Annotated in this window: 54 protein-coding genes, 3 pseudogenes and 3 riboswitches (1 of these 60 running past the window's edge); of the genes and pseudogenes, 29 read left to right on the forward strand and 28 right to left on the reverse strand. The window is 64.5% G+C overall.

Annotation, left to right across the window (positions count from 1 at the left end; genetic code table 11):
- Nucleotides 1-98: 98 nt before the first annotated feature.
- The 9 genes from IDT60_RS11295 to IDT60_RS11335 all read left to right on the forward strand — a co-directional run bounded on the left by IDT60_RS11295 (nucleotide 99) and on the right by IDT60_RS11335 (nucleotide 7245).
- The gene (locus IDT60_RS11295; RefSeq protein WP_223883694.1) at nucleotides 99-1337 is read left to right on the forward strand and encodes a cytochrome P450; all 1239 of its coding nucleotides are present in this window, start codon (nucleotides 99-101) and stop codon (nucleotides 1335-1337) included.
- A 93-nt stretch (nucleotides 1338-1430) separates the two neighbouring features.
- Nucleotides 1431-1805, forward strand: a complete 375-nt coding sequence (locus IDT60_RS11300) for a helix-turn-helix transcriptional regulator (protein WP_191079159.1) — start codon at nucleotides 1431-1433, stop codon at nucleotides 1803-1805.
- Nucleotides 1802-3754 (forward strand): cation-translocating P-type ATPase, encoded by a 1953-nt coding sequence (locus IDT60_RS11305; RefSeq protein WP_191079160.1) that lies wholly within the window; start codon nucleotides 1802-1804, stop codon nucleotides 3752-3754. The genes IDT60_RS11300 and IDT60_RS11305 overlap by 4 nt, the downstream gene beginning before the upstream one ends.
- Complete coding sequence (lspA, locus tag IDT60_RS11310; protein ID WP_191079161.1) at nucleotides 3751-4260, forward strand: signal peptidase II; 510 nt, start codon at nucleotides 3751-3753, stop codon at nucleotides 4258-4260. The genes IDT60_RS11305 and lspA overlap by 4 nt, the downstream gene beginning before the upstream one ends.
- Nucleotides 4257-5006 carry a cytochrome c biogenesis CcdA family protein gene (locus IDT60_RS11315; protein WP_191079162.1) on the forward strand — a complete coding sequence of 250 codons (750 nt, stop codon included), beginning with the start codon at nucleotides 4257-4259 and terminating at the stop codon, nucleotides 5004-5006. The genes lspA and IDT60_RS11315 overlap by 4 nt, the downstream gene beginning before the upstream one ends.
- Nucleotides 5007-5058: 52 nt before the next feature.
- Nucleotides 5059-5661 carry a cadmium resistance transporter gene (locus tag IDT60_RS11320; protein WP_191079163.1) on the forward strand — a complete coding sequence of 201 codons (603 nt, stop codon included), beginning with the start codon at nucleotides 5059-5061 and terminating at the stop codon, nucleotides 5659-5661.
- A gap of 116 nt (nucleotides 5662-5777) precedes the next feature.
- The gene (locus IDT60_RS11325) at nucleotides 5778-6404 is read left to right on the forward strand and encodes a hypothetical protein (RefSeq protein ID WP_191079164.1); all 627 of its coding nucleotides are present in this window, start codon (nucleotides 5778-5780) and stop codon (nucleotides 6402-6404) included.
- A 289-nt stretch (nucleotides 6405-6693) separates the two neighbouring features.
- Nucleotides 6694-6936 (forward strand): hypothetical protein, encoded by a 243-nt coding sequence (locus IDT60_RS11330; protein ID WP_191079165.1) that lies wholly within the window; start codon nucleotides 6694-6696, stop codon nucleotides 6934-6936.
- An 18-nt stretch (nucleotides 6937-6954) separates the two neighbouring features.
- Nucleotides 6955-7245: a hypothetical protein gene (locus IDT60_RS11335; protein WP_191079166.1), complete on the forward strand. Its 291-nt coding sequence runs from the start codon at nucleotides 6955-6957 to the stop codon at nucleotides 7243-7245.
- Between the two features lie 45 nt (nucleotides 7246-7290).
- On the opposite strand, the gene IDT60_RS11340 is transcribed toward IDT60_RS11335, so the two are convergent.
- A complete protein-coding gene (locus IDT60_RS11340) occupies nucleotides 7291-9924 on the reverse strand; it encodes an AMP-binding protein (protein ID WP_191079167.1) in 2634 nt (877 codons plus the stop codon).
- A gap of 780 nt (nucleotides 9925-10704) precedes the next feature.
- The gene (locus IDT60_RS11345) at nucleotides 10705-10926 is read right to left on the reverse strand and encodes a DUF3188 domain-containing protein (RefSeq protein WP_139027852.1); all 222 of its coding nucleotides are present in this window, start codon (nucleotides 10924-10926) and stop codon (nucleotides 10705-10707) included.
- Between the two features lie 746 nt (nucleotides 10927-11672).
- On the opposite strand from IDT60_RS11345, the gene IDT60_RS11350 reads away from it, so the two are divergent.
- Nucleotides 11673-12110: a hypothetical protein gene (locus IDT60_RS11350; protein WP_191079168.1), complete on the forward strand. Its 438-nt coding sequence runs from the start codon at nucleotides 11673-11675 to the stop codon at nucleotides 12108-12110.
- Nucleotides 12111-12332: 222 nt separating this feature from the next.
- Here the strand turns inward: IDT60_RS11350 and IDT60_RS11355 are convergent, their stop codons facing one another.
- Both IDT60_RS11355 and IDT60_RS11360 read right to left on the reverse strand, forming a co-directional pair.
- Nucleotides 12333-13112 carry a CPBP family intramembrane glutamic endopeptidase gene (locus tag IDT60_RS11355; RefSeq protein ID WP_191079169.1) on the reverse strand — a complete coding sequence of 260 codons (780 nt, stop codon included), beginning with the start codon at nucleotides 13110-13112 and terminating at the stop codon, nucleotides 12333-12335.
- Nucleotides 13113-13422: 310 nt separating this feature from the next.
- Nucleotides 13423-14961: an alkaline phosphatase gene (locus IDT60_RS11360; protein ID WP_191079170.1), complete on the reverse strand. Its 1539-nt coding sequence runs from the start codon at nucleotides 14959-14961 to the stop codon at nucleotides 13423-13425.
- Between the two features lie 530 nt (nucleotides 14962-15491).
- A riboswitch (cyclic di-AMP (ydaO/yuaA leader) is annotated at nucleotides 15492-15690 on the forward strand.
- A 5-nt stretch (nucleotides 15691-15695) separates the two neighbouring features.
- On the opposite strand from IDT60_RS11360, the gene IDT60_RS11365 reads away from it, so the two are divergent.
- Nucleotides 15696-16496, forward strand: a complete 801-nt coding sequence (locus tag IDT60_RS11365; RefSeq protein ID WP_191079171.1) for an NlpC/P60 family protein — start codon at nucleotides 15696-15698, stop codon at nucleotides 16494-16496.
- A gap of 200 nt (nucleotides 16497-16696) precedes the next feature.
- Here IDT60_RS11365 and IDT60_RS11370 read toward each other — a convergent pair whose 3' ends face one another.
- On the reverse strand, nucleotides 16697-19042 hold the full coding sequence (locus IDT60_RS11370) for a DUF3488 and transglutaminase-like domain-containing protein (RefSeq protein ID WP_191079172.1): 2346 nt from the start codon (nucleotides 19040-19042) through the stop codon (nucleotides 16697-16699).
- 374 nt (nucleotides 19043-19416) lie between these two features.
- Between IDT60_RS11370 and IDT60_RS11375 the strand changes: the two genes are divergently transcribed.
- Nucleotides 19417-19896 (forward strand): hypothetical protein, encoded by a 480-nt coding sequence (locus IDT60_RS11375; protein WP_191079173.1) that lies wholly within the window; start codon nucleotides 19417-19419, stop codon nucleotides 19894-19896.
- A 72-nt stretch (nucleotides 19897-19968) separates the two neighbouring features.
- On the opposite strand, the gene IDT60_RS11380 is transcribed toward IDT60_RS11375, so the two are convergent.
- The 6 genes from IDT60_RS11380 to IDT60_RS11405 form a co-directional block, all read right to left on the reverse strand.
- A complete protein-coding gene (locus tag IDT60_RS11380) occupies nucleotides 19969-20583 on the reverse strand; it encodes a copper resistance CopC family protein (protein WP_191079174.1) in 615 nt (204 codons plus the stop codon).
- Between the two features lie 79 nt (nucleotides 20584-20662).
- Nucleotides 20663-21268, reverse strand: coding sequence for a hypothetical protein (locus IDT60_RS11385; protein WP_191079175.1), 606 nt, complete (start codon nucleotides 21266-21268; stop codon nucleotides 20663-20665).
- A 77-nt stretch (nucleotides 21269-21345) separates the two neighbouring features.
- Nucleotides 21346-22038 carry a thioredoxin domain-containing protein gene (locus IDT60_RS11390; RefSeq protein ID WP_191079176.1) on the reverse strand — a complete coding sequence of 231 codons (693 nt, stop codon included), beginning with the start codon at nucleotides 22036-22038 and terminating at the stop codon, nucleotides 21346-21348.
- Complete coding sequence (locus IDT60_RS11395) at nucleotides 22038-22958, reverse strand: cation diffusion facilitator family transporter (protein ID WP_191079177.1); 921 nt, start codon at nucleotides 22956-22958, stop codon at nucleotides 22038-22040. The genes IDT60_RS11390 and IDT60_RS11395 overlap by 1 nt, the downstream gene beginning before the upstream one ends.
- Entirely contained in the window at nucleotides 22955-23332 is a 378-nt protein-coding gene (locus tag IDT60_RS11400) for a helix-turn-helix transcriptional regulator (protein WP_191079178.1), read from the reverse strand. Before IDT60_RS11400 ends, IDT60_RS11395 begins: the two co-directional genes overlap by 4 nt.
- 53 nt (nucleotides 23333-23385) lie before the next feature.
- The gene (locus IDT60_RS11405; RefSeq protein WP_191079179.1) at nucleotides 23386-25476 is read right to left on the reverse strand and encodes a cytochrome c oxidase assembly protein; all 2091 of its coding nucleotides are present in this window, start codon (nucleotides 25474-25476) and stop codon (nucleotides 23386-23388) included.
- 211 nt (nucleotides 25477-25687) lie between these two features.
- Between IDT60_RS11405 and IDT60_RS11410 the strand changes: the two genes are divergently transcribed.
- From IDT60_RS11410 to IDT60_RS11440, 7 genes are all read left to right on the forward strand, one after another.
- Nucleotides 25688-26107, forward strand: coding sequence for a helix-turn-helix transcriptional regulator (locus IDT60_RS11410; protein WP_191079180.1), 420 nt, complete (start codon nucleotides 25688-25690; stop codon nucleotides 26105-26107).
- 42 nt (nucleotides 26108-26149) lie between these two features.
- A complete protein-coding gene (locus IDT60_RS11415; protein WP_191079181.1) occupies nucleotides 26150-27118 on the forward strand; it encodes a cytochrome c oxidase assembly protein in 969 nt (322 codons plus the stop codon).
- Between the two features lie 188 nt (nucleotides 27119-27306).
- Nucleotides 27307-27486, forward strand: a riboswitch (cyclic di-AMP (ydaO/yuaA leader).
- A 2-nt stretch (nucleotides 27487-27488) separates the two neighbouring features.
- Nucleotides 27489-28301: a M23 family metallopeptidase gene (locus tag IDT60_RS11420; protein WP_223883695.1), complete on the forward strand. Its 813-nt coding sequence runs from the start codon at nucleotides 27489-27491 to the stop codon at nucleotides 28299-28301.
- A gap of 2 nt (nucleotides 28302-28303) precedes the next feature.
- On the forward strand, nucleotides 28304-28978 hold the full coding sequence (locus IDT60_RS11425; protein ID WP_139027867.1) for a DUF305 domain-containing protein: 675 nt from the start codon (nucleotides 28304-28306) through the stop codon (nucleotides 28976-28978).
- A gap of 27 nt (nucleotides 28979-29005) precedes the next feature.
- Nucleotides 29006-29641 (forward strand): DUF3105 domain-containing protein, encoded by a 636-nt coding sequence (locus IDT60_RS11430; RefSeq protein WP_191079182.1) that lies wholly within the window; start codon nucleotides 29006-29008, stop codon nucleotides 29639-29641.
- Between the two features lie 2 nt (nucleotides 29642-29643).
- Nucleotides 29644-30516: an SURF1 family protein gene (locus IDT60_RS11435; protein WP_223883696.1), complete on the forward strand. Its 873-nt coding sequence runs from the start codon at nucleotides 29644-29646 to the stop codon at nucleotides 30514-30516.
- A gap of 203 nt (nucleotides 30517-30719) precedes the next feature.
- Nucleotides 30720-31424 (forward strand): metal-dependent transcriptional regulator, encoded by a 705-nt coding sequence (locus IDT60_RS11440; protein ID WP_191079183.1) that lies wholly within the window; start codon nucleotides 30720-30722, stop codon nucleotides 31422-31424.
- 175 nt (nucleotides 31425-31599) lie between these two features.
- Here the strand turns inward: IDT60_RS11440 and IDT60_RS11445 are convergent, their stop codons facing one another.
- On the reverse strand, nucleotides 31600-32949 hold the full coding sequence (locus IDT60_RS11445; RefSeq protein ID WP_370590748.1) for an efflux RND transporter permease subunit: 1350 nt from the start codon (nucleotides 32947-32949) through the stop codon (nucleotides 31600-31602).
- Between the two features lie 359 nt (nucleotides 32950-33308).
- Here IDT60_RS11445 and IDT60_RS11450 point away from each other — a divergent pair, with 359 nt between their 5' ends.
- On the forward strand, nucleotides 33309-34508 hold the full coding sequence (locus IDT60_RS11450) for an IS110 family transposase (protein WP_191079184.1): 1200 nt from the start codon (nucleotides 33309-33311) through the stop codon (nucleotides 34506-34508).
- Between the two features lie 470 nt (nucleotides 34509-34978).
- Here IDT60_RS11450 and IDT60_RS11455 read toward each other — a convergent pair whose 3' ends face one another.
- Nucleotides 34979-36229 carry an Nramp family divalent metal transporter gene (locus tag IDT60_RS11455; protein ID WP_139027873.1) on the reverse strand — a complete coding sequence of 417 codons (1251 nt, stop codon included), beginning with the start codon at nucleotides 36227-36229 and terminating at the stop codon, nucleotides 34979-34981.
- Between the two features lie 237 nt (nucleotides 36230-36466).
- Between IDT60_RS11455 and IDT60_RS11460 the strand changes: the two genes are divergently transcribed.
- Nucleotides 36467-37453 carry an arsenic resistance protein gene (locus IDT60_RS11460; RefSeq protein WP_191079185.1) on the forward strand — a complete coding sequence of 329 codons (987 nt, stop codon included), beginning with the start codon at nucleotides 36467-36469 and terminating at the stop codon, nucleotides 37451-37453.
- 401 nt (nucleotides 37454-37854) lie between these two features.
- Here IDT60_RS11460 and IDT60_RS11465 read toward each other — a convergent pair whose 3' ends face one another.
- Together IDT60_RS11465 and IDT60_RS11470 are read right to left on the reverse strand one after the other, a co-directional pair.
- Nucleotides 37855-38529 carry a fasciclin domain-containing protein gene (locus IDT60_RS11465; protein ID WP_139027875.1) on the reverse strand — a complete coding sequence of 225 codons (675 nt, stop codon included), beginning with the start codon at nucleotides 38527-38529 and terminating at the stop codon, nucleotides 37855-37857.
- A 467-nt stretch (nucleotides 38530-38996) separates the two neighbouring features.
- Nucleotides 38997-40457: a multicopper oxidase family protein gene (locus IDT60_RS11470; RefSeq protein WP_191079186.1), complete on the reverse strand. Its 1461-nt coding sequence runs from the start codon at nucleotides 40455-40457 to the stop codon at nucleotides 38997-38999.
- A 358-nt stretch (nucleotides 40458-40815) separates the two neighbouring features.
- On the opposite strand from IDT60_RS11470, the pseudogene IDT60_RS23230 reads away from it, so the two are divergent.
- The 7 genes and pseudogenes from IDT60_RS23230 to IDT60_RS11495 form a co-directional block, all read left to right on the forward strand.
- Nucleotides 40816-41067, forward strand: a pseudogene (locus IDT60_RS23230) (multicopper oxidase domain-containing protein); the annotation flags it as partial.
- Between the two features lie 83 nt (nucleotides 41068-41150).
- Nucleotides 41151-41522, forward strand: coding sequence for a multicopper oxidase domain-containing protein (locus tag IDT60_RS23235; protein ID WP_223883697.1), 372 nt, complete (start codon nucleotides 41151-41153; stop codon nucleotides 41520-41522).
- Nucleotides 41519-42775: a ZIP family metal transporter gene (locus IDT60_RS11480; protein WP_223883698.1), complete on the forward strand. Its 1257-nt coding sequence runs from the start codon at nucleotides 41519-41521 to the stop codon at nucleotides 42773-42775. The genes IDT60_RS23235 and IDT60_RS11480 overlap by 4 nt, the downstream gene beginning before the upstream one ends.
- A 224-nt stretch (nucleotides 42776-42999) precedes the next feature.
- A complete protein-coding gene (locus IDT60_RS11485) occupies nucleotides 43000-43638 on the forward strand; it encodes a hypothetical protein (protein WP_191079187.1) in 639 nt (212 codons plus the stop codon).
- Between the two features lie 206 nt (nucleotides 43639-43844).
- Nucleotides 43845-43998 (forward strand): annotated as a pseudogene (locus IDT60_RS23240) (IS110 family transposase); the annotation flags it as partial.
- Nucleotides 43999-44034: 36 nt separating this feature from the next.
- The gene (locus IDT60_RS11490; protein ID WP_191079188.1) at nucleotides 44035-44259 is read left to right on the forward strand and encodes a hypothetical protein; all 225 of its coding nucleotides are present in this window, start codon (nucleotides 44035-44037) and stop codon (nucleotides 44257-44259) included.
- 261 nt (nucleotides 44260-44520) lie between these two features.
- The gene (locus IDT60_RS11495; protein ID WP_191079189.1) at nucleotides 44521-46824 is read left to right on the forward strand and encodes a bifunctional SulP family inorganic anion transporter/carbonic anhydrase; all 2304 of its coding nucleotides are present in this window, start codon (nucleotides 44521-44523) and stop codon (nucleotides 46822-46824) included.
- 623 nt (nucleotides 46825-47447) lie between these two features.
- On the opposite strand, the pseudogene IDT60_RS11500 reads toward IDT60_RS11495, so the two are convergent.
- The 13 genes and pseudogenes from IDT60_RS11500 to IDT60_RS11560 all read right to left on the reverse strand — a co-directional run.
- Nucleotides 47448-48131: pseudogene (locus tag IDT60_RS11500) on the reverse strand (magnesium chelatase domain-containing protein); the annotation flags it as partial.
- Nucleotides 48132-48488, reverse strand: coding sequence for a YraN family protein (locus IDT60_RS11505; protein ID WP_191079190.1), 357 nt, complete (start codon nucleotides 48486-48488; stop codon nucleotides 48132-48134).
- Between the two features lie 129 nt (nucleotides 48489-48617).
- Complete coding sequence (locus tag IDT60_RS11510) at nucleotides 48618-48944, reverse strand: DUF2469 domain-containing protein (protein WP_111909356.1); 327 nt, start codon at nucleotides 48942-48944, stop codon at nucleotides 48618-48620.
- Between the two features lie 60 nt (nucleotides 48945-49004).
- Complete coding sequence (locus IDT60_RS11515; RefSeq protein WP_191079191.1) at nucleotides 49005-49757, reverse strand: ribonuclease HII; 753 nt, start codon at nucleotides 49755-49757, stop codon at nucleotides 49005-49007.
- A gap of 2 nt (nucleotides 49758-49759) precedes the next feature.
- Entirely contained in the window at nucleotides 49760-50701 is a 942-nt protein-coding gene (gene lepB / locus IDT60_RS11520) for a signal peptidase I (RefSeq protein ID WP_223883699.1), read from the reverse strand.
- Nucleotides 50702-51379 (reverse strand): signal peptidase I, encoded by a 678-nt coding sequence (lepB, locus tag IDT60_RS11525; protein ID WP_191079192.1) that lies wholly within the window; start codon nucleotides 51377-51379, stop codon nucleotides 50702-50704.
- Between the two features lie 79 nt (nucleotides 51380-51458).
- Complete coding sequence (rplS, locus tag IDT60_RS11530; RefSeq protein WP_164199238.1) at nucleotides 51459-51818, reverse strand: 50S ribosomal protein L19; 360 nt, start codon at nucleotides 51816-51818, stop codon at nucleotides 51459-51461.
- Between the two features lie 251 nt (nucleotides 51819-52069).
- On the reverse strand, nucleotides 52070-52879 hold the full coding sequence (trmD, locus tag IDT60_RS11535; RefSeq protein WP_191079193.1) for a tRNA (guanosine(37)-N1)-methyltransferase TrmD: 810 nt from the start codon (nucleotides 52877-52879) through the stop codon (nucleotides 52070-52072).
- On the reverse strand, nucleotides 52880-53422 hold the full coding sequence (gene rimM, locus IDT60_RS11540; protein WP_191081924.1) for a ribosome maturation factor RimM: 543 nt from the start codon (nucleotides 53420-53422) through the stop codon (nucleotides 52880-52882).
- Between the two features lie 113 nt (nucleotides 53423-53535).
- Entirely contained in the window at nucleotides 53536-53778 is a 243-nt protein-coding gene (locus tag IDT60_RS11545; protein WP_056349097.1) for an RNA-binding protein, read from the reverse strand.
- 1 nt (nucleotide 53779) lies between these two features.
- On the reverse strand, nucleotides 53780-54196 hold the full coding sequence (gene rpsP / locus IDT60_RS11550) for a 30S ribosomal protein S16 (protein WP_190989827.1): 417 nt from the start codon (nucleotides 54194-54196) through the stop codon (nucleotides 53780-53782).
- 212 nt (nucleotides 54197-54408) lie between these two features.
- Nucleotides 54409-54846 carry a hypothetical protein gene (locus IDT60_RS11555; RefSeq protein ID WP_191079194.1) on the reverse strand — a complete coding sequence of 146 codons (438 nt, stop codon included), beginning with the start codon at nucleotides 54844-54846 and terminating at the stop codon, nucleotides 54409-54411.
- Nucleotides 54847-54961: 115 nt separating this feature from the next.
- On the reverse strand, nucleotides 54962-55837 hold the full coding sequence (locus IDT60_RS11560) for a VOC family protein (RefSeq protein ID WP_191079195.1): 876 nt from the start codon (nucleotides 55835-55837) through the stop codon (nucleotides 54962-54964).
- A 119-nt stretch (nucleotides 55838-55956) separates the two neighbouring features.
- Nucleotides 55957-56064: riboswitch (TPP riboswitch) on the forward strand.
- Between IDT60_RS11560 and thiC the strand changes: the two genes are divergently transcribed.
- Nucleotides 56059-56836: the start of a phosphomethylpyrimidine synthase ThiC gene (gene thiC / locus IDT60_RS11565; RefSeq protein ID WP_191079196.1), read on the forward strand. The gene runs 1067 nt beyond the window's last position; 778 of the gene's 1845 nt are visible here — the first part of the coding sequence; its start codon is at nucleotides 56059-56061; the stop codon falls past the right edge of the window. It overlaps the preceding riboswitch by 6 nt.

Here is a 56836-nt window from a genome sequence, read left to right on the forward strand (position 1 = left end):
TGGCGTTCCGAGCGGGCCGGTACGCTGGGATTCCCGAAGCGCCCGGGCCGCCTCAACGCCGGCCATGCCGGGGCGGCACGAGAGAAGGCTGGTCCATCATGACGGTGCAGTTGCCTGAGAGTTCCCTTGCTCTTCTGCGTGAGGGATACACGTTCATTTCGAGCCGGTGCGACCGGCTCGACACCGATTCGTTCCGCACACGGCTGATGCTTCGCCCCGTTGTCTGCCTCCGCGGGGCGGAAGCGGCAGAGTTCTTCTACGGCGGTGGCCGGTTCGGCCGCGAGGCGGCGATGCCCCGCTCCGCCCAGCACCTTCTGCAGGACGCCGGCAGCGTACAGTCCCTCCAAGGTCCTGCCCACCGGCACCGGAAACAACTGTTTCTTGACCTGATGACCAAGGAATCGGTCGAACGCCTCGGCCAGGCCTTCGATGAGGAATGGGTGTCGGCGGTGCATTGGTGGCAGGTCCGCGGCGAAGTTGTGCTGCATGACGAGCTGCGCCCGCTGCTCACCGCCGCCGCCTGCCGGTGGGCGGGAGTGCCGGCAAACCCGGCAACGGTCGAACGGATCAGCCGCGAATTGGGCCTGATGATCGAAAAGGCCGGAGCGGTCGGGCCGGTGAACTGGTATGCCCGGTGGCGCCGCCGCTCCACGGAAAAGTGGGCCGCCGAGCGCATCAGCACCCTCCGCCGGAGCGGTCCGGCCGCGGCCGGCGATACCCCTGCCGCTGCGATCGCCTTTCACACGGACGAGCACGGCAACGCTCTGCCGGCGGACATCGCGGCGGTGGAACTTCTCAACCTGCTCCGGCCCATCGTGGCTGTCGGCCGCTTCATGGTCTTTGCAGCCGTCGCCCTGCACCAGCACCCGGAATGGAAAGAGATCCTGCGCGCAGGCCAGGACGCGGACCTGGACTGCTTCGCCCAGGAAGTCCGCCGGTACTATCCGTTCTTCCCCTTCGTCGGCGGCACTGCCCGGGAAACGCTGGAATGGAAGGGCCACGCGTTCAAAGCCGGGCAATGGGTCCTGTTCGATCTGTACGGCACGAACCACGACGGCCGGATCTGGAAGGACCCGGAAAGCTTCAACCCTGCCCGGTTCCGTACCTGGCACCCGGATCCCCACACCCTTGTTCCACAGGGCGCCGGCGACCCGGCCGCCGGGCACCGCTGCCCCGGCGAGGACATCACCGTTGACCTGATCCGCCGCGCCACCCGGGCGCTTGCCGCGGAGACCCGGATGACCGTACCCGCTCAGGACCTGAGCATCAACCTCACCCGGATGCCCGCCCTGCCCCGGAGCGGCTTCATCCTCTCCGGACGCCCAGGACCGCACTGACACCTCCCCGCACACACGACAGGGGAATCCTTCGGGCGCACGCCGCATGAGCAACGGTTGGCACATATCCACATGTATGGATATCATCGGTGCATGACGATTGATATGAGGAGCGGTACCCGGTTGGAACCGGCGGCCGCGTTGTTCCACTCCCTGGCGGACCCGGCCCGGCTTGCCATCGTGAAACGCATCGCCCAGGGCGAGGTCCGGGTCGGTGACCTCACCGAGGTACTGGGTCTGGCGCAGTCCACGGTCTCGGCGCATGTGGCCTGCCTGCGGGACTGCGGCCTGGTGACGGGCCGGATGGAGGGCCGGAAGGTGTTCTATTCCCTGACCCGCCCTGAACTGATCGATGTCCTGGCCCAGGCCGAGATCCTTCTGGCCGCCACGGGCAATGCGGTCAGCCTGTGCCCGGTCTACGGCGACGCCTCCCGCGCCACCGCAACCACCAAAGAGGAGCAACTGTGAGCGACGCCTGCTGCGGCGATGACAAGCCTGTAACAACAGAAGAGGGTCAGGAAGAGGCTGAGGGCTTCTGGCAGGTGACTGAGGTCCGCGCGGCCGCGGTCGCCGGCGGGCTGCTGCTGATGGCATGGATCGCTTCGCTGCTGGACGCGTCCGAGTGGGTCACCCTGCCGCTGGAGGCCGCGGCGCTGCTGGTCGCGGGGTGGACGTTTGTTCCCTCAACCCTGCGCCGGCTTGCCAAGGGCAAGATCGGTGTCGGCACGCTGATGACGATCGCGGCAGCGGGAGCCGTTGCCCTGGGGCAGGTCGAGGAAGCGGCGATGCTGGCCTTCCTGTATGCCATCTCGGAGGGGTTGGAGGAATACTCGGTAGCCCGCACCCGGCGCGGGCTGCGTGCCCTGCTGGATCTGGTCCCGGCCGAGGCCAGGGTCCTGCGCAACGGAACCGAAGTCACCGTCTCCCCGTCCGAGCTGGTGCTCGGTGAAACCATGGTCGTGCGCCCTGGCGAACGGCTCGCCACGGACGGACGCGTCCTGACCGGGCGCACCTCCCTGGACACCTCGGCCCTGACCGGCGAATCAGTCCCGGTCGAAGCAGGACCGGGCAGCGACGTTTACGCCGGCTCCATTAACGGCACCGGCCCGCTCGAGGTTCAGGTCACCAGCACCGCGGAAAACAACTCGCTGGCACGAATCGTGCACATCGTGGAGGCCGAGCAGTCCCGCAAGGGCCCCGGCCAGCGGCTGGCCGACTCGATCGCCAAAAAGCTCGTCCCGGGTATCCTGATCGCCGCCGCGCTCATTGCCGTCTATGGTTTCATCGTCGGTGAACCGCTCCTGTGGATTGAACGTGCCCTGGTGGTCCTGGTGGCAGCCTCACCGTGCGCCCTGGCCATCTCCGTGCCCGTGACAGTGGTCGCCGCCGTCGGCGCTGCCAGCCGGATGGGCGTCCTGATCAAGGGCGGCGGCGCCCTGGAAACCCTCGGCAAGATCCGCACCATCGCCCTGGACAAGACCGGGACCCTGACCCGCAACAAACCCGCCGTGATCGAAGTCGCCGCCACCGCCTCCTCCACCCGGGAGCGGGTGCTGGCCGTCGCCGCCGGCCTGGAAGAACGCAGCGAACACCCGCTCGCCCGCGCCATCCTCGCCGCCGCCAGCGACCGGGTCACCGTCACCGGCCTGGACACCGTTCCCGGTGCCGGGCTCGAAGGGACCATCGACGGGCACAGCGCCCGGCTCGGCAGGCCCGGATGGATCGCCCCGGGGGAGCTGAAGGACACCGTTCAGCGGATGCAGGCCAGCGGCGCGACAGCGGTCCTGGTCGAGGAGAACTCTGTCCTCATCGGCGCCGTAGCCGTCCGCGACGAACTTCGCCCCGAAGCCGCGGCCGTGATTGAACGCCTCAGCCGCGCCGGCTACACCACGGCCATGCTCACCGGTGACAACCGGCTCACCGCCGAGGCCCTGGGCAAGGCAGCGGGCATCACCGAAGTCCACGCCGACCTGCGCCCCGAAGACAAGGCGGAGATTATCCGCGCCCTGAAGGGGCGGCAGCCGACCGCCATGGTCGGTGACGGTGTAAACGATGCCCCCGCTCTGGCGACCGCCGATACCGGCATCGCGATGGGCGCGATGGGCACCGACGTGGCCATCGAAACCGCCGACGTCGCACTGATGGGCGAGGACCTGCACCACCTGCCGCAAGTACTGGAGCACGCCCGCCGCACCCGCCGCATCATGTTCCAGAACGTAGGACTCTCCCTGGCCCTGATCGCCGTGTTGATCCCGCTGGCCCTGTTCGGCATCCTGGGACTGGCAGCAGTTGTGCTGATCCACGAACTGGCCGAAATCGTTGTCATCGCCAACGGCGTCCGCGCCGGCAAGGTGAGCAAGTACGGCACCATCCCGGCCACCCAGGACACCGTCCCCACCCTGGAACCGGCACGGTGAGCCAACCGACACCGGTGCGCGACAGCACCCCGTCCCGGCCGTGGATGCGCCGGGGCGGGCTGCTGGCCGCCGCGCTCCTGCTGGCCGGGGCCGACCTGCTCATCAAGACCCAGGCCGAAGCCGGTCTCTCCCGGGGAGAAGTGATCGAGGTGCCGCTGCTGACGATCAAGCTCCTCTACAACATGGGCGTGGCCTTCAGCCTCGGATCCGCCCTGCCCACCGGAATTGTCGTGGCCGGTACCGGGGCCATCATCGCCGTGCTGCTGACATGGCTAACAGTGAACGCACCAAAGATGTCCAGGACCGCCCTTACCGGTGGTACTCTCATTGCCGGCGGCGCCATCGGAAACTTCATTGACCGGCTCGACGGGCGCGGGGTCGTCGATTATCTGCACAGCGGATGGTTCCCCACGTTCAACCTCGCCGACGTCTTCGTCACCGTGGGAACCGCCGTCCTGGTCCTGGGAATGCTGCGGGCAGGCAAGGAACCGGAGACAGCGGAATGAGTCTTGGCGGCTTCTTCGCCGAGTCTGTGCAGTCCGGAGCCCTGCTCCTGGCAGTGCCCCTGGCGGTCATCGCCGGTCTGGTCTCGTTCATCTCACCCTGTGTCCTGCCCCTGCTCCCGGGCTACCTGGGTTACGTCTCCGGCCTGGCCGGAACCGATGAAAAGGCCGCCCGCAGGCGCACCACCGCCGGCGTCGGGCTGTTCATCCTCGGCTTCGCCGCGGTCTTCACCCTTTACGGTGCGGCGTTCGGGACCATCGGACACTGGCTGGTGAGCTGGAGCGACATGATCACGCGTGTTCTGGGCGTGGTCGTGATCGTGATGGGCGTCGCCCTGTCCGGAAAGATCCCGTTCCTGCAGAGCACGGCCAAGCTGACCTGGAAACCGAACACCGGCCTGGCCGGGGCGCCGCTGCTGGGCATCGGCTTCGGGCTCGGGTGGACGCCGTGCATCGGCCCGACCCTCAGCGCCGTGCTGGCGTTGAGCACTACCACCGGGTCGGCCTGGCGCGGGGCGCTGCTCGGCTTCGCGTACTGCATCGGTCTGGGTATCCCGTTCCTCCTCGTCGCCCGGGGCTTCAGCTGGGTCACCGGCACCCTCGGCTTCGTCCGGCGGAACATCAGGGCCTTCAACCTCGCAGGGGCAGCGACCCTGGTCCTGGTCGGGATCCTGATGGTTTCCGGTGTCTGGACGACCTGGATCCTGAGCCTGCAGAACCTGATCGGAACCTTCACCACGCCCATCTGACCTGGCCGCGGGTATGCAACCGGCGGGGACGCCCTGAGAGAGGTGCTGATTAATGCTTGGCATCATCGCGGCCGCGGCAGCAATGTTCGCTGCCACGAACATCGACGACATCGTCGTTTTGACCGTGCTGTTCCTCGCCTCCTCGAAAGGCCGCCGGCCCCGGCCCTGGGAAATCGTCGGCGGGCAGTACCTGGGATTCATCACCCTGGTCGGCATCAGCGTCCTGGCCGCGCTCGGGCTGACCCTTGTCCCGGACGAATGGGTCGGCTGGCTCGGCCTGCTCCCCCTCGGAATCGGCGTTTTCGGCCTGATCCGTTTCCTGCGCAGACGCGGCGAAGAGGAAACCGAAGGCGCTATCAGCGCAGTTGGCCTGCTCAGCGTCGCCGGCATCACCATCGCCAACGGTGCAGATAACATCGCCATCTACACCCCGATCTTCCGGACCATGCGCCCCCAGGACACCGTGGTCACCATCATCGTGTTCCTCATCCTGGTAGCCGTCTGGTGCGCACTGGGACGTGTTGTGGGAACCCACCCCAAAGTCATTGAGACCCTCGAAAAAATCGAACACTGGCTCGTCCCGGCAGTGTTCATCGGGCTGGGCCTGTTCATCCTCCTCAGCTCCGGCGTCCTGACCCGGCTGTTCAACGCCTGAGCAACAAGGAATCACCGGGGACCAGCCACGGCCAGGGCCAGGAGGAATCATGAAAGAAACGCCAGGGGGGCTGTTGCTTGATGCCCGTGCTGCCCGTGACGACAAAGGCAGCCCTGATGGCTCACTTCGATGAGTGGGTGACGGATCCTGCCGTGACGCTGGAGGGTGTGCAGTCGTTCGTTAATGACCCGTCGCTGGTCGGCGCGAAATTCCTCAACCGCTACACGGTCGCTACAACGTCCGGGACGACCGGCACCCGGGGAGTGTTCCTGCTCGACACCACATCCCTGGCCGTGGCCAAGGCCCTGACATTTCGCATGCTCAGTTCCTGGCTCACCCCGGCCGATATCCTGGGGATAATCCGCGGTCACGGGCGGATCGCCATGGTCATCGCCACGGGCGGCCACTTCGCCTCGGCAGCAGCCGCGGCCGCGCTCCGGAAGGGACCAGGCAGGCACAGCGTGGGGGTGTTCCCGGTCCAGACACCGATGCCGGACCTCGTCGCCCAGCTGAACAGCTTCCGCCCGGCCCTTCTTGCCCCCTACGCCTCAACCGGACGGTTGCTGGCGTCCGAGCAGGAAGCCGGACGGCTGAACATCCACCCCGTTGCCGTTGTTCTCTCCGCCGAGGGCCTGCCCGAGGGAGACTACGGCAGGATCAGCGGAGCGTTCGGAGCCAAGGTCCGTCAAGGCTACGCAGCGACTGAATGCCCCTTTCTGAGCTACAGCTGCCAGGAAGGCTAGCTCCACGTCAACAGCGACTGGGCCATCCTGGAACCGGTCGACGCTAACCATAAACCCGTCCCGCCCGGGCAGCCCTCGCACACCGTGCTGCTGAGCAACCTGGCCAACCGCATACAACCGATCCTGCGCTACGACCTGGGCGACAGTGTCACCACCAGGACTGACCCGTGCCCGTGCGGGGACCCGACGCCGGCCATCCACGTGCAGGGACGAACAGCGGAGCTGCTGACCTTCCCTGGAAACGCCCGGGCTCTCCGTTTCAATAACACCCCTCACGCTGAGTGCCGCCTTGGACAAAGTTCAGGGCCTGAGTAAGGGCCAGATCATCCAGACAGGACCCCAGGACCTCGCCCTCCGGCTGCAACCCGCCCCCGGTGCCGAACCTGCGAGGGTTTTCGAAGCCGCCCGTTCCGAAATCGCCGCCGTGCTGGCCGGTCATGGACTGGGCCATGTCACCCTGACAAGGGATCCCTCCCCTCCGCGTCTCACCCCAGGCGGCAAACACCGCACAGTCATCCCGCTGCCCCCGTAGGGCAGAGCAGTTATCCCGGTGTACGCGGCGTTCCTGGTGGTGATGGTCCCGCCAGGAATGGCTGCCGCGGTGGGCAGGCGGACTGGACGCAGCCAGTGCCAAGGCCGTGATCTTCAGTGGCACAACACGCAACTCATTGTCGTACTCCCCCTGGTCCTGGCCCTGCCCGAGCCGCTCGCCCTGGTATCCCTCGTCGTCGTCACCCAGGCATTTGTGGAGCTCCTCGGGATGGTGGCCTACGTCATGATGGTCCCCCGGGTCATCATGTCGGACCTGCCCCTCCAGCCAAGTCGCATCCCCTCCCGATAGGCAGCGGCTGATGCTTGGTATTCAGGCGTGCTGCTCTCGTAGGCCTCACTCGGAGTCTGCCCTGCCAGCTGCAGTAGATCTACGGAGAAGGATGCGCGGCCGTTGCAGCTGGCGCTCAAGCAATCCCATTACCTTGGTGGCCCCCGCCCAGTAGAGGATGCCTGCGGCCAGGGACGCGACGACGGCCAGGCCTTTTTGTGCCGGGTCAACGAGCGGGTACACCAGCCAGTGGGTGACGTAGATGTACAGGGAGGCGCTGGCCAGCAGTGCCGTGACCCGGTGCAGTCCGCGCGGGACGGTCAGGGTGGGCAGCCAGAGCAGGATGAGGAAGCCCACCAGGATGGTTGCGCTGCGGTACTGGTCGTCGAAGGACTGTGGGATGGTGAGCAGGGCAATGGCGGTCACGGCTGCCCGCTGCCACAGTGTCCGCGACGCGGCGGCGGCCCAGCCCAGCCCGAACAGCCACAGGACCGGCCCCTGCCCCGGATACCGGCTGTCAACCAGGTCGAAGAGCAACGGCAGGTCAACAGCTACCAATGCCAGGGCGAAGGCCCACGGCCACCGGCGCTGGGCCCGGTCAGCGGCAGGAATTGCCATCAGGGCGGCCAGGCCCAGCAGGATGTAGACCAGGATCTCGATAAACCAGAACCGGGAATAGTCGGTCCAGCCTTCCGGCCCCAGCAAGGAGTTCAGCAGGAAAACATTCGCCCAGGTATAGGTATCGGTCACGGCAAAAGCCAGGCCTATGACCGCAACGCTGGGCACGACGATCCGGGCCACGCTGCGCAGTTGCCGCCGCAGCCGGGCACAGCGGGTACCGGTCAGCTGGAAGCGGGCAAAGTTATAGCCGGCGACGGCGATGAGCACGTGGGCGGTCCCTTCCCAGTGGAAGAAACCTATATGCGTGGAAACAATGAAGATGATGGCAACGGCGCGGAGCACAATCCCGGTGTCCATCGGGGCCAGCATCCGCCGGTGCCAGCGACGTGCGGTCTTCCCGGCCGGGCGGCTAAGCTGGCCCGCAGCCTCACCCGTGGCCGCGGGCTGCGTGCCCTGCGCCCGGTGGGTGGCAGGCACAAGTTCACAGACCGGCGTCAGGTGCCAGCCCTGCGGGATGTGTCCCAGGGCACGCTCCAGCCGGACGGACGCTGCCACGTAGGACAGCGAGTCACCGCCCAGGGAAACAAAGGTGTCCGTATCGGCGACGTCCTCCTGTTCGAGGACCTCCGCGAAAATCCTCCGCACGTCAGCCGGGCGTCCTGCCGGTTCCGGTGCAGTAGCAGTACCGCCGGCGCGGTCATCATTCCTGGACGCCAGGGCCAGGACCGCGGGGTAGTCCGGCTTTCCGTTCTCCAGGCGCGGTATGGACCCCACGGCATGAAGCTGGACCGCTGAACGCGGCAGACCCAGGTCCTGGGCAAGGCTCTTGGCCACCAGGGCAAGATCGTGGCTTCCTTCCACCGCCGCGACCACTGCGTCGTCCGAGCCGGCAGCCGCGGCGATCAGGCCAAGATCGGCCAGCAGCCGTTCCACCTGGCCCAGGTCCACCCGCAGGCCGACGATTTTCACGAACCGGCTGCGCCTGCCCACGATCTCATAGAGGCCATTGGACCCGCGCCTGGCGAGGTCACCGGTGTGAAGCTCCGTGACAACCCGTCCCAGGGCAAGGTCTTCCGGCTGTTCGGCGTACCCCAGCATGACGTTGGGACCTGAGTAGACGAGCTCGCAGGCATCCAGGCCGGGGACGGGCTCCAGCCGGAAGGATCCACCGGGGACAGGCACTCCAATGGCGTGGGGGTGTTCTGCCGCCAGGTCCGGGGGCAGATAGGCCATGCGGGCCGTGGCTTCGGTCTGCCCGTACATGACAAACAGGTCCCAGCCCTGCCGCCTGCCCAGTTCCGCGTAGGAACGCACGCGGTCCGGATCGAGCCGGCCGCCCGCCTGGGTGATGTAGCGCAGGCCCGGCAGGTCCATGTGCTCAAATCCGACGCGTTCGAGGAGATCGAAGGTGTAGGGCACGGCGGCGAAGGATGTGACGTTTTCGGTATGAACCAGTTCCCAGAAGCACGGGTCAACCACTGAAAGGTCGGTCAGTGCCAGGGACGCGCCGACCAGGAGGTGGCTGTTCACCACACTCATCCCGTAGCAGTAGGAGAGCGGAAGCGTGGTGGCCGCGGTGTCGTCCGGGCGCAGGTGCAGGTATTCGGCTATCGCCGAGGCGTTGGCCTGCACGGCTTCGGCGGACAGGCGCACGAGTTTTGGCGAACCGGTGGATCCGGAGGTGCTCAGCAGAAGCGCCAGCTCCGGGTGCAGCTCATGCCTGGTTTCTTCCCGCCGTACGTCCAGGACCGCCTCACCCTGCGAGGCGCGGACCACGATATCGGGATCGTATGCGGCGACGAGCGCCTCGGCGGCGGTCCCGCCGCCTGTGGGCAGGATCAGCAATGGGTTGCCGGAGGACAGGGCGGCGAGGTAGACCACCAGGGACGGCAGCGTGTTCTCGGCCTCAAGGGCAATGAGCCGCCGGGCGGGTCCGAAGGAACGGGCCATGTCGTCGACACGGCGTCCCAGTTCGCCGTAGCTCACTGAGTGGTTTTTGGTCCTGATGGCGGTGCGGTCTCCGAAGCCGGCCAGCTGCGCGGCGAACGAGACTCCTGCCAGTTCCGGCTGTACAGTCACAAACCTGCACAGTAAAGGCAAAAGCTAACCTAACTCAAATGGACATTCCTTGGAACAGGGCCACCACGACAGCGATGCGATCACCAGCCGCCACTCGGGTTGGCGCAGACAGCGGTTCAAATGGACCTTGGGCTGAGGGGCTCAGCCTTTATAGTGATCGTGAGCGGTAAGGATCACAGGCTGGTAGGTGAGGCCCTCGCGATCCGCCAACTGCCCAGCGGCGGCTGGCAGGTCAGCAACCACACCCCCGGCAGCGTCCTCCCCGGCGGGGAAGGGCGACTAGTGGTGTCAGTCAGCCTTGCTGGGCCGTGTCATCCCCAGGCTGCTGGGCGCTGCGGGTACCGGGCAGAGCAGGGCTCTCAGCGCCCGCTTCGCTGACCTGTGCACGGTATCTCATGCGGCGGATTCGTCCGGTCATTGACACCATCAGCATCACAACGGCTATAACCATGAACGCTGTCATCACGAAGCCAAGGAAACCCGGGGTCACCTGGTCGGGGCTAAGACCTGGTCTTAGCCCATTCTCGCCAGCGCTCGGGGAGGGGGTTGCGCTGAGGGCAATAATTCCCTGGGCCAGAGAATCGACTAACGATAGCTTCATGTAATCCTTGCAGTTCTGCCCGGGTTGCGTGCCCCCCGGAGTCGGCCGGGCAGAGCGTCCGGCTCATGAAAAATCTTACGACAGCAGGGCCGAGGGGCCGTGGAGGTGTTGGGGCCATGCCATCGTGCCATAGCCCAGCCGAGGCCTCCCGTGCCAGTGCTGGCCGACGGCGGTACCCGTTACCTGATCATCTTGCGGACCTGGTGCCCTCGTACCGCCACTCCTGCGGCGTGGAGAACCAAGCCAGTTCCGATCACGGGCAAGGAAGCGAAAGCCAACCCCTGATTCTGGGTGGCATTGCCCAGGACGCTGATAACGAGGCCTGCGGCGATGAGCCCCATGGCACCAAACACCAGGGCTTTGTAAAACTTGGAGGCAACATTCCAAAACTCATTGAGCACGAATGGAGTCTACCGCTCAACGGGCGGGACACTGGGCCGGTCAGGCGAAGTGCGGTCCACTAAACGGGCCGGCGCGGTTGTCTCGGGGCCTTGCGGGCCCCTCCCCCGCTTGTGCGGCCCTTTCCTCAATGTTCGCCCCCGGCGATCGTCGTGTCACAAGCGCCGCCTTTACCGCCGGCTGCCCCGGCACGTTCCGGTTGCCGTAAAAGCCCAGACTGCCTACAGGCCCGGCGAGGCGAAACAAAGACCAGGGCCGCACCGAACCCGGCGCAGGTGTGCAATTGGCCAGACTGGGCGTCAGTCGATTATCTTGTGGACAATCTGGCCCGGGTGCTGCCTTCCCAGCAAATCGCAAGGTTATGGCAGGCATAATGGAACCGAAGCTCCGGTCAACCGCTATTTGATCGGAGCTTCGCCAACTGAGCGGCACCAGGGCTGGTGCTGCTTCGCGCAGTGTTAGTCGGCTGCTGCCCACACGTCCCTGTTCTGCGTCCGGAAGTTACCAATGCGGCATTTCAGCCTGGTAGCATTGGCACTCCTGGGTGTGCTGGGTGTGGCCTTTATCGTGGCGGGTGTCCACGGCACAGACCGAATCGTAGGAATTCTGTTCGCCCTTACTGGACTGATCGGCGCCGTCGCAGTGGCGGCATCTCAGGGGAAAAGCTCTTAAGCAGTCAGGACGTATCGTGGACCGGTAGCGCTGCAGGTGCCACCGCCCTCGCCTGATTTCCGGGTAGGTTTGAGGCATGCCCTTCCAATTCCTGTCCGTTACGCACGCCCTCCGGGGTGTCGCTGCAGCTGCAGTGGCGGTCGCACTCTCGGGCTGCACCCAGCAGCTTTCGGTCGAGAACGCTGATATCCCATCGTGGAAGGCCACCGCCCTCCCGACCACGGGCACAGCAGTGGCCGAAGGTGCCGGCAAAATCCTGGATGCGCAGCCCGTCAGCAACATCGTGCCCGTGCCCGAAGGCGACTACACACTTGTGCTGGCGTGTGACGGCGGCGGCAAAGCCTTCCTGACTGCACGCGTGGAAGAACGCGAGCTGATCGACTTTGGTGCTGCCTGCAACGGTGCGCGCGAAAATATTAGACTCCATATTCCGCAATCAGGTCCGGTGGAATTTGCAGCATCAAGCGTGGACGCGCCTCTGCTTTACGCATACCAGCTCCTTCCTCGAACTTAGCCACTGCAACTGCCGGTCATCATGGCACCAGCCTGCGCACCTGAACAGCCACCGGACCAGCCGCCCCCAAGATGAAGGGGGCCATGATTTCAGGCCTACCTCAGCCGCTCAGGACACACCTGCAGCGGTCAATGAGACTGGCAGTGCGCTCACCCATGGGTGGTGAGGGCGGCACAAGGCTGGAGTCTTTGTGGGGAGGCCCAGTACCGAGGGCTGAGTGAATCAGCCGAGCCCGACCGCCCTTCCAAACAGGCTGAAACCGACGAACGCCACAATGTTGATGAGTGCGTGGGCGACGACAAGCGGCATCACACGGCGGCTCTTGGTATAGATCCATGCAAAGACCACCCCCATCACCATATTGCCAATAAACGGCCCGAAGCCCTGGTACAGGTGGTAACTGCCCCTTAGCATGGAACTGGCAAAAATGGCCAGGGGAACTGACCAGCCGAACTTCCCAAAGCGGTCCAGCAGATAACCCACTACGATGACTTCCTCGACGACCGCGTGCCGCACCGCTGACAGAACCAGCACGGGAACCGTCCACCAGTAAGGGTCCAGGGCGCTGGGAATGATCGCTGTCGTGATGCCCAGTGCGCGCCCGGCCGCGTAGAGGCCCAGTGAGGGGATGCCTATCAGGACGGCAAGCCCGAGCCCCTGCAGGATGGCCAGCCCGGGGCGGGTGAAGTTAAAACCGATTTTCGTGAAGGCCGAACCATTGCCCTCGCCGTTGCCGGTGTTCGTCCTGTGCTGGTCGGTCAGGAAGTAGAGCGCCAGAACGACAGGTACCAGCGCGAAGAAGATCTCCAGCAGTTGATATGTCAGATCAAAATATTCGCGGGTGCTTTGGGAGTTGTTGAGCGTGGAGGTGCCCTGGGCCAGCGGCGCGCTGGTGATCTTGTCCAGAAACTGCACCACGGAGTAAACGGCGGACTGTCCTAACGACAGTCCCAGGACTATCAGGACTTCAATCCGCAGACGGCGGCGGGAGGGAACGAGCATGGTCCTATTCTTGCCTGCAGTTGCCGGGTCTCTGCCGGGATGCCACAAGGAAGTCCATCCGCGCCCGGCCCGGCTACCGACCCTTTTCTACTGGCCGTCAGCCAGTGGCGGAGGGGGAAAAACAAGCTCCCCCAGGAGGCTCCCGGGTTCAGTTGTCCTTAATGTCGACGCCTTGGCAACAGCTTGGACCGGGCTTTATCGAGGTCCCCGTTATCCTGCATCACCTGGCCCGGCGGGTTGAGGCGTGCGGAAGCCTCGTCGGGCTTGGCCGTGGCCGTGGCAGGTTTGCAGTTCTGGTTTTCCGCTGCGGTCAGCCCAGGACGCCCAGGGCGTTACCTACGATGTCGAACAAATCGGTGTTGTCCACGCTGCCCTGCAGTTGCTCCGAGCCTGGGCCGTAGGCGTAAACGGGCACGTCTGCACCGGAGTGGTTGCCGGAGGCGTAGCTCAGCCAAAGACTGGCTTCCTTTGAACCGTCCTTGACTTGGGGCGGGTCGCTCGGCGTCCGGAAGGTGGCAGGGCCGAAGTTTTGCTGGTCCTTTGCGCCTGCACCGTTGCTGATACCGGTTGAACGTTCCGGGTCCTTGAAGTTTCCGTCGGACCGGGTCGGGGTGGAGTTATTGGCGGCGTTCCCGGAATCGACGTTGACCGGGGGCGCGGCTGCTTCGGCGTTAGTGAAGGAGCCCTTTTCGATGATGTGGAAACCGCCGGTTTCGTGGTCGGCGGTAACAATGACCAGGGTATTGCCGTCCTTCTTGGCGAAGTCCAGGGCTGCGGCGACGGCATCGTCGAAGGCCTTGACTTCCTCCAGTGTCTGGGCCGCGTCGTTGTCGTGGGACCGCTTGTCAATCAAGGAACCTTCAACCTGCAGGTAAAAACCCTTGCCGCTGCTTTCCTGTTGCTGGTTTAGAAGCTCAAGAGCTTTCTTTGTCATCTCCGGCAGGGACGGCTCCTTCGCCTGGGGAGCTCCGGGGTCGTCCTGCTTGGCTTTTTCAACGGTCAGGTTTCCCTTGTTGAACAGGCCAAAGACCTTCTCCCCCACGGCTCCGTTCAGGTCGTCCCGGGTCGCGGGAATCTGGCTGGAAACCGAACCCAGGATCGAGTAGCCCTGCTCCTTCAGCTCGGTTTCATCCGAGGCGTCAAAGCGGCGCAGGCCGCCGCCGAAGATGATGTCCGCGGTACCGTTGCGGGCGATCTGGTCTGCGATCGGGGTTACTCGGACATCACTGGTCGGCAGCGGCTCACCGGTGATCTCTGTGTCCTGGCACGCGTCCGCGGAGTAGTCCGGTCCCTGGCAGCCGCGGGACAGGACGTGGCTCATCTGCCCGGCCGGGGACGCGTCGGTAATTTCGGCCGTGGAGACACTGCCAGTGCGGTAGCCGGTCTGCTTGGCCAACTCCATCATGGTCGGCACCACATGGCCCGTGGCATCCACCCCGAGGGCGGCGTTGTAGGTTTTCACCCCGGAGGCCCACGCCGTGGCTGCAGCGGCGGAATCGGTGACCAGTTCCGGGGCGAAGTCAGACTGCCCCGGCTGGCCGGAGTTTTTCTGCACAGCATAGGTACTGACAGAACCGTGGGCCGGGAGGGTTTCCATAACCAGCCTGCCCTCGGCACCGTAGAAACGCTCCCTGCCGGCAGTGACTTGGGTGCGGCCCATGCCGTCACCAAGCAGATATATAACGTTCTGGGCTGTGCCAGGTGCCGGCTTGGTGGCGGTAAACACCGCGGACGAGATCAGCCCGGTGGCCACGACGGTGGCCACGACGGCTGCCAGGACGACCCAAATGATCCTGCGTCTTTTCCGTGCAGGGTCGGCGGGCGTGACGTCGGCCGGAACTTGTGTCATCGGAGGGTGCTTTCCTGTCAGGGGCGGGGGGCTATATCGCCTTTGCCTCAAACCGTACCGCGGCCATAGCACTACCCGAGGGTTTCTCGAGCCAATGGAAATAGATCCGTTCAGAAAGGATACGCATGTTCCGGGGCATTGAATCAGTTAAGGACAACCCGGCCTTCATCCGGCTGGCCCGCCCGGTCCTACCAACCGGTGCGCCCATCAGTGGGGCCTGTTCCAAAGGCAGCCGCTGAACAGAAGCCTTTTAGCGGCGGCGAAGACGGAATGCACTTCCGGCTTCGCCTTCGTCTTCTTCCAAAGCATGTTTCAGACTTCACAAATGATTATGTGGCCGACCGGGCAGGAAGACGGGCCGTTCTTTTTCGACTCCCGGCGGGCGGCGGCGCGATTGTTCAGCCCCCGTCCTTAGCGCCGTCCTTCAGGTATTCGGACGGGGGATCGCTGCTTTGCGTTATGCAAATGTGACAACGCCGTGGTTTTTGCAGTAGGGTCGGACGCGTGCCGGTCTCAGAATGCGGCACTCCTGAGCAGATTTGCCTAACTCTGCCGCTGCCCCGGGATCCCTTCGCAACATTCGTCCGGCAGAGACGGGGAAACCACATGACGGCCTGCTTCGGGCGGGCCTTGGGGTGAAGCCGCGCCTCCTGCCTTGCGCTGGAGATGCGGCCGGGTGTCTCCCATCCGAATCCGACAGCTAACCTCGCAGGCAGTGGGAGAGGCCCTTTTTCGTGTCTATTCGCCGTGCTCACGGCCGCCACCGCGCGGTCCCCGTTCAGACCAGTGCCCTTGCGGTCCTGTCCAAATCCGTCGCTGAAAACGCCGGCGGTGTGGGCCGTCAGGCCGCCGTCATCGCGGCAGCTTCCGGGCTCGTCCTGACCAGCGGCCTTGCAGCGCAGGCAGCGGACGCGCCGGCCCAGCGGGACACGGAGCCGACCTCGACCCTGGAGCTCGCCAGCCAGGTCCAGGCCCCGCTCAGCGCAGACGCCACCGTCCAGATCTCCTTCGAACGTCCCGCCGTGAAGACCACGCCGGCCCCTGTCGTGGAAGCGCCGAAACCGGTCGCCGTCCAGGCCCCCAAGGCAGCCGCTCCGGCCGCGCCCGCCGCCGTGAAGGCTGCTGCGCCGGCCAAGGCCAAAGCCCAGGTCACTGTCACCCCCGCCCCTGCTGCCGCGCCGGCAGCCGCCCCGGCGGCCGCTCCGGCAGCAGGTGGAGTCAACGCCACCATGGTCTCCTCGGCCTACGCGCAGATCGGCATGATCCAGGACTGCACCCGGCTGGTGGAAAACGCCCTGAACGCTGCAGGGATCCCCGTCGGTGACCTCGGTCCCATGCAGTTCATGAACTACGGCACCGTGGTCTCCGATCCCCAGCCCGGGGACATGGTCATGCAGCCCGGCCACGTCGGCATCTACGTCGGCAACGGCCAGGTCCTCAGCTCCGGGCTGAACGGCAAGAACGAAACCGCGGTCCACCCGCTGACCTGGATGACGTCCAAGGGCGCCGTCACCTTCGTCCGCGCAGGCAAATAAATCCACTGAAGGCCGGTCATTCGGTGCCTTGGGGGCGGCGAATCACCGGCCTTCAGTATCGCTTGAGCAGCACCCGCCGCGAATGCTGTTCCTGGAACTACGGCCTGTCCGCACTGACCAGCCGACCGCTTAGTAACGATTTGGACACGGCCTGCACGGCTTCTTCTCCTCAGCGTCCAGCCCTTGCCTTGTGCACGAGGTCAGTATCGGCGTCGTAGCGATCGCGGCAGGAGCCTGGCTCTCAGGCGCGCCGGCAGGGTCTTCGAACCCCACAAAGCCCGCCTGACTTCCTGGACATCGGCCCAGGTTGGAGACACCGTCCCGGGTACGGGTTGTACCTTCGCAGCAGCGTACATTTGCATCTCAAAGGCGTGGCGGAGCCTGGTCAGTGAGTCGACGGCCTGGCTGTTGAACCGCGCCTGCTGCATCAGTCGGCTGGTAAAAGCCCGCGGTGTTTCTGCCGCGCCCGGAGTGTAGCCATGGTCAACGGCGCTTTCCGTCGTCTCGGCCCAGGCGATGCTGGCTGCTTGTTGCGGATTCGACCTGAGAAAGCGGCGCTTCCGTCCACCGGATCTGGCGGCGCGGATCAGGAAGGGCGCGGCGGCCAGAAACAGCAGGACCAAGGCCACCACCGTCATGCCGGGCTCCACGCCGGAAGGGATGGGCGTGCCCGGCGTGCCGCTGCCCGAAAGTCCCGGGGCAGGAGTCGGGGATGTCCCGGTGTCCGGCATGGATAAGCCGTCGGGTCTGAGGTCGTCTTCTACCGGGAGGTTTGGAGGAGTTGCCGGTTGCTGCGCGTAGTCCGGGACCACGCCGCGGGAGGGTGTCGGTTCGAACCTCACCCAGCCGGCACCGCGGAAGTACAGCTCAGGCCAGGCATGGGCATCCTTGGAATCAACGGCGAATTCGGGCAGCTGTTCACCGCCAACCAGAACGGCGTTCCCGGTTGGGTCCCCTGGTGCATAACCGACTGCGACGCGGCTCGGGATCCCGGCCAGCCGGGCCATGACAGCCATGGCACCGGCGAAGTGGACGCAGTAGCCGGCTTTTACCTCAAGGAACCGGCCAATGACTTCAAGGCCGGTGCCATCGTAGTTTCCTTCAACAGGCGCCTGGAGGGAGTAGGTGAAGTCACCGCCGCGGAGGTAATTCTGGATGGCCATTGCTTTGTTATAGGGGTTGATCAAGTCCGAGGTGAGGTTCGACGCCGTTTCCCTGACGACTGTCGGAAGATCCTCGGACAGGTAACTAAACCGGGCGTCAACTTCGTCATTCCCCACAGGTGCGCTGCCGGCAAGGACTTCACGCGTCAATTCCGGTACTGAACTGGTCACCTGGTAGCTTTGCCCGGCCGAAGTTTCCCCTGTAGCCGACAATACCGTCAGTGTTCGCGGATCCCATGTCCACCGGCCGTCGACTCCCGTGATGCTCATTGGGGCATAGGGTGCCAGCAACCACGGACTCGTAAAGCTTCGGGTATCGATCCGGGTGCTGATCAGGTTCCCGCCGCCGACCGGAAGGCCGGCACTCAGGCCCATCTGCCTGATCCCGGTGCGGCGGGAATCCATGCGCTGCTCCGGTTGCCATCGCCTGCCCGAGAAGTCCTCCAGCGTTGTCAGCCGCAGATACAGTGGCTCATCGGCGGTAGTGGCATAGGTGATCCGGCCAGAACCGTCGGGCTCCCGCAGGGAGTTTCCCAGGGTTACGCTCGGGTCGAGCCCGGATGCTGCCGTCCACCATTGCAGGCGGGATCCCTGCGGAAACGTTCCGGTGGTGAATCCCGGGACCATGGCAGGCAGAACGAGGGCCAGGCTGAGCGCGGCCGCCCCGATGGTTGCGGCCCGGGCAAGGTAGACGGCAGCCGCTGCCCGGCCTTGAGCTTCAAAGCTTTCCCGCCATTGCCCGGTAGCCAGGAGGAAGATGTAGCCTGCGGCGGCTGCAGTGAATGCGGGAACACCGACGCTGTCAGGAAGGATGATTGCGGGGATGGAAAGGACGGCCAGCAGGGGTATTCCGCTGGTCGCGGGCATCCTGCAGGTGATGGCCAGGGTATCGATGAGCAGTGCGGCCAGGCCGGTTGCGGCACAGGTGATCAAGAGGACGCCCTCGCCGGGCGCCACCGGTGCCAGCTCTGAGGCGACGGTGGTTTCGGCGTTTTCGAGCAAAGACGCAAGACGTTCCGTGGCCTGAGAGCCCGGGATAATGCCCAGGAAACTTTGGTCACGGAAAAACTGCCAGACGAGCACCCCGGCAAGGGTCAAAAGGCCCGCCCCCAGGCTCAGGACCGGGGGCCAACGGAGGCTCCGTGTCCCTGCTGTCGCCGTCAATACGGCAGCGGCAGTAAACATTACGTTCGGAAGCCAGCCCCAGCCGTCAAGGACTCCATGGATGCTCAGCGATACCAGGACCATTGCCACCAGGGCGGCCAGCGATACCATCAAGTGCCGCTGACTCTCCGCGGCGTGGTTGCTTTGCCTCAGGGAGCGCCGCTGTTGCGGGTCGGGCTCCGGAAGCGTCTGGCGGTCCGTCGCAGTGGCGGTTTCCATGGAGACGATGTTCTTTCCGCTATGGAAAAAGGGGAGGCCGATGGAACAGGACGGTCGGCGGAACGGTGGAAGGTTTCCTGCCCGCGGAGCGCTGATCGATTGTGGTCATGGAAACCTTCCTTATGCAGGCCAAGGAAGAATCCCTGGGAGCTGCGCCGGGAGAAATCACTGGATTGACATTCCAACGTGTTGATCGAGTGGAAGGTTCCGCTAACGGATAGGTGCTTGAACCTGTTGAGGTCACCACCACCGTGTTCGATCCAGCTGATGCTGTAACGTCGGGGAAGGCAATCATCCGCCGCACCATTGGTCCGGCACCAGCCCGGAACTTCGGTCCGGGCCTAATATTTAAGAGGAAGTTCATGGATTCGACCGTGCCAGACAAGACGACAAGCCAGGGGGCGCGAACTGACGGGGACCAGGGAGTGGCGGCCGGGATGCCCCTCGGTGCCAAGCGGCTGGTACTCCTGGGCGGTTTAGGCGTTCCCGTCGGTCTGGTTGCCGGGCCGTATGTGCTCGGCATGCAGCTCCTGGCAGTGACCGGGGTAGTGGCGATAGCCATCGCCTTGTCCTACCGGGATGGCACGGCGTGGTTTTCCCGGTGGTCGTGGCTGACAGCGTGCGCGGGCCTCATATGGACAGGGGCCACCGTCGCGTACTGGCTGACCATCATTGCCGCTGCGGATGCGTCCGCCCCTGCGCCGCCGGTGTCCTCCGTACTGTTCTATGTGGGCGTTGCCGCATTCGTCCTGATGGCCGGGGCTGTTCTGGTTGCCGCCGTGGCCAGGTACACGGGCCGCAGGCGGTCGGCGAAGGCCCGGCTTCACGCGCAAAACCCCGAGACCGCGCCATAAAAAGCCGCCGTGACAGGGCACCTTTCCGGTGCCCTGTCACGGCGGCTGCGAATGGGAACGTCCCCCGTAGCGTCAGCCCTGGTTGCCGGGCCGCTCCCGGCGGCGGCGGGCGAGGTAAAGGATGCCTCCCAGGACGGCGATGATGGCAGCGCCGATCCCTGTCACGAGTGGACCGTTGCTGTCATCCGGGCGGGGAGCCTGGGGCATCGCGTTTGCCGCGGCGCTTGGGGTTGGCGATGCTGTCACGGACTCCGATACTGGCGCTGCCGGTGAGGCCGTTGGCACCGCCGCGGGGTCCTGGACGGTGAAGGAGTAGTTTCCCTCGATGGGGTGGCCGTCGGAGGAGACCGTCCGCCACAACACGGTGTAGGGTCCGTTGCTTCCCGGGGCGACTTTGGTTGAGATCGTCGGGCCGGTCACCGTGACCTGTCCGTCGCTGAGCGTTTTTCCGGTCGAGTCGGTCACGGTGATCACGCTCAGGTTCAGGCTCTTCGAATCCGTGGGCGGTTCCGACAAGGTGAGGGTCACGGTGTCGGGGGCGGCTGTCACCGTAGCGTCCCGGTCCGGGGATGTGGACTGGAGAGCGTCATGGGCCCGCGCTGGTCCGGCGCCGATTGCTGTGAGCAGCAGCGCTCCGGCGAGAGCCAGGCCGGCCCGGGAGCGTGCGTTCTTTTTCCGTGCTGTCATGGGTTCTTCACTTCTGTTCGTATCCGGTCCCCGCACTGCAGAGCGCAGGCGGGTTGCCCTGCCGTCACCGGCGAGGGTCTTATGAGCAGCCCAAGCGTGGCGGCGGCCCACGGACAACGGTTTGAACGGGGACTGTGACGCCAGGAGGAAGAGGCCGCCGGGTACGGAGCGGCTGGCGGAAGCCCGGCGGAATAATGACAGGATCGATGGGTCCGTTGAGGGGACGCAGCCACGCCGCAAGCGCCCAGAGGGCGGCCTCGCCGCGGGCAAGGAGGAGTGCTGTAGCCAGCGTTGCAATGACGTGCGCGAACGTCATTGGCGAACCGGCGTCGGCCATCAGATGCTGATGGGTCGCTGCGCTTTCCAGCATCAATGGCCCGGCCGCCAGCCCGGGCCCGTGATGTGAAGGCTCTGAACCGGGCACGGCGCCGGCGGACAGGGTTGAGAAGGCCAGGTGCAGGCTCAGCTGGGCCCCGCCGAGGTAGGCGGCCAGGAGCGGGGCTGTCATTTTCAGCCCCGCGAGCAGGACTGCGGAGAGTCCCACGACCGCGGCAAGCGCCATCATGATTGCCGGCGCTGGAAGCTGACCCCCGGCTCCCACGTGTGCCGCGGCGGCGAGTGTGAGCACGGTCAGGGCCAGCACCCCTGCGCGGGGCAGGCGCAGCGGCGCGTGCCGAAGGACCACGTGCCAGCTCCTTCCGGGCGTTGTTCTGCTACGTCATGTAGAACGATAGCGTTTCTGCAGGCCCCGCTGCGTGCCGGCTATTTGACGGCGTCCTCGAGTTTCTGCCGGAATTCCGCTTCGGTGTTGAGGGTCAGCTTTTCACCGTTGAGGAAAAAGGTCGGCGTGCCGGAGACGCCGAGGGCTTTTCCGTCAGCGATGTCTTTGCGGATCCGTTCCTTGGTCTCTTCGGCAGCCACGGCAGCGTCGTACTTCGCCATGTCCAGGCCCAGTTCTTCGGCGAAGGTCCTGAACAGGGCGTTCTGGAAGTCCTGCTTCTCGCCCCACTGCGGCTGGGTTTCGAACATCTTGGCGGCCATCTGTTCGTACTTGCCCTGCTGGGCTGCGGCTTCCACCGCCAGGGCGGCCTGGCCTGAGTTCTTGTGAGAGGGCAGCGGGAAGTAGCGGTTGACGAAGGTGATCCGGTCCCCGTATTCCTTCTTCAGTTCCTCCACCAGCGGCGCGGCGGCCCCGCAGGCCTCGCATTCAAAATCCAGGAACTCTACGAGCTGGGCCTTCTCGGTGGCGGGGGCGGTGAGGCGGTGGCTGTCGTCCCTGACCACCTGGGCGTCCGCTACCGGCTGCACTGCGGCCGGTTCGGGTTTGGCGGCGGTGAACACCGCGTACCAGATCAGGCCGGCGCCGACGGCGGCGGCGAGGAGGATCCAGAGGACGATCCGGACCTTCCGCGCCGGGTCGGTGGGCTTGGCGGTGGATTTTGTTGCCTGTGTCATTAGTGGGGAATGCTTTCCTGGTTGCGGTGGGCTACTGGTTCGATCTGAAAAGTTGAGTGCTCGACGCTGACTTCGAAATGTTCCGCGACGCAGCGCTGCAGGTCCGCCAGGATCTCGGCGGCGTGGCCGTCCAGCATGCAGCCGTCTTCGACTGTGACGTGCGCGGAGAGGACTGGGGTGCCCGAGGCGACCAGGGAGGCATGCAGGTCATGGACGTCGATGACGTGCGGCAGGGCAAGGATGTGTTTACGGACCTCTGCCAGGTCAAGGCCTGCCGGCGCGTTCTCCATCAGCACGTTCAGGGTCTCGCTGAGCAGCTTCAGGGTCCGGGGGATGATCAGCGCCCCGATCAGCAGGGATACGACGGCGTCGGCCTGCACCCAGCCGGTGACGGCGATGATGATGGCGGCGACGATAACGGCGACGGATCCCAGGGCGTCATTGAGGACCTCGAGGAACGCGGCACGCATATTGAAGTTATGCTTCCGGCCCGAGGCCAGCACGATCAGGCCGATGACGTTGCCGGCCAGGCCGATGATGCCGAACCAGAGCATCGTGGACCCACCGACATCCGGAGGTTCGAACAGCCGGCGGATGCCTTCGATGATGACGAAACCGCCCACGCCCAGGAGCAGGGCCGCCTGCCCGGCGGCGGCGACGATCTCTGCCCGTTTGTAACCCCAGGTCCGCTTCATGGTGGCGGGTTTGAGCGCCAGCGACGCGGCAATAAGGGCGATCAGCAGGCCAGTGGAATCGGTGAACATGTGTCCGGCGTCGGCCAGCAGGGCAAGGCTGCCGGTCAGGAAGGAACCGATGATTTCGGCGACCATCACGGCGAAGGTGATGGTGAAGACGATGATCAGTTTTCCGCGCTGAGCCGCCCCGTCACCGGCGCCGTGGGCGTGATCGTGGCCGCTCACGAATGGATCTCCTGGTTTACCGCCCCGGTCCGGGAGAATGCGGTTGTCTCCTGGGCGCAGTCAGGGTCAGCGCACTGGCAGATGGGGCCGACCGTGAGGATGGTACCGAGCAGGTCATCCAGGGCGTGGGCAAGGCGGGGATCAGAAAGTTCGTACCTGACGCGCCGTCCCACGGGCTCGGCCAGGACCAGCCCGCAGTCGCGCAGGCAGGCAAGGTGATTGGAAAGAATCTGGCGGCTCACACCGATCCTTTCGGCCAGATCAGAGGGAAACGCCGGACCGTTCCGCAGCGTGAGCAGGACCGCTGCCCTGGTCGGGTCTGCGAGGGCTTTGCCGAACCGGGCCAGGACCTCAGTGCTCGAGAGAATGCGCATACCGGCAATATTACAGCTGTTTCTGGATTCAGGAAAGCCTGGATCGACGCGGTTCACCGGCCATCCCGCCGCCGGTCGATCCTGCTGTCGCGCTCCTGCAGCTGGGCAAGCATGTCGTTGTATGCGTCCAGATCCGCATCGTTGTTCCGTACGGCGGCGCGGTCGGTGCGGCGCATTTCCCTGGCATCAGAGCGGGACCACATCACCGCGACGCCGATGGCAATGAGTAAAGTGGGGACTTCCCCGATGCCCCAGGTGATGGCTCCGCCCATCTGCTGGTCGGCCAGGGCCGACGGTCCCCAGTCCCGGCCCAGGCCGGTGAACCAGTCCGGCTGCAGGAGAGTTGGTGAGCCCATGAGCGTTACCCCGAAGAAGGCATGGAAGGCCATGGTTGCCAGCAGCAGCAGGAGCCGCAGCGGGTAGGGGGCGCGGCGCGGCAGCGGGTCGGTTCCGATCATCGAGAGGATGAACAGGTAACCGGTGATCAGGAAGTGGGCGGTCATCAGCTCATGTCCGGCATGTTCGCGCAGAGCGAACCCGAAGGCGTCTGAGTAGTAGAACAGCACGATGGAACCGGCGAAGTTGGCCGCGACAAACAGCGGGTGGGTCAGGACCGCCGCCACCCGGGAATGAACCAGAATCATGATCCATTCCCTGGGGCCGCGGGAGCCGTCCCGCCGCGGGGCCAGGGTGCGCAGGGCCAGGGTGACCGGGGAGCCGAGGACCAGGAAGACGGGGACGACCATGGTCAGGGCCATGTGATCGACCATGTGGGCGCTGAAAAGTACCCTGCCATATACGGAAGGGCCGCCGGACGTGAAAAAGACCAGCGCCGCAAGCCCGGTGAGCCAGAGCGCCGTCCGGATCCAGGGCCAGTTGTCCCCGCGCCGGCGCAGGCGATGCGCGCCCAAAAGATACAGGACAGCAGCGGTAGCGGCCAGGGTGATCCACAGCCAGTCCGGCCGCCACACGGTAAACCAGCGCTCCGGGGTCAGTTCCGGCGGCAGAAGGTATCCGGTGAGCACTTCGGCCGGGGTGAGGGCCGCGCGGATTTCTTCGCCGCCGGGCGGAGGCGTCCGGCTCAGGGCTGCTGCGAGGCCGCTGACGGCGCCCATGATCAGCAGTTCCGCGACGATGAACCGCCACAGCACCGTGCCCGCTCCCGGCGCATCCTTCCGGCTCAGGGCGGGGATGAGGCGGGTACGGTGCAGATATCCGATGATGCCCAGGATGATGACGGCGGCGGTTTTGGCCATGACCAGGACGCCGTACGGGGAGGCCAGTCCTTCCGGCAGCGCCATCCGGATTGAGGCGTTAATGATGCCGGAAGCGGAGACCAGGATGAAGGCGAACAAGGCCAGGGACGAGAACCGGCGAAGGACCGCTGCTGTGTCTTTGCCCAGGGCTGTTCCGGCCACGGTGAGGGCGATCAGTCCGCCGAACCAGAGGCACGCCCCGACCAGGTGAAGGCCCAGGGAATTGGTGGCCTGTTCGTGGTCGGTACCGCTGGAGGCATGGCCAATGAGGATGACGGGAACCAGTCCTGCGATGGCCAGCAGCGCCGCGGCCGCCAGGGGCCCCGGCGAGCGGGCACCGAACACCACTGTTGCTACCACTGCTGCGATGATCACGACCGACAGCCACGCGTTTCCGCTGGGCAGTTCTGTCATATAGGCGACAAGGCCGGCAGAAAATTCGGGGCTGCCGGAGACCGGGACGCCGGCGATGTCCGCGAAGCCCAGGACCAGGACCGCCAGCGCCGAGAAGGTCCAGATGATGCTGGTGGTCGCAACCAGGACCATGATCCGGGTAAAGGCGGGGTGCTCAGCCCCTGTTGCCGGGGCCTGCCGGCGAACACCGGTTCGGGAGGCCCGGCCGGCGCTTTTGAGGGGCGGGAGAATGAAAGCGGCAAAGACAAGCCCGCCGATCGTTGCCGCCGCCGCCAGGTTGTGTATTGTCTGCGCCAGGCCGTAGCCCCACTGAACCAGCGCCCCCGGGTCCCGGGTCTCGGCCGGAAGAGTTCCCCTGCCGTAGGCGGTCGCAGCAAGGACGACCACCAAGGCAACTGCGCAGGCGGCCGCCAGCCAGACCGGCCCGGGTGAAACAGTTGTCCTCTCCTGTGAAGCGGAGGCTTTGAGCGCCACGATACGTCCTAACCTGGTCCTGGCCGCGTCCCGGAAGGGCGGGGACGGAGCGCGAAACGAAACACCGCGCGCGACACCAGATTATCTGTAGAGTTGTTCACACGTTAAACGCGCGTGTCGGCGTGCGTTCCCCCGGGCCGCGGGCCTCGTGCGCTTGCCGCACGTATCCGGGGCAGATCACAGATTCAGCACATAAAGGTAGCCTAGATGGATGACGCAGATCCCACCCCTGGCCCCTTCCGGGCCGGAGTGTTCCCTCCGGCTCGTCGATGCAGACAAAGTCGAGGCGGTCCGGTCCCGGATGCCTGGAGATTCGGACGTGGCCGATTTGGCGGTGATCTTCGGGCTGCTCTCGGACCCTGGCCGGGTCAGGATCCTGATCGCCCTCCTCGAAGGGGAAATGTGCGTCTGCGACCTGGCAGCAACCACCGGGCTGAGCGAATCCGGCGTCTCCCACGCCCTGCGCCTGCTGCGCGGGCCCAGGGTTGTTCAGGTGCGCCGCTCGGGCAGAATGGCCTACTACTCACTGGCAGACTCCCACGTCCGGATGCTGCTCGATCTTGGCCTGACCCACGTGGGCCATACAGGGAAGGACCGGTTGCGCGCGGTCGAAACCGCCCAGCCAGGCTGATAGGGGCCGCTGTGTCTGCGCGGTGCGGCCGCCGGTGCTGCCATGTCTGAGCCGGAGATCACCGGTCCGGTCTGGCTTCCTTCGCTGCCCCCGTCGCTTACTGAATACCTGGCGCCCAACCTGCAGCCGGTACCGCTGATCCCTGCCCTGACGCTCCTGGCCGCGGTGTTTTACCTTGCAGGGGCGATCCGGCTGTGGCGGCAGGGCCGGCGCTGGTCCGTGGTGCGGACCTGTTCCTTCCTGGTGGGCTGTCTGGCCATCCTCGTGGTCATGGGAGCCGGTATCGAAGGGTACGGGCTGCGGATGTTCTCCATCTTCATGTTCCAGCAACTGACTCTCATGATGGCCGTTCCACCGCTGCTGGTAATTGGATCACCAGGAACACTGCTGCTGCGTGCCACACCACACGGCAGGCTCGGCCGCCGCGTCCTTCAGGCAGCGCTGTGGGGTCTGCGTTCGGGCTGGGGGCGCATTGCGATTCACCCGGCCTTCATGGTCCCGCTGTTCCTGCTCAGCTTCTACGGCGTGTACTTCTCGGGCCTGGCGGACCTGCTGCTGCCTAGCTGGTACGGCCACGTCGGCCTGGAACTGCTGTTTTTGATCTCCGGGATCCTCTTCACTGTCCCGTTAATCTCCGCCGATCCCCTGCCGAGCCGCCAGACACACTTCGGGCGGATGGTCGACATTTTCGCGGAGATGCCGCTCCATGCCTTCTTCGGGGTGGTCGTCATGATGGCGACCACGCCCATGGTGAAGTTCTTCGCCGCACCCCCTCCAGGATGGAATGTCGACCCGATGACGGACCAAGGCGTGGCCGGCGGACTGGCCTGGTCCTACGGGGAGCTGCCCGGGGTGCTCCTGCTGATGTTCATCCTGGTCCGGTGGCAGCGCGAGGAGGCAAGATCCAACGCCAGCATCGAGCGGGCCGAGCTGACCGGAGGAACCCCCGAGCTGGACGCCTACAACAGCTACCTGCAGCACCTGGCAGACAGACCTGAGCGTCACCGCTGATCAGCAGCGCCGTCCGACTTGACCCCCGGGTCTGGTCGTATGAAGATATCTGCAGACGAGTTTTACAAAGCGTAGAAGTAGCTTTCTTTTCCTGCTGTTATCGGATTGTGACATTCTCGTTCGGTTAGGTAGCATTGATTCAGGCTTTTCTGTATTAAGCCTCGGCTCCGCATGCTCAGCCCCGCCGGCGGTGCCAGACGACGAACCCTTTACGGCGGGGGCGGAGGACCCACTCACGGCAGCTTGCTGCCTTGGGGTGAAGACGCACACTCGGCAGCGGCCCTGCGGGCCGGTGACGGGGCTGCGTCCGGGCTTTTTTCCTTGGCCCGAACCCGACAGCTAACTTCGCAGGCGACCTGAAAGGATAGCTGTGCTCCCCTCCCGCCACGGCCGCCGCCGTGCCCTGCCCCGAGACCGCTCCCGAGCCCGCGCAGGTGCTGCAGGGCCGCGGGGACGGTCCGGTCCCCACGCCCCGTCCCGGCGCCCTGCCTGGCTTCCCGGGGCCTCCGCTTTTGCTGCCGTCGCTATGCTCGCGTCCGGTATACCCGCCGCGCATGCCGGCCTAGTTGCTGCCGGACCCGTCCCAGCCGCCCCGCCGGCGGCCGTTGAGGCTGCACCGGCCATTGCGGCGCAGGCGCAGGCGGTCATCACCTATCCACGCACTGACGTCGGAACCAGTCCGGCCGAACGGCCTGCGGCACCGGCGCCTGCCGGAACAGGATCCACTGCCGGAACGCCGGCCGCAGTTCCTCCCGATGCAGCGGCGGCACCGCCAGGGGCTGTACCCGTGGATGCCACCTTGGCCGCCCCGCTGGCCAGCATGTCCATTTCGTCTCCGTTCGGTTTCCGGACCAGCCCGATCACCGGCGGGTCCGGCGAACTGCATACCGGACTGGACTTGGTGGCCTCCTGCCAGACCGCAGTGTTCAGCGCCGGCTCCGGCACCGTGGTGGAGGCCGGGTGGTCCCAGAACGGCGGAGGGAACCGCATCGTGGTGGATCATGGCAATGGGATGAAGAGCACGTATAACCATCTTTCGTCGATAGAGGTTCCGGTCGGAGCCGTGGTGGGCAAGGGCCAGCGGCTCGGCGGTGCCGGCACGACCGGAAACTCCACCGGATGCCACCTGCACTTCGAAATCGTCCGCAACGGCGTGACCGTGGATCCCCAGGGCTGGCTTTGAGCATGACCGACATGGAGGCGCGCGAACAGCCCAAGGCAACGTCGGTGCTGCCCAGGAAACGGCTGTGGGCAGTTTTTGTCACGGTTGTGGCCCTCACCGCGCTGGGCTTCTTTGCCTTGGGGCGGCTTTCCGCCGCGCCCACTGTAGTCCCGGACGCCGGCCCGGACGCCGGGTTTGCCCGGGATATGCAGACCCATCATGCCCAGGCGGTGGAGATGGCCCTGCTGATCCGGGACAAGTCCGAGAACCCCGAGGTCCGGGCGATTGCCTATGACATTGCCACTGCACAGCAGCATCAAAATGGGCAGATGTTTGCCTGGCTGCAGGACTGGGGGCTCTCCCAGACCGGGACAGCGCCGCCGATGGCCTGGATGAAGGCAGATGGTACTCATGACGGGGCCGGTGCCTCGCACGGTGCCCCAGCTGCCGGTGGCGGAAATACCATGGAAGGCATGGCCACCCAGGAACAGATGCAGGCCTTGCGCGAATCCTCAGGTGCGGAGGCGGAGCGTTTATTCGTTGATTTGATGATCCGCCATCATCAAGGTGGCGTTGCAATGGCCACCGCCGGTACCCGTCTGGCGGAAACCTCAAAGGTACGGGACTTCGCTGCCCGTATCCTCGAAGCACAGACAGCTGAAATCAGGGCCCTTGAAGAGCTCCGTGGCCGACTTTGACCGCCCCAAAAGAGAGTGAGACCGCCGATGTCCGGAAAACCGAAAGCCGGTGAGGACCGCAAAGCGCTCCTAGCTGCAGTGCAGGCCAGGCATCGGGCCGCCGACAGGCGGCGGGCCTGGCTGATCTACGGCACCGGCGCGGCGGTCGTGCTCGCAATCATTGCCGCAGTGACCTTTGTCCTTGTGGCAGAGGTGCAGCAGCGCGAGCAGCTCAATGCCGCTGCGGCCCGCCCGATCGAGGGTGAGCAGGACTATCCGGACCAGTCCAGAAACCACACCAGCGGGGCCGTCAATTATCCGCAGACTCCGGCCACCGGCGGAGACCATGCACCGGTCTGGACGAACTGCGGGATCTACACCGCCCCCGTTGAACAGACCCGGGCAGTGCATTCCCTCGAACACGGGGCCGTCTGGCTCACCTACCGCCCCGACCTGCCCACGGACCAGATCGCCAGCCTAACCTCGCTGGCCGTCGGACAGGATTACCTCTTGGCCAGCCCCGTTCCGGGGCAGGTCTCCCCGGTGGTCGCAACAGCGTGGGGCAAGCAGCTCGCCGTGGACAGCGGCAGCGACGAACGCCTGGCACCGTTCATTAAAAAATACCGGCAAGGCGCGCAGGCACCCGAGCCCGGGGCTGTTTGTTCCGGCGGCGTGCAGGGCTGACATTGCTGCCAAATAAGGACCGGGAGCCCAGGGCCTACGGATTCCTGCTGTCCTGGCGGTGGGTGGGCATCCTGGGTCTGGCCGTTCTGTTCGCTGCGGCCTGCATAGGGCTGGGTAACTGGCAGATGGACCGGCGAAACCAGGCAGTCACCGAAATCCGCCGTGTCCAGCAGAACTACGACAAGCCGCCTGTGCCCTACGAAGAAGCCAGCCGCTATTTTGATCACGCCGAGCCGGACGCGAAATGGACGACCGTATCCGTTAGAGGCCAGTACCTCGCCGAAGACCAGCGGATCGTGCGGAATCGGCCCAACTACTCTGCCGCAGGGTACGAGATTGTGGTGCCGTTCCGTCTGCTAACCGGCGAAACGATCATCATCAACCGCGGCTGGGTTCCCATCGGAAACAACCGGCCCGGCTACCCTGATATGGTTCCTGCACCGCCGACTGGAACCGTCACTGCGGTGGTGCGGATCAAACCCTCAGAAGCCGACGTGGACCGCGCTGCTCCGGAAGGGCAACTGGCCAGCATCGACCTGACCTCCTATGCCCGCCAGCTGCAGTACCCTGTGAAGACAGGCAGCTATGGCCTCATGGCTTCCGAAACGCCCCCGCCGGAAACTGCGCCTCAGCAACTCGCCCCACCCAAGGTGCAGGAAGGGTCAAACCTGTCCTACGCGATGCAGTGGATTACCTTCGGCGTGCTGGCCTTTGTCGGGTTCGGTTACATGGCCCGGCAACAGGCCCGCATCGGTCGGGAGGAACGTGAACTTGAGGAACCGTCCGAACCCGGACAACACCGTGCCCAGGGCAAAGCACGCCGCCCACGCTCTGATGACGAGGAAGATGCTCTTCTGGATGCCATGGGCCTCTAAGAGCGGAGGCCAGCCAGCCGTGGAGTACCTGACGGCCAGCCGCAGCCGGGCCGGCGGATCCGCTGCAGAGGCGACGACCGGACCCTGGGCGGCCGTTTGCTGCGCACGGCGTCGATTGCCCTCAAGGACTGAGCCCCTGGCCCTGACCATCCTTCCCCCAAAGGGACGGCTCACTGGCTCTCTGCAGGGCGGGCGGCGCGGCAATGGCTAAGGCCGACGGTTCTGACCTGACCGTTGCCGCTCAGGACTATTTGAAGCTCCTCTACACCGCCAATGAATGGTCGGATGCGCCGGTCACCGTTGGGCTGCTGGCGGACCGGCTGGGCCTGAGCATGTCCACGGTCTCCGAGGGTATCGCAAAGCTCGCGCTCCAGGGCCTGGTCTCACACGCCAAGTACAGCAGTGTCAGTCTCACTCCCGACGGGAGGCGGTACGCCCTGGTCATGGTCCGCCGGCACAGAGTCCTGGAAACCTTTCTGGTGCAGACACTCGGATACACCTGGGATGAAGTCCACGACGAGGCCGAAAAGCTCGAACACGCGGCCTCCGAAGACCTGATCGCCAGAATGGATGAACTGCTGGGACACCCGTCCACGGACCCCCACGGTGATCCCATCCCCACAGCCGACGGGCAGGTAAACCGCCCCGAAGCCAGCCAGCTCACTGCCGCACAGCCAGGACAAAACGTGGTCATTTGCCGGGTATCGGACACTGACCCGAAGTTGCTGCGTTATTTTTCCCGCCTTGGCCTCACTCCCGGGACCAAGCTCACCACCGGCCAACGGAAGCCCTTCACGGCAGGGACAACCGTCCGAATGACCGGCAGCGGGCAGGACATCACGCTTGGAACTGAAGCGGCGGACGCGGTCTGGGTGGTTCCTGCAGCAGCGGGGATTGAGCGCTCATGAGCTTATGTGGGCCATAGCCGCCGTCAGTACTTTCGTCACTGCCTAAGGGTCACGGCGCTGGCTGCCGCCGCCTTCGACCTCTGACCACCGGTGCTCTCCCGCTCGTGGGCGGCGGACAAAGATGATGGCGGCCGGGCGCGGAAAGCCGTAAGGTCCAGGCTGTTGCGGTGAGGTCTTAGGACCAGTTCCCCGCGCGCGTGCTGCCGTTGCCGGGAATCTCCTCCTGGCTGCGGTAGAGCTGCAGCCCGTTCAGGTCGGTCACGAGGTCTCCCACCACCACCACCAGGGCAAGCACCAGGCCGGAGAACACCATGACGTTCAATCCGACCCCCAGCGCGAACAGCACCAGCAGGGCGGCCACTGTGGATACCGTCAGGACCAGCAGTCCCACCAAAGCGACTCGCCAGGACCTGAAGAACATCCCGAGCAGGAGAGCCGCCAGCGCCAGGCTGACGAAGAGCGCAATTCCCAGGCTCTCCACCGCGGACTGGATGAAGGACGCCGGACGGTAGACACTGCTGTCCACGTCAATGCCCGAAAGGCCCGGTTTCAGGTCCTCCAGCGCCGACTCCAGGGCGGCGGTAATCTCCATGGTGTTCGCCTCGGGGAACTTCTCGACGACCAGCATCAGGCCTGGATCCTCGTCCAGCACTGCATCACCTATGAGCGGCTGATGATTTTCGCGCACTGAAGCAACATCCCCCAGCGTCAATGGGGCACCCGTCACTTTCTCCACGCTGACCTTGGCAAGATCGCTCGAAGTGGTGATCGGCAGCACGTGCTGGATACCGATGCGCTGGTTCTCCGTCTCCAGGAAGCCGCCGGTACCTGGCGTGGAGGCCTTAAGGAAGGTCAGGGGAGACACCCACACGGCATTGCCCGTGGTCTCCATGACCTGGTTCAGCGTCACTCCGCGTGCCTGCAGCACTGCCGGGTCCACTTGGACCTGCATCTGCTGCTCACGCTGCCCCCAGATGGAAACGTTCGCGACGCCGGGAACGCCCATCAGGCGTGGTTTGATGTTCCAGCGGGCCAACACGGACATGTCCATGAGCGGCATCTCCGAAGAAGAGAGCCGCACCATCATCACCCGGCCGGTGGAAGACTTGGGCTGCATCAGTACCGGCGGCGTGGAGACACGCGGCAAAGAGTGCGCCATGACCAGCCGCTCCGCCACGAGCTGGCGTGCCCGGGGCAAATCCGTCCCCGGCTCGAACAGCAGCTGGATTGAGGACAGGCCAGGAATGGACTGGGATCTGATCTCGTCCAGATAGGCGACGCCGTTGAGCAAGTCGACTTCCATCGGCGAGGTAATGAGCTGCTCTACCTCAACAGCGGACAAGCCCAGGGCTTCCGTCTGAATTTCCACCTGCGCTGGCTCGAATTCAGGAAGGGCATCCACAGAAACATGGGGAAGATACCAAAGACCCATGCCTACAATGCCGGCCGCCAAAGCCAGGACCAACAACCGAAATTGCATGCTCCATCGAGCAAATAAACCCGTCATAGCTCTTCCAAAGTGCATGTGGGAAATTTGGGCCGGCAAAGCGCCGAAAACCTTCCAAGGGACAGTTACCCAAGCTTCCCCCCGATCACGGCCACCAGACAGCCCCAACTTGATGCGCCGGAACCCCCAAAACAGGGGCACCTGCCCGTTACATTTATTCCGTCCCCGAGGGCCGGGGATTTGGTCGCTGGACCTGGTATGACTTTCTTGCCCTGTCACTGATGATCCGGGGGGTGTTGTCGCCAGGTTCGGAGACACGCGTTGACTGCTGATAGGGACACGGCCGGCTCCTTCCGAGGGGCGAGGTCTCTTTGTAACGTGGGTGCCAGCATCGGGTGTCGTGACGGCGGCCAGGAGTTGGTGCAAAGGAGCGCCGGATGGACGAAGGGTACGAGGTCTACTGCGGGCTTGATGTCGGTAAGTCTGAGCATCACGCCGCGGCGTTAAATGCGGTCGGCGAACGGGTCTTCGACAAGCCGTTGCCGCAGGACGAGGCGCGACTGCGCGAGCTGTTCACTGGGCTGCAGCAGCACGGCAGGGTGCTGGTCATCGTGGACCAGCCCAACACAATCGGCGCGCTGCCAATAGCGGTGGCGCGGGACTGCGGGTGCACCGTTGCCTACCTGCCGGGCCTGGCGATGCGCAAAGCCGCTGACCTGTACCCGGGAAAGTCCAAAACGGACGCCCGGGACGCGTTCATCATCGCCGAGACGGCCCGTACCATGCCGCACACGCTACGGGCCGTCGACCGGGACAGCGAGGTACTTGCGGCGCTGAAAGTGCTCTCCGGATTCGACGCTGATCTGACCCATGAATGCACCAGGGCAATCAACCGTTTGCGGTCCCTGCTGCTCCAGATTTTCCCCGCCTTGGAGCGCGTCTTCCCGGGGACCGTGCTGACCCGCGGCCTGGTCCTGGAGCTGTTCATCAAGTACTCCGGACCGACTGGACTACGGACCGCAGGCCGAGGCAACGTGCTGCGGTGGGCCAGGAACCACAGCCGGAAAGACCCGGTGAACCTGGTCGACGCGATCTTCACGGCGCTGGGCGAGCAAACCGTCACAGTCATAGGCACAGAAGCCGTTGAACTGGTCATTCCCCGCGTCGCAGCGCAAATCAAGGAGCTCAAACACCAGCGCGCCATCGTGGCCGAAGAAGTCGAAAAACTCCTTGATGACTTCCCTCTTTCCCAGGTCTTGATGTCCATGCCAGGAGTCGGCATCAAGACCGCAGCGACGATACTCCTGACCATCGGCGATGCCGGCACCTTCACCTCTGCCGGGCACCTCGCCGCCTACGCAGGCATCGCCCCTGTCACACGGCGCTCCGGCACCTCGATACGCGGTGAATTCCCCGCACGATCAGGAAACAAGCAACTCAAGAACGCCCTCTTCAGATCCGCCTGGATCGCCAGCTGCCACCACCCGGCTTCGAAGGCCTACTACCAAAAGAAACGGGCACAGGGGAAGAAGCACAACGCCGCCGTCATCTGCCTGGCCCGCCGCCGCTGCGACGTCATCTACTCAATGCTCAAACACGGCACCTTCTACGAGGACAAACCCGCCCTGGCCGCTTGACCAAAAGCATAGGGACACCCCCCAACCACACGGGGTGGGGCAGCACCGTCCCCCAAATTTTGGTGGTCGACAAAAAGGAATTGGAGCACTTATATTGCGGTACCGGACCAGAATGCACGGCCATGAAGATGACGGCACTGGCCATCAGCTGGCCAACACTTATCCGATCCAAAAAGGAGCTTTGGCATGTCCCCACGTCACGCCCGCACACCGGCACGGGGAATGGTGCACTTTTACACAGTCACAATGACCGCCGGCGTACTGGGCATCAGTGAAGCCGAAGTTGTGAAAATGCTGGAAAATGGGGAGCTCCGCGGTCTCCGGCTCGTGCCCCCGACACCATGGCTTGTCGATGGCAAAACCTTGGACGAGTTCGCCCTCCACTGGAGGAACAGCCCTCCCCAAAGCGACGAACGCCGAGCGAGTGGTCCCGTCCAGCAGCGGCGACTCCGCGTCAAACTCCGGAAGGATCAGGCTTGACCGGTAACGGTGAGGACGATGAGGACACAGTTCAGTCCCACAATCAGCGTCGCGCTGGTCCAGCCGGCGATCTTCAGCGGCATCGAGTCCGTGTGGATGCCCATCACATCACGTTTCCCGGTCAGCCGGATCAGCGGGATCAAAGCAAAAGGAATACCGAAGCTGAGCAGGACCTGGCTCAGAACCAGGGCCAGGGTCGGCTCGATCCCGGCGCCGAGGATCAGCAGGGCAGGGATCAAGGTGATGACGCGACGGGTCAGCAGCGGTACGCGGAGCTTCAGCAGCCCACCCATGATCGTGGCGCCCGCATAGCAGCCGACCGATGTCGAGGCCAGTCCCGAGGCCAGCAGCCCGATGGCGAACACGACGCCGATGACGGGACCAAGAGCCGACGTGACGGCGGCGTGGGCACCGGCGATCGTGTCCGTTCCTTCGATGCCACGCAGGCTGGAGGCGGCCAGCAGGAGCATGGCAATGTTAACTACCCCGGCGAGCATCAGGGCGCCCGCCACGTCGAAGCGGGTGGCCTTAATGAGTCGTGTCCGGACGGCGGGATCCTTGGAGAAGCCGTGCCTGTCCCGGGCCAGCGCCGAATGCAGATAAATCGCGTGCGGCATGACCGTGGCTCCCAGCATGCTGGCCGCAAGCAGGACGGTGTCCGTGCCCTCGAACCTGGGCACCAGGCCGCCCAAGGCGCTCCCGGCATCGGGCGGGTTCACGAAGAGCCCGGAGACGAAACCGACCGCGATGACGCCAAGCAGGATCAGGATCGCGTACTCGAAGGACTTCTGGCCCCGTGCGCTCTGCAACGCCAGAAGCAGCATTGATGCCACACCAATGATGAGGCCGCCGGCCAGCAGCGGAAGGCCGAACAACAGGTTCAGCGCCACGGCACCGCCGATGACTTCGGCCATGTCGGTTGCGCCGGCGACCACCTCAGCTTGGAGCCAGTACATCCGCCGTCGGCCGTTGCCAAGACGCTTGCCCAGAATCTCGGGAAGGCTCAGGCCCGTGGCCAGCCCGAGTTTGGCCGACTGATACTGCACCAGCACGGCCATGGCGTTCGCTGCCACCAAAACCCAGACCAGCAAATACCCGTAGCTCGCACCCGCAGTGAGGTTAGCGGCCACATTGCCAGGATCGACGTAAGCGATGGCGGCCACAAAAGCCGGGCCCATCAGCAGCAAGCGGGACCACCGCCGGCCCGCGGCCGGGCGTGCCTGAAGTATCGGAATAGCCATCATGGTCCTCGTCATCGTGGGCGTGGTGATACCACTGAGAATAACGCAAAATTAGGCGCACCGAAAAGTAAAGCTTCGGCTTACCTTCTTTCACGTTGGACATCACTGCACCTACTCATCAAGGTTCCGTACGGCGGCGGTGGTTTCTCAGCTGAGGACGCCGGTGCTTGTTCCCGGGCCGGTTGGCCTGCTTCGTCATCTTCCGACGCCCTTTATTCACCCGCCTACGCTTGATGAATGCGAGTAGCCCGTTTGGTCAGTGTCCTGGAGCGCCGGCAGATCGGCCTCTACCTGCTGGCCGTTGTCGCTGGAGGAGTGCTCGGCTGGCTGGTTCCTGCCGTGTCTGTGCCCCTGGAACAGGCCATCAACCCTGTTCTGGTGCTGCTGCTGTTTGCGACGTTCCTCGGCATTCCGTTTGCCTTGATCGGTAAGGCGATACGCGATGTCCGGTTCATGGCGACCGTTCTGGTCCTGAACTTCCTTATCGTCCCGGGCGTTGTCTTTACCCTGTCCCGGTTCATCGCACATGATCAGGCCCTTTTGATCGGGGTGATGATGGTGCTGTTGACCCCCTGTATCGATTACGTAATCGTCTTCTCCGGACTGGCCGGCGGATCAAGCGACCGGCTTCTTGCGGCCGCGCCGCTGCTCATGCTCACGCAGATGCTGCTGTTGCCCCTGTATCTGCTGTTCTTTGTAGGCCCCGACCTGGTCTCCGAGATAGAGCCAGGGCCCTTCATTGAGGCTCTCGTCTTCCTGATCATCATCCCGCTTGTTCTGGCGGCGCTCACCCAGGAATGGGCCAGACGGGCAGCCGGAGGCCGTGCCGTGATGACGCTGATGGAAGGGCTGATGGTTCCCTTGATGATGCTGACCCTCGCTGTCGTCATTGGGTCACAGATCACCGGCGTGGGCAGCCAGATCGGATCCCTGCTGTCGGTCATCCCGGTCTACGCGGCATTCCTGGTGGTGATGGTCCCGCTGGGCATGGCAGCGGCGCGGGCAGGCGGACTGGACGCCGCCAGTACCAAGGCCGTGATCTTCAGCGGCGCAACACGCAACTCATTGGTCGTACTCCCCCTGGCCCTGGCCCTGCCCGAGCCGCTCGCCCTGGTATCCCTCGTCGTCGTTACCCAGACATTAGTGGAGCTCATCGGGATGGTGGCCTACGTCAAGATCGTCCCCCGGATCATCAGGACGGACCGGACCCTCAAGTCCAGCTAACGCGGCCCCTCCGCCCACTCCCCCAGCGCCGCCGGCCCATGAAACACTCCTCACACAGATGAGTAAATGAAGCCTTACCCGTTTCAGTTTGCCCAGCAGTCATAGAGAACGGATATGGCTGGGCCGCGGTCAGTCTTGGTCCCAGCAGCTGCGGGAGATTGCTGGCTCTGCACGGCAGCCAGCGGAGATGACGGAAAGAGCAGGTTCACTCTCAAGACCAGCGGCCCACCATGGCATTCCTGCCCCATGGACTTAGGCGTCCAATGTGAGTTCTCGGTAATTCTTACCGCGGCCAAAGAGGGTGTGGCTACACAAGAAACTGCTCCTTGGAAGTTTGGACTAATAAATTCAGTTCCAACTTCCAGGGAGCAGTCCTATTTGGCCCTAGGCCAGCAGCCGATTCACTTGGGCATCAGCACCGAGTCGATGAGGTAGACGGTTGCGTTCTTGGTCTGCACGCCGCCGCAGATGACGCTGGCGTCATCGACCTTGAGGGTTTCACCGCTGCCGGTGACCGTGACGGATCCGCCCTGGACCGTGGCGTGGGTGCCAGCGATCTTGTCGGGAGTGATCTGACCCGGGACCACGTGGTAGGTCAGGATCTTGCTCAGCAGAGCATCGTCGGTCTTAAGGGTTTCGATGGTTGCGGGGTCAATTTTGGCGAAGGCCTCATCCACCGGTGCGAAGACAGTGAATTCGCCGCCGTTAAGGGTGTCCACCAGGTCAACCTTGGGGTTCAGCTTGCCGGACACTGCGGCGGTCAGAGTGGTAAGGATCGGGTTGTTCGATGCTGCGACAGCGACTGGATCCAAGGCCATGCCTTCCACCGAGCCTGCGCCGGTGGGGACCTGCTCGGCGTAACCAGCGCAACCCGGGCCGACCAGGTTGACGGCCGGGTCCATAGCGTCGGCCGAAGAGCTGGCGGACGGTGCCGGCGCCGCACTGGAAGCAGAAGGCGCGGCGGCGGGAGCAGATGAGCCTGAAGTGGCAGCCGATCCCCCGCAGGCGGTCAGGCTTAGCAAAGCCGCCGCTGCAACGCCTGCGACCGTGAACGTGCTGCGCTTAATTGTCTGCATTCCAGTACTCCTTGAATTGTGACGGGCATGGCCCGGACCGATGTTCACCTGCCCCTGGCCGGTGTCTCAATGACTATTCGGCCGACGCAGAAACATGGATGGGTCAATATCAAGAAGTTTTTCCTGAGATCCTTCGCTTCTGAGAAACGCGCCATCGCGGACCGTCAAAGTGAGGTGCTCCGCCGCCGCTTTAGGACCAGTCTGATCAAAACAATCCGCCTCGTGGGTGGCCAGGGTAACCCAGCCGGAAAATCGACTGGCGTGCCAGGTGTACGTCCAGGTTCAGGTACATCCAAATCTGACGCCAAGGCGTCAACAGGAAGACTTGAACCTTGTTCCTCTTTGGCCGGGTACAAGAGCTGTCGTGCTGGCGGCGTCAGAACGTCCCCATACCGATGTACTGTTCCGAGCCCTAGTGGCGGCCGTCAGTCTCTTTAGAGCACAATGAAGGCCTCTGTTTCTTGGCTTCATTGTGGTTGGACGACTATGAACTGGCCCATCATGCCCTGGTCGGCGTGCCGTACCAAATGGCAGTGGTACATGTAGGCCGTCTCCGGGTCGGTATGGCGGCCGAACTTCAAGGCAATCCGCGCCGAGGTCCCTACCGGCAGGAACACGGTGTCCTTCCACCCGGAGAATTCCGGGCCAGGATCGGCGCCGTTGAGTTCCAGGATCCGGAACTGCACCCCGTGGACGTGGAAGCTGTGCGGCTGGTTATCGATGTTGCTGACCATCCATATTTCCACCGTGCCGGCGCCGACGGTCGCGTCGATCCGGGACATGTCCATCATGCGCCCGTTGATGTACATGCCTTTGAGAATGAAGCTGCGCGTTGCCGCCGACATTTTCGGGTCAACAGGCTCGAGGTCGGCCAAGCGTTCGGGCAGTTGCGGTGAACCGGCCAGCTTATCGGCGGCCCTGAACTGCAGCAGGTCCAGCACGTCGTTGCCGCCGGCGCCGTCGTTAAATTCCCTGCTCATCCCCAGTTCGTGGGGAAAGGACCGGAGCACGGGCTGTTCCCCGGGCGTGAACCGGACCACGATTTCGGCCCGCTCCCCCGGTGAGAGCAGCAGCCTCCCAACAGCAACGGGTGCCGGCAGCAGGCCGCCGTCGCTGCCTACCACCTGGAACTGCCGGTTATCGGCGAAACCGAAATTGAAGATGCGTGCGGTCGCAGCGTTGAGGAGCCGCAGCCGTACAGCCTCCGTTGTGACGGCCAGGTGCGGGTTGCAGGTACCGTTGACAAGGACCGTGTCGCCCAGCAGCCCGGTCTGGGCGGGCGGGCCCGGCCGGAAGGATCCATCATCACCAAAGGTCCGGTCCTGGACGACGACGGGAACATCATCCACCCCGTACTCGAAGGGCAGGCCCTGAACCGGCTCGTCGCCGTCAATAATGAACATCCCCGCCAGACCGCGGGTCATCTGCGCTTCGGTCTGCCCATGGGGGTGCGGGTGGTACCACAGGGTGGCCTCGGGCTGGTCCACGGTCCATTCAGGGGTCCAGACAGCGCCGGGATTGATGATCTGGTGGGGGCCGCCGTCGAAAACGGCGGGCAGCCGCATGCCGTGCCAGTGCACGGTCGTTGACTCCTCCAAGGCGTTCACGACGGTGACGCGGACCTTCTCACCGCGGCGCGCCCTGAGGGTGGGACCCAGAAACGCTCCGTTATACCCCCAGGTAGGAGTCGTCCTGTCCGGCAGGAAACGGCTGCTTCCGGCCTCCGCGGTTAACTCGAAGACCCGGGTTCCGTCCGCTGCGGTCATCGAATCAGCCAGCGGCGGAATGCCCAGAGGATTGGCGAAGTCCAAGGTCCCGACGGTGGAGAACGCCGCGCGTGTGTCGCCGTTCCTGCAACCGGTCACGGTCAGGGCTGCGGCGCCTGCCGCTCCGAGCAGGAACGCGCGCCGGGAAACAGGGGGATTCACCCCTCCAGCCTAACGTGCAAGCAAAGTCGGCCACGGCACGCTAAACGAGGGGTTTGGTTCGTTGAACCCAGGATCATGACTTCCCGCAGGTCCTGGCGATCGCCGGGATTCACACAATGCAGGTGTTTCTGTCGCCAGGAGTCAGGCACCATCGTTCCGGCCGGACCGGAACGGTGGTGCAGGTAAACGCTTAGCGGCGCTTTCAGGCGGCTACGACCCAGATTGAATCGGCGGCCGCTGATCCGAGGTCGAGCTCGTGGCCGTTCCCTGCCACGCGGATGCTGGTGAGCGCGACGATGTCCCATTCGCGCAGGGTCCTGCCGTCGCGGTCGATAAGGATTTTGAGATCGCGCCGGGGGTGACGTTCCCGGGCTGGAGCTACAACGGCCGGATTCCCGGACCGACCCTCTGGGCGAAGGAAGGCGATGCACTGAAGATCCACTTCACCAACGCCGGAGCCCACCCCCACACCATCCACTTCCACGGAATCCACACGGCCGAGATGGACGGCACGCCCGGGATCGGCGCCGGGTCCATCGCCCCCGGGCAGAGCTTCACCTACGAATTCGATGCCACACCGTTCGGCACCCACTTGTACCACTGCCACCAGTCACCGCTGGCCCCCCACATCGCCAAGGGACTCTACGGCGGCTTCATCATCGAACCCGGCCCAAGGCCGACAACGAGATGGTCATGGTCACGAACGGGTACAACACGGACGGCGGTGACGACAACGAGTTCTACTCCGTCAACGGGCTGCCGTTCCACTTCATGGACTACCCGGTCCAGGTCAAGCAGAACGAACTGGTGCGGATCCACCTGATCAACGTCCTGGATTACGACCCGATCAATTCCTTCCACGTGCACGGGAACTTCTTCCACTACTACCCGACCGGGACCATGCTGACCCCCAGCGAATACACGGACACCATCTCCCAGATGCAGGGCCAACGGGGGATCCTGGAGCTCCGGTTCCCGTACCCGGGCAAATACATGTTCCACGCCCACAAAACCGAATTCGCCGAACTCGGCTGGATGGGCTTCTTCGAAGTGAGCCCGTCATGACCCGCACAGACACCACAACCACGACGACAGACACTACGAGCACCACACAAACGGCAGGAGGCGCAGCGCCGCGGCCGCCGAAACCGCGCTGGCTGCTCGGCCTCGGGCCCCTGGTGCTGATCGCGGTCCTGCTGGGCCTGTTTTCGCTCCTGAATGGACCCGGGCTGTCCCGGCTCGGCGAGGGGGTTCCACCCAAGGAAGACGTGGCTGTCGAAGACATCCGGCTGACCCCGGGTCAGATCATTCTCACGGTCCGCAACCAGGGCCCTGACCCGGTCTCCATCGCCCAGGTCAATGTCTCGGACTACTACGCGCCCTTCAGCCAGACCGCGGAGGTCATGGCCCCGCTGCAGTCCACCACCATCACCGTCAGCTACCACTGGGTGGACGGTGACCCCTACGAGATTGCCCTGGTGACCTCCATCGGAGGCAAAATCACCGCGGCGATCGACGCCGCCGCCCTGAGCCCTGAACGTGACGGCTCCTTTCTGGGCCTCATGGCCCTGCTCGGCGTATACGTCGGAATCATTCCGGTGGCCCTGGGCATGCTCTGGATGCCCTTCGTCCGGCGCTCCTCGGCGGCGTGGGTGCGCGGACTTCTTGGCGTCACCGTCGGGCTGCTGGCCTTCCTGACCTTCGACGCCACCTTCGAGGCCTTCGACCTTGTCGCCGGCAACAGCTCCTTCGGCGGACCACTGGTCGTGATCCTCGGAGCCCTGCTCTCCTACCTGGTTCTGGAAGCCACCGATGCCTGGATGCGACGCCGCCAGGAGCTGCACGCGGCCGCGCAGCCTGCCGCACTCCCGCCCGGGCGCCTGGCCCTGCTGATCGCCGTCGGCATCGGGCTGCACAACCTGGGCGAGGGTCTTGCCATCGGCTCCGCCTACGCAATCGGATCATTGGCCCTCGGCGCGTCCCTGATTGTCGGTTTCGCCATCCACAACACCACCGAGGGTCTGGCCATCGTCACACCCCTGGCCCGCACCCGTCCCTCCCTGGGCCGGCTCGCGGCCCTGGGACTGATCGCCGGGGCACCAGCCGTGCTCGGGGCACTCATCGGAGCCACCGTCTACCAGCCCACACTGGGCGCCTTCCTGCTCGGCGTGGGCGCCGGAGCCGTCGGGCAGGTCGCCGTCAAGCTCCTGCCGCTCCTCAAAGACCACGACGGAAAGACACTCACGCCACTGACCGCCGGCGGCATCCTGGCCGGCATCGCCGTCATGTTCGCAACCGGACTGCTCGTCGTCGCCTGAAACCGCCACGGAATGGGCACAGGACCCCGCTGCCGCGCCATGACAGTACCGACGGCGGGGTGGCTCCATGCAGTGCTGTGGCACGGGACCAGGGGTGCCTCGCGCCGTCCTGCCAGCAGCCAGCATCATGCGACGCGTTCTTGCCGGTGGGACTTCTCGCCAGTTCCCGGCTGTTCAATCAGGTATTGTCCTAATGGATCCAGCCGCCGCGGGATAATAGGGCCATGGCCAAGACTCCCGCCCAGCGCATCAAAAAGCACGGCAACAAGGCCGTGGTACCCGAACACCAGCTGCCTCCGGTGATCAACCCCACCACCACCCGGTCGCTGCAGAAGGCGCAGTCCAACGGCAACCCGATCGTCATTGCCGGCGTCGTAGCCAGCCTGTTCCTGTTCTGGTACCTGCACCTGCTCACACTGAACCAGATGACCCAGCTGACCGGCGGCCTCGCCATGCCGGATTCTCTCGTGGGCGGCTTCTCCACCGAATACCTTCAGCAGCTCCGGGCAGCCATGGATGACGAAGCCCGCGGGCAGCTGAACTACGTCCACAAGACCGCCGGCACACTGTTTCCGCTCATTTTCGGCTTCAGCTGGCTCCTGCTGATCGGCACGAACGTGCCCAGAAAAGCCTTACGCTGGGCGATGTGGGCTGGACCCCTGCTGTTTGTTGTTATCCGGCTTTGGGGCAATGTGGCTATTGATGCGGCCCTGGCCACGCCAACGCCCGACGCAGGCTCGGTGGTTTTGGCGTCCACCCTCGCTGTTTCGGGCTGGGTGCTTCTCCTGCTGAGCCTGGCTGTGGGAGGAGCGGCGGTGCTTCTGGGCCGCCGGGAAGTCCGGCTGGGCGCCGGTCGGCCCTGACCAGCCTGCCCGGACAGTGGGCAGCGGAACTGATGCACCTGAATTCGTTGCGGGTAACGTCGGTATTTCCGGTCCGAATTGGCTCGCAGGGCCCTTACGTCGCCAGCGAAGGTGTGATCTTCTCCGCAAGCGCGCCCGTTGGGTCAACACAGCAGCTGGCATCAAGGGTAGAAGCCGATAGCGGGTTATTGAAAGGATGGCGTTCCGATCCTTATCCATTGGCCTACTACGAGCGGAAACGCACGAAGGGAAGAAACACAACGCTGCCATCATCTGCCTCGCCCGGCGCCGCTGCGAGTCATCTGCGCCATGCTCAAAAACGGAACCCTCTACCAGGAAAAAGTTCCCCAGGCCGCTTGACCAAAAGCATAGGGACACGTTGCCAGCATCGTGAACGTGCCGGAGGGCAACTACACCCTCACGTTCGTGTGCGAAGGCGGCGGCAAAGCCTTCCTTACGGCACGGGTGGAAGAACGCGAGTTGATTGACTTTGGTGCGGTCTGCACCGGTGCGCGCGAAAGTATTAAAATCCTGATTCCGGAATCGGGCCCTGTGGAAATCACCGCATCCAGCGTGGATGCGCCTCTGCTTTACGCGTACCACCTCGTTGCCCGAGCTTAGCCACTCCATCGGCAGGTCCTCAGGACACTACGGGGTCACCGAAGTCGTCTTCACTGAATGCCGGAAGTGCACCGGCTGACCGCCGTCGAGTTGTAGCGCAAGGTCTCCCTAACGCGCAGTGCGCCCACAAAAGTTCCCGTTGGTCCCCACATGACGGCCCATACTCGACAACTTGGTCACGCTTGTCACATCAGCTTGTCACTGCACATGACAGCCTTCCTACGCTAAAGGGGTTCAGCGTTCCCGAGCAAAGGAAACTCCATGCCGCATTCATCAGGTTCCGCCACCGTCCCCAATGACGCCCACACCCCGCCGGGCCGAAGACCCCAGAGAATCAAGAAACCAAGTTTCCTCAGCTCCCTCGGCGCCGACCTTCCCGCATCACTCGTCGTCTTCCTTGTCGCCCTCCCGCTCTCACTGGGCATCGCCGCAGCCTCGGGGGCACCAGTCATGGCCGGCCTTATCGCGGCGGCCGTCGGAGGAATTGTCGCGGGCACTCTGGGCGGCTCCCCTTTGCAGGTGAGCGGCCCGGCGGCCGGCCTGACCGTCGTCGTTGCCGGCCTAGTGGACGAGTTCGGCTGGCAAGTGACATGCGCGATCACCGCTGCTGCCGGCGTCATGCAGCTCCTACTGGGGGTCAGCCGCGCAGGGCGCGCCGCGCTGGCCGTGTCGCCGGTGGTGGTCAAGGCCATGCTGGCCGGCATTGGCATCACGATCATCCTGCAGCAGTTGCACGTTCTGCTCGGCGGCAACGCGGCCGGTTCCGCCGTCGAAAACCTCGCCGCCGTTCCTGCGGCGATCATCAACGTGGAGCTGCATTCAGCCCTACTCGGCCTCACCGTCGTAGCCATTCTTCTTGCCTGGAAGTACCTCCCGGCCGCGGTGCGGAAAATCCCCGGCCCGCTCGTCGCCGTCGTCGCTGTCACTGCGTTGTCCGTGGCGGTAGCCCCTAACGTGGCGCGCATCAGCTTCAACGGTTCCCTGTTCGACGCCATCGCCCTGCCGAATCTGCCGGACGGCAACTGGCGCGGCGCTGCAACAGCCGTCATCACGGTCGCGTTGATCGCGAGCATTGAGTCGCTGCTGTGCGCGGTGGCCGTGGATAAGATGCACACCGGCCCGCGCTCACATCTCAACCGCGAGCTCATCGGCCAAGGCTCGGCGAACATTCTCTCCGGCATGCTCGGCGGTTTACCGGTGACGGGTGTGATCGTCCGCAGCGCCACCAACGTGGAAGCCGGCGCCGCAAGCCGCGCGTCCGCCATCCTCCACGGCGTCTGGGTCCTTGTGTTCTCCGCCCTGTTCGCCGGCCTCATCCAATTGATTCCGCTGGCCGTTCTGGCGGGGCTGCTGTTGGTCATCGGTGCAAAGCTCATCAAAGTCGCCGACATCAGGACGAGCCTGCGCACCGGGGACCTCCTCGTCTACGTGGTCACCCTGGTCTGCGTCGTGTTCCTCAACCTGCTCGAAGGCGTGATCATTGGCCTCGCACTCGCTGCCCTGTGCGTTTTGTGGCGCGTGCTCCGGGCGCAAATCCACACGCACGCACCGTCCGCACAACGACTTCCGTGGCGCGTTACGATCGCCGGTTCCTGCAGCTTCTTCGCCCTGCCGCGGCTCAATCGCGCTCTCCATTCCGTGCCCGAGGGCCAGGACACTGTAGTCGAACTCAACGCCGACTACCTCGATCATGCTTTCCGCGAGGCTTTGCTCGCCTGGCAGCGGCAGCACCGGGACACGGGCGGGACCGTGACTCTCGAGGAGCACGGCACCACGGCGTTCCGCGATGCCGCGGACAACACACCCCAGCGCCAGGACCCCCGCGAATTCCCGCTGCCGCCCCGCACATCCTGGCAGCCGTCACCTCTGGACAGCGCCCACCAAGCAGAGGACGCCGACGGCGGGCGGCTGCCGCTGCGGTCAATTCTCCTGGGCATCGACAAATACCACCGGCGCTACGCGGACAAGGTTCGGCCGCTGGTACAGGATCTCACCGAGGGACAGAATCCGGACACACTGTTCGTCGCCTGCGTCGACTCCCGGGTCAACCCGAACCTCATCACCAGCAGCGGCCCCGGTGACCTCCTGACTCTCCGGAACATCGGCAACGTCGTGTGCAGCGACGGCCGCGATGCCTCGATCGATTCGGCGCTGTCCTTCGCGGTCAAGGGACTGTCCGTGGACTCGATCGCGGTCTGCGGCCACTCCAACTGCGGCGCGATGAAGGCCGTGCTGGCTGATGCCCAGGGTGCTTCGAATGCCGCACTGGGAGCGGGCTTCGATGCCTGGTTGGAACACGCCCGGCCAAGCTACCGCGAACTCGTGGCCGGTCACCCCGTGGCGTTGGCCGCTGAAGCCGCAGGGTACAGCCACCTCGACCAGCTCAGCATGGTCAACGTCGCCGTCAAACTCAGAAAGCTCGAAGAACACCCGGTCACCGGTCCCGCCTTGGCTTCCGGACAGGTACAGGCCACTGGTCTGTTCTACGACATCTCTACGGCCCGCGTGGTCCTGGTGACCCCGCAGGGCATCGAGCAGCTGGATCCGAGCATGGCGCTTCGCTAGGCGGCGTCCCTTCACGACCCTCGACGCGGCCATGGCCCCGACACTCCGGCTTTCACGGCGTGTCGGGGTGAGCGGGCTTTCACAGAAGGCCGTGGGGACAAGCCCAGCCGCATGCTGCCGCTGGATGGGCTTGAGGCCACGGGAGGTAGCTGAGTTGCGGATTGCTTAGTCGTGCCACTGCGATGAGGTCAGGAGCACGGCGGAGAGCCAAAGCATCCAGCCGCCGTCAAACCAGGCACCCAAGCTGATCTGAATCCCTTGAAGACGAGGACGGGAATGGCGACAAGCTGAGCGAAGGGCTCTGAGGCAAGCTGCTCACCGCTCTGCCGCATTGGGAACGCTTCTGTACCCAGCGCTGCTCGCCGGAGCATCGCCACCACACTCGCGGAACCGACCGAAAGAACTAGGCGGACACCGGAGGCCGCGGTTAGATGGCTTAGCCCACTGGCTTTCATCGCCGTGTCGAGGTCCGCGCTCACCGCTCGCACGTCGCACGGTGAGCCCGGGCAGCCGCTCGGCCGGGCTCGGGCAGGCGCTGCTTCCGCGCGATGAATGTCACGCGCATGTTTGACGGCAAGTCAGCACCGCTTATGCCCTTCACGCATACATGGTTAAGGGCATACCCCCGGGGGTCCTGTCAGCAGAAGGTGGTGGGCCCCGGCCGCGGCTACTTCAAGCGCCCGCCGTGCCTCCCCCTGGCCGGACACATCCGCCATGTCCGGAACGGCCAGGGCGCCTTGAATGGAATCCCCGTGATCGGCTTCATCCTCAGGCTCGAAATCCAGCGCCAGTTCCTGCGGGTCCGCCCCGAAGTCGAGGGCCAGCCGGGCAAGGGTCCGGTATCCCCTGACGGTAGCACCCGGGACGAGTGAGGCTTCGGCGAGGTTTGCCTGTGCCACTACAACGTCCGGATAGCCGGCCTGGACGGCGGCCATCACCGCCGGCAGGATCCCGCGAATGGGCCGCAGCCGGCCGTCAAGGCCCAGCTCCGCGATGAAGACGGTCCGTTCGGTGGCCCTGATGTCGTCGGCGGCCCGCAGGACCGCCATGGTGACAGCAAGGTCAAACCCGGAACCGCGCTTGGGCAGCGACGCAGGAATCAGGTTGGCGGTGATCTTCCGCCGGCTCAGCGGGATGCCGGAGTTTTTAGCCGCGGACCGTATCCGTTCCTTGGCCTCGTTGAGTGCGGCATCGGGCAGGCCGAGGATGATGAATGCCGGCAAAGTCTGGCCGATGTCAGCCTCGACCTCAACGACGTACCCGTTCAACCCCACCAGTGCCACCGAGTAGGTCCGGCCCAGCGCCATCTAGCCCACCCCTTTGAGGTGTTCCACCAGGGGGTCGCCGCCGCCGTCGTCCACCACGGCAATAACGTCCACGCGCCGCAGCGGCATGCGCAGTTCCCGGTCCCGGCACCATGCCGCTCCCAGCCGATGAAGCCGGGCGAGTTTGGCGGTGCCCACGGCCTCAAACGGGTGGCCGTAATCCAGGGTGCGCCGGGTCTTCACCTCGGCGATCACCAGGGCATCCCCGTCCAGCGCGACGATGTCTATTTCGCCTTCGGTACATCGCCAGTTCCGCTCCACCACAAGCATGCCCAGCGATTCAAGATAGCCGGCGGCAAGCTCCTCGCCGCGCCGGCCCAACAGGTCTTTGGCTTTCATTTCTACCTCCGCCATAAGCCTGCAGTGGCAGGGCGGCGGAGGGCGGAAAGCTATGAGCCTATGTGGGTAACCTCAAGGCAAAAAGCTTCGCTGCAGCGGTGTGGAGGAGAAGTGGGGAATGGGAAGGCGTCAGTTGCCCAGGTCCACGTCCTTGGGCAACGCGAGTTCCTCGTTGCGCGGAAGTTCTTCAACATTGACGTCCTTGAACGTCAGCACCCGGACCGTCTTGACGAACCGTGCCGAGCGGTAGACGTCCCATACCCAGGCGTCCTGCAGCGTCAGGTCGAAGTACACTTCGCCGTCGGCGCTGCGGGCCTGCAGGTCAACGTGGTTGGCGAGGTAAAAGCGGCGCTCGGTCTCGACAACGTAGCTGAAGAGCCCGACGACGTCCCGGTATTCACGGTAGAGCTGCAGCTCCATGTCGGTTTCATAGTTTTCAAGATCCTCAGCACTCATGCTTCCATCTTGCACCATCCAAGGCGCCACCGGCGCAGCAGCACGAGTCCGGCATCGGTGCTACAGCTCAATACCTGGCGCCAGGTCACCGCCGAGGAGGTTCCAGCTCACCCGGTGGTAGGGCGTGGGGCCGGCGGCGCGCAGGGCGTCCCGGTGAATCGAAGTGGCATAGCCCTTATTGACGTCCCAGCCAAACTCCGGATACTCGGCGTGCAGGCCGCGCATCTGCTGGTCCCGCTCAACCTTCGCGATCACGCTGGCGGCCGCCACGCTGAGGCACTGCATGTCCGCCTTGACCTTGGTATGGACCGGAGCGGAGCAGCCGGAGTCAAGCACAGGCTCGTCGAACAGGGAAAGCTGCGCGGCCGGCGAAAGCCAGTTGTGGCTGCCATCGAGCAGCACCACATCCGGGCTTACCCCTGATGCGAGGATCTCCAGCCACGCGCGTGTCCCGGCGAGCCGCAGCGCGGCGATGATGCCGAGGGCGTCGATTTCGTGCGCGGATGCATGCCCCACCGCCGACGCGACGCTCCAGCGCCGCACCAGCGGTTCCAGGCGCTCCCTCTCCGCAGGACTCAGCAGTTTGCTGTCCCGCACCCCGGACAGGGGCTTCTGCGTGTGGAGGTCGACGACGGCGATACCGACACTCACGGGCCCCGCCAGGGCTCCGCGCCCCACCTCGTCGACGCCGGCCAGATAGCGGGCACCCTGTGCCTTGAAGGTCCGCTCATGACGGAGGGTCGGGGCTTTGGACCGGGGCCCTGCGGCCCGGCCCTGCCCCTTGGCCGTCGGAGCCGGTGTGACTGTTGACACGGCTACTTCCCCGCGGGCACATTCCGGAAGACATCGGGGTAATTATCCAAGACCGTGATCCTGTTCAGCGGCCACGCGATGACGGCGGCTTTGCCCTCCACATCCACCAGGTCAACGAATCCGCCATTGGAGTCCAGGTGCGCGCGGGAGTCAGCGGAATGGTTGCGGTTATCGCCCATCACCCACACTTTCCCTTCCGGCACAACGACATCGAACGCCCGGATCTCCGGTGGCTCGGCAGCGTTGACGTAGCTCTCCTCGAGAGGAACCCCGTTGATGGTCAGTTTACCGCCGACGTCGCAGCAGATCACGGTATCCCCGGGGAGGCCGATGACGCGTTTGACGAGGTGCTGTTCAGAGTTGTCCGGAAGAAGTCCCACAAACGTCAGGCCGTCCTGGACCCACTTAAAGGGCCCGGCCTCCTTCTCCGGCACCTCGGCCAGCCAGCCCTGGGTGTCCCTAAAGACCACAACGTCGCCGCGTGACAGTGCAAAGGGCTCGGGCACCAGGAGGTTCACAAAAATCCGGTCGTTGACATCCAGGGTACTGACCATGGATTCCGACGGTATGTAGAAGGCCCGGAACAGGAAGGTCTTGATCAGGAAGGACAGAACCACGGCGATCACCACAACAGTGGCAACTTCCTTCAGCCAGACAAAAATCTGGCTGGGCGCGTCGGCTTCGGACTTTGGTGCGGCTGAGCGCCGCCCTGGTTCGGGTGCGGCCGGCCTGGAGTCAGTTCCGGCGTCGGGCACGTCGCGGGCGGAAGCACCGGCGTCGGCCGTGCCGTGGGCGGAAGCACCGCCGTCGGAATTCACGGGGCCTGAACGGTCAGGCCCGGAACCCGCACGGCCGGCATCAGTGGTGCCGGCTGCAATGGGGTCAGTGGTGTAACCGGTGGCACCATCACGAGGCTCGGGAGTCCGGGCTTGGTTCTCGGGCATCTACGGTCCGTCCTCTGTTGTTGGTCCTGCCGCATGCGGCCGTGGTATTTCAGCAAATCTATCAAGTGGCCAGATGATTTGGACCGGCCTGCCAATGACTCTGGCAAGCGGCACCATGCCGCCGCCCGGAGCCCCCAGCAGGCTGCGCGAATCAGCGGAAACCGAGCGGTGGTCACCCAGGAGCCACAGCCTCCCGTCGGGAACGACCGCGGTGAAGACCTGTGTGCTTGGCCTGTCCCCCTCGAAGAGGTAGGGCTCGTCAAGCGGCGCACCGTTCACGGTGATCTTTCCGTTCCCGTCGCAGCAGACCACTGTATCTCCCGGAAGTCCGATGACCCGTTTGACGTACGTGGTGTCGCTGCCGGTCAGGCCCAGCCACTGGCCGGCTGCCGCCACCGAATCCAGCAAGGGGCCTTTCCCGCTGTTCAGCGGAGCAAAGGATCCCCTGCCGTCAAAGACCACGATGTCACCGCGGCGGATTGGCTCGTCCTGGAAGCCTGTCCTGGAGACGAGTATCCGGTCGCCGCCCTCAAGGACGGGCTCCATGGAGTTGGACGGAATGAAGTACACATCCAGCCACAGCGAGCGGACCAGGCCGCTGACCGCAACGGCGAGCACCAGCGCCAGGAACACAAAACGCCAGCCCATTTTTCTGGGCTGGCGTTTTGTCTGGTCCATAATCCGTATTCCTGGGGCGCTGTTGCGAAGGCTCCGGCGCCGGCCTGGAACGGCTTGGCCTGTGTAGGTCCCGAAAGACTTACTTCTTGGGCTGGAAGTCGCGCTTTTCCTTGATCTTCGCAGCCTTGCCGCGGAGATCGCGCATGTAGTACAGCTTCGCGCGGCGCACGTCACCCTTGGAGACAACCTCGATCTTTTCAATGATCGGGGAGTGAACCGGGAACGTACGCTCCACACCGACGCCGAAGGAGACCTTGCGGACGGTGAAGGTTTCGCGAAGGCCATCGCCGTGACGGCCCAGGACGAAGCCCTGGAACACCTGGACACGGGAGTTCTTGCCTTCGATGATGTTCACGTGAACCTTGAGGGTGTCACCCGCGCGGAACTCGGGAACATCGGTGCGCAGCGAGGCTGCATCTACGGAATCGAGAATATGCATTATTGCACTCCTGGTGAACGCCACAGGTCATTCACTTTGGGTCACGGCGGCCAAGCCCGGACGCACAAGTGCGCACCGGAAATTACCGCCGAAAGTTAAGTGTCCGGTTCCTTCAATGCTTGAAAGGACCGGGGTGTCCGGCTGTTGGTTGCGCTCCCCCTGTGGCAGGTGCGGACCCAGCAGACACAAAGACTAATTTTGCCACACTCGCAGGCCTTCGGCCAATTGCTCCGGCGGCCAGGCCTGCCGGCTCAGGCTGGGGCGTCGGTTCCGGTGCCCCGTGCACGCAGGTGACCGTCGACGACGTCGTACCCGAGTTCATAGAGAGCCGTACGGTCGGCACGTGGCAGCTTGCCGGCGTCGAACGTTTCCAGCAGGTCCGGGCGCCGTTCCGCCGTCCGCCGGTACTGCTGGTGGCGCCGCCACTGCGCGATCTTGCCGTGGTTGCCGCTCAGCAGCACCGCCGGCACTTCCCGCTCACGCCAGCTGGCGGGTTTGGTGTACACGGGGTATTCCAGCAGCCCGTCCGAGTGCGACTCCTCAACCAGGGATTCGGGGTTGCCGACCACCCCGGGCAACAGCCTGCCGATGGCCTCCACCATGGCCAGAACGGCTACTTCGCCGCCATTGAGCACATAGTCACCCAGGCTCATGGGCCGGACGGTGAAGTGTTCCGCCGCCCATTCGATGACACGCTCGTCGATGCCTTCGTAGCGTCCGCAGGCAAAGACTAATTGCTCTTCTTCGGCAAGCTCATGCGCCAGCGCCTGGGTGAACCGCTCACCTGCCGGCGACGGCACAATCAGGACCGGCTTGGCTGCCGGGTCAGCGTTGGCACCGGCAATGGACGCCAGCGCCTGCGCCCATGGCTCTGCCTTCATAACCATCCCGGCACCGCCACCATAGGGGGTGTCGTCCACGGACCGGTGCTTGTCCGTCGTGAATTCCCGCAGGTCGTGAACGTGCAGGTCCAGCAGGCCGTCCTGGCGTGCTTTGCCAATAAGGGACAGCTCCAGGGGTGCCAGGTACTCCGGGAAGATGCTGACGACGTCGATTCTCATCTACGCGCTGCCCTCAGGTCCGCCTGCAGCGTCGTCGGAGTTGATGTCAAAGAGCCCGTCCGGCGGCGTGAGCAGGACGAAACCTTCGGCAACGTTGACTTCAGGCACGATCTGCTCCACGAAGGGGATGAGGATTTCCTTGCCGTCAGCATCTTCGACCACCAGCAGGTCCTGGACCGGCATGGTGTGCAGGGCCGCGATCTTGCCCACCACCTGGGAGCCCACACGCGCTTCAAGCCCCACCAGTTCGTGTTCGTACCAGCCTTCGTCGTCGTCAGCTTCCAGCTCTTCGGTTTCGATGAACAGCTTGGCGCCGCGGAGCGTCTCGGCCTGGTTGCGGGTTTCGATTCCCTCGAACGCGAGCAGGAGGATGTCCTTGTTCCAGCGGGCACTCTCGACAGTCAGGGGCCCGGCCGAGGCCGGCTCCACCACGAACTCGGTGCCCGGCACAAACCGGTCCGCAGGAGCATCGGTCAAAACCTGGACCGTCACTTCCCCGCGGATTCCGTGCGGTTTGCCGATTCGTGCCACCTGAAGCTGCATCTGTTCCTCTGTTCCGGTTGTGGGTGTATCCACAGTGTTGTGATAAAAGCACTCCGGCCCCTCCACCATCATGGGTGGAAGGGCCGGAGCAAAAAACTGATAGTGCCGAGCGCTTAGCGGCGGCGGTCGGTGTCGACGACGTCGACCCTAACCGGTTCGCCGTCTGCCAGTGCCGCCACAACGGTGCGCAGTGCACGTGCGGTGCGGCCCTGACGGCCGATCACCCGTCCCAGGTCATCCTGATGAACACGGACCTCGAGGGTGTCCCCGCGGCGGTTGTTCTTCGAGCTGACCTTGACATCTTCCGGTGAATCAACGATTCCCCGGACCAGGTGTTCGAGCGCTTCTGCCAGCAATCTACTCAGCCTCGGTGGCTTCTGCTTCGGCCGGGGCCTCTGCTGCGTCAGACTGCTTTGCCTTCTTGGTGATGGCTTCCGGGATGATCACGGAACCCTTTTCCGGGGCAACAAAGGCAGCCTTGGGAGCTTTCGTCTTCAGGGTGCCTTCCTGGCCCGGGAGGCCCTTGAACTTCTGCCAGTCACCGGTGATCTTGAGGATCGCGGCAACCTGCTCGGACGGCTGTGCGCCGACGCCGAGCCAGTACTGGGCACGGTCCGTGTCGACCTCGATGTATGAGGGCTCTTCGGTGGGGTGGTACTTGCCGATCTCTTCGATGGCACGGCCGTCACGCTTGGAGCGTGCGTCCATAACGACGATGCGGTAGTACGGTGCGCGCATTTTACCAAAGCGCTTAAGGCGAATCTTTACGGCCACTTTTGTGGTCACTCCTGTTTCAGAAAAGGGTTGAACCGACGTTCTGCACCCGTGGGGCGGGCCATACTTGAGGGTTCGAAGGACAGGATCCGGACGCGGAGAGAGGGGCCACGCAGATCGAGTACCTGTTTATTGTGCCAGATCAGCGTCAGGATTTCGACTTGACACGTTTTGAAGCGGCAGCCGGGACAACGTGGAAGGCCGCCGCCGGACTAGGAAGACCAGACATACAGGCCAGTGCGCTCGGCGTCGCCGATTCCACTGGCCAGCCCGGCAAGCTGCCGGACATAGTCCCGGGCCTCGGTGACGCCGAATGGCATGTCATCCTGGGCAGCCCACTGTTCAGCGACGTCCTCCAGGACATTGCCTTCACCCTCAGTTTCGTAGCTGAGGAGGTCAGCCAGCGCACGCACCATGGCCGGCGGGACACCGAGGAGGGAGTCGCTGGAGACGTCAACCATGGCCAGTTCGTAACCCTCGCCACCGGCGTGGACGGCAGCCCCGGCAAGGTCCCCGAGCTGTTCGATCTCAAAATCACTGATTTCAGGTATCCGCAGCGCGGGTCCGGACGGCGTGCCGCCGGCATCAAGGACCCCGGCGCGTTTCAGCGCGGCGTCGTGGGTAGCTACAAAGATTTCAGTGAAGCCCATGGGAACAGCCCTCATTCCGTCGACGGTGCGGCCCAGACGGGCAGCGTAGGGTGCCGCCCCCGGCCGTTCGAAATCAGCCTAGTGCATGGTGGGCCGCACTTCCGGCCACGCCTGCTCAGCGGACGGCTACCCGGATGTTGTTGCGCCACGGATCCTCAAAGCGCAGCTCGGCACCCGTGTGCCGGGAGGCCACGCCGGCCACCTTCAGGCGGTCCGCGAGTGCTCCGACATCATCCCCGGAGGCCACCTCGATCAGCACCTCGCCGAGGCCCAGGGTGTCCTTGCGCGGCCCGGCGCCGCGGCTGTTCCAGACGTTCATGGCCATGTGATGGTGGTACCGGCCCGCCGAGACAAACAGGGCCTGGCCATGCCAGCCGGCGGTCTTTTCGAAGCCGAGGGTGCTGACGTAGAAATCGTGTGCTGACTGGACGTCCCCCACCTGGAGGTGGACGTGGCCCACGCCGGCTTCAGTGCCCAGCTGCCCGTCCAGGGATTCCTGGCTCAGGTGCTGTTCGAGGTAGCGCTGGGGCGGCAGGGCCAGGCTGTCCATCACCACTTCGGTGCCGTTCCAGGACCAGTTCTTGCGGGGCCGGTCCCAGTAGAGCTCGATGCCGTTGCCCTCGGGGTCGTTGAAGTAGAAGGCTTCGCTGACGAGGTGATCGGCGCTGCCGGTAAAGAGCCGGGGGTCGAACTGTGCTGCGGTGGCGACAGTGGCCGCCAGTGCAGCCTGGTTGTCGAAGAGCAGGGCCGTGTGGAACAGGCCTGCCTCTCCCCTGCCAGGCAAGCGCAGCGACGGGGCGGGCGCCAGGTGGACCAGGGGACGCCTGAGGCGGCCCAGGTAGACGCCGCCGTCCTCTTCGGCCACAACCTCAAGGCCCAGGGCCCGCTGGTAGTAGTCGGTCATCAGCTTCATATCGGCCACCTTGAGCATGACAGTGCCCATGGAGAGGTCGGCAGGTAGAAGATCCTGGCTGGTGGCTGCTGCAGTCATGTGAAAGCTCCCGGTCCGCTGGCTTTCGGGGTTGAAGGCCGTTATGCGTCTAATTTACTTGAAGCTTCAATTTAATACAAGTGTTCCGCGGGATCCGGGCAGCGGCTGTGGTAGCTTCGTTTTGACCACACGGGTGCCCTTGCAGGGGCTGAGATCGGGCTGACGCAGCCTGCGACCGTCGAACCTGTCCGGGTAATGCCGGCGAAGGAAGTGAGTATTCATTGAATACGCAAGAAACACAGCTGATCCCTGCCCAAAATGAAGCGGATGGGAATCACAGGCTCCGGCCGGAAACCCAATCCCTGAAGTCTCATTCGCTGGCCTTCATCAACGATGAAGACTCCGGCATCCGGGTACCCGTAACCGAAATCGCCTTGGAACCCTCGCCCAACGGCGACGCAAACGGCCCCTTCCGCGTCTACCGCACCGCGGGCCCGGGCAGCGATCCTGTCGTGGGCCTCAGCCCTTTCCGGCGCGAATGGATCGAGGATCGCGGGGACACCGAACCGTACAGCGGCCGGGAGCGGAACCTGCTCGACGACGGCAAGTCGGCTGTCCGCCGCGGCGCCGCCTCAGCGGAGTGGAAGGGCGCACAGCCGGTGCCCCGCCGCGCCGTCGCCGGCAAGACCGTTACCCAGATGCACTATGCACGGCAGGGCATGGTGACGCCGGAGATGCAGTTTGTGGCGCTCCGCGAAAACTGCGATGTTGAACTGGTCCGCAGCGAAGTGGCCGCCGGGCGTGCCATCATCCCGAACAACATCAACCACCCGGAATCCGAGCCGATGATTATTGGCAAGGCATTCCTGGTGAAGATCAACGCCAACATCGGCAACTCCGCGGTCACCAGCTCCATCGCCGAGGAAGTGGACAAGCTGCAGTGGGCCACGCAGTGGGGTGCCGACACAGTAATGGACCTGTCCACCGGCGACGACATCCACACCACCCGTGAATGGCTCATCCGCAATTCCCCCGTCCCGATCGGTACGGTGCCCATTT

The organism is Pseudarthrobacter sp. BIM B-2242 (assembly GCF_014764445.1).
Taxonomy (GTDB): Bacteria; Actinomycetota; Actinomycetes; order Actinomycetales; family Micrococcaceae; genus Arthrobacter; species Arthrobacter luteus_A.

Excerpts from the sequence above, each read along its gene's own strand:
- IDT60_RS11295 (WP_223883694.1), top strand. The coding sequence starts at position 99 with ATGACGGTGCAGTTGCCTGAGAGTTCCCTTGCTCTTCTGCGTGAGGGA.
- IDT60_RS11300 (WP_191079159.1), top strand. The coding sequence starts at position 1,431 with ATGACGATTGATATGAGGAGCGGTACCCGGTTGGAACCGGCGGCCGCG.
- IDT60_RS11315 (WP_191079162.1), top strand. The coding sequence starts at position 4,257 with ATGAGTCTTGGCGGCTTCTTCGCCGAGTCTGTGCAGTCCGGAGCCCTG.
- IDT60_RS11320 (WP_191079163.1), top strand. The coding sequence starts at position 5,059 with ATGCTTGGCATCATCGCGGCCGCGGCAGCAATGTTCGCTGCCACGAAC.
- IDT60_RS11325 (WP_191079164.1), top strand. The coding sequence starts at position 5,778 with ATGGCTCACTTCGATGAGTGGGTGACGGATCCTGCCGTGACGCTGGAG.
- IDT60_RS11350 (WP_191079168.1), top strand. The coding sequence starts at position 11,673 with ATGCCCTTCCAATTCCTGTCCGTTACGCACGCCCTCCGGGGTGTCGCT.
- IDT60_RS11355 (WP_191079169.1), bottom strand. The coding sequence starts at position 13,112 with ATGCTCGTTCCCTCCCGCCGCCGTCTGCGGATTGAAGTCCTGATAGTC.
- IDT60_RS11360 (WP_191079170.1), bottom strand. The coding sequence starts at position 14,961 with ATGACACAAGTTCCGGCCGACGTCACGCCCGCCGACCCTGCACGGAAA.
- IDT60_RS11370 (WP_191079172.1), bottom strand. The coding sequence starts at position 19,042 with ATGGAAACCGCCACTGCGACGGACCGCCAGACGCTTCCGGAGCCCGAC.
- IDT60_RS11380 (WP_191079174.1), bottom strand. The coding sequence starts at position 20,583 with ATGACAGCACGGAAAAAGAACGCACGCTCCCGGGCCGGCCTGGCTCTC.
- IDT60_RS11390 (WP_191079176.1), bottom strand. The coding sequence starts at position 22,038 with ATGACACAGGCAACAAAATCCACCGCCAAGCCCACCGACCCGGCGCGG.
- IDT60_RS11400 (WP_191079178.1), bottom strand. The coding sequence starts at position 23,332 with ATGCGCATTCTCTCGAGCACTGAGGTCCTGGCCCGGTTCGGCAAAGCC.
- IDT60_RS11410 (WP_191079180.1), top strand. The coding sequence starts at position 25,688 with ATGACGCAGATCCCACCCCTGGCCCCTTCCGGGCCGGAGTGTTCCCTC.
- IDT60_RS11415 (WP_191079181.1), top strand. The coding sequence starts at position 26,150 with ATGTCTGAGCCGGAGATCACCGGTCCGGTCTGGCTTCCTTCGCTGCCC.
- IDT60_RS11425 (WP_139027867.1), top strand. The coding sequence starts at position 28,304 with ATGACCGACATGGAGGCGCGCGAACAGCCCAAGGCAACGTCGGTGCTG.
- IDT60_RS11430 (WP_191079182.1), top strand. The coding sequence starts at position 29,006 with ATGTCCGGAAAACCGAAAGCCGGTGAGGACCGCAAAGCGCTCCTAGCT.
- IDT60_RS11440 (WP_191079183.1), top strand. The coding sequence starts at position 30,720 with ATGGCTAAGGCCGACGGTTCTGACCTGACCGTTGCCGCTCAGGACTAT.
- IDT60_RS11445 (WP_370590748.1), bottom strand. The coding sequence starts at position 32,949 with ATGCACTTTGGAAGAGCTATGACGGGTTTATTTGCTCGATGGAGCATG.
- IDT60_RS11450 (WP_191079184.1), top strand. The coding sequence starts at position 33,309 with ATGGACGAAGGGTACGAGGTCTACTGCGGGCTTGATGTCGGTAAGTCT.
- IDT60_RS11455 (WP_139027873.1), bottom strand. The coding sequence starts at position 36,229 with ATGGCTATTCCGATACTTCAGGCACGCCCGGCCGCGGGCCGGCGGTGG.
- IDT60_RS11460 (WP_191079185.1), top strand. The coding sequence starts at position 36,467 with ATGCGAGTAGCCCGTTTGGTCAGTGTCCTGGAGCGCCGGCAGATCGGC.
- IDT60_RS11465 (WP_139027875.1), bottom strand. The coding sequence starts at position 38,529 with ATGCAGACAATTAAGCGCAGCACGTTCACGGTCGCAGGCGTTGCAGCG.
- IDT60_RS23235 (WP_223883697.1), top strand. The coding sequence starts at position 41,151 with ATGGTCACGAACGGGTACAACACGGACGGCGGTGACGACAACGAGTTC.
- IDT60_RS11480 (WP_223883698.1), top strand. The coding sequence starts at position 41,519 with ATGACCCGCACAGACACCACAACCACGACGACAGACACTACGAGCACC.
- IDT60_RS11485 (WP_191079187.1), top strand. The coding sequence starts at position 43,000 with ATGGCCAAGACTCCCGCCCAGCGCATCAAAAAGCACGGCAACAAGGCC.
- IDT60_RS11495 (WP_191079189.1), top strand. The coding sequence starts at position 44,521 with ATGCCGCATTCATCAGGTTCCGCCACCGTCCCCAATGACGCCCACACC.
- IDT60_RS11505 (WP_191079190.1), bottom strand. The coding sequence starts at position 48,488 with ATGAAAGCCAAAGACCTGTTGGGCCGGCGCGGCGAGGAGCTTGCCGCC.
- IDT60_RS11510 (WP_111909356.1), bottom strand. The coding sequence starts at position 48,944 with ATGAGTGCTGAGGATCTTGAAAACTATGAAACCGACATGGAGCTGCAG.
- lepB (WP_223883699.1), bottom strand. The coding sequence starts at position 50,701 with ATGCCCGAGAACCAAGCCCGGACTCCCGAGCCTCGTGATGGTGCCACC.
- lepB (WP_191079192.1), bottom strand. The coding sequence starts at position 51,379 with ATGGACCAGACAAAACGCCAGCCCAGAAAAATGGGCTGGCGTTTTGTG.
- rplS (WP_164199238.1), bottom strand. The coding sequence starts at position 51,818 with ATGCATATTCTCGATTCCGTAGATGCAGCCTCGCTGCGCACCGATGTT.
- trmD (WP_191079193.1), bottom strand. The coding sequence starts at position 52,879 with ATGAGAATCGACGTCGTCAGCATCTTCCCGGAGTACCTGGCACCCCTG.
- rimM (WP_191081924.1), bottom strand. The coding sequence starts at position 53,422 with ATGCAGCTTCAGGTGGCACGAATCGGCAAACCGCACGGAATCCGCGGG.
- IDT60_RS11555 (WP_191079194.1), bottom strand. The coding sequence starts at position 54,846 with ATGGGCTTCACTGAAATCTTTGTAGCTACCCACGACGCCGCGCTGAAA.
- IDT60_RS11560 (WP_191079195.1), bottom strand. The coding sequence starts at position 55,837 with ATGACTGCAGCAGCCACCAGCCAGGATCTTCTACCTGCCGACCTCTCC.